This window comes from Paenibacillus sambharensis (assembly GCF_003233845.1).
GTDB classification, from domain to species: domain Bacteria; phylum Bacillota; class Bacilli; order Paenibacillales; family Paenibacillaceae; genus Paenibacillus_I; species Paenibacillus_I sambharensis.
In genome coordinates this window covers 1-57,671 of sequence record NZ_QKRB01000062.1, presented here as the reverse complement: position 1 = coordinate 57,671, position 57,671 = coordinate 1, and the positions used below count along the sequence as shown (strand labels likewise).

43 protein-coding genes and 1 pseudogene (1 of these 44 running past the window's edge) are annotated in these 57,671 nt (G+C 54.5%); 39 read left to right on the top strand and 5 right to left on the bottom strand.

Annotated features, from left to right (window positions below; all coding sequences use genetic code 11):
• On the bottom strand, positions 1-344 hold the 5' portion of the coding sequence (locus tag DNH61_RS25640) for a DUF6143 family protein (protein ID WP_111149809.1). It extends 199 nt beyond the left edge of the window; only the first 344 of its 543 coding nucleotides appear in the window; the start codon lies at positions 342-344; its stop codon lies beyond the left edge, outside the window.
• A gap of 172 nt (positions 345-516) precedes the next feature.
• Between DNH61_RS25640 and DNH61_RS25635 the strand changes: the two genes are divergently transcribed.
• The 7 genes from DNH61_RS25635 (at position 517) to DNH61_RS25605 (ending at position 10,951) form a co-directional block, all read left to right on the top strand.
• Positions 517-1,494 (top strand): LacI family DNA-binding transcriptional regulator, encoded by a 978-nt coding sequence (locus tag DNH61_RS25635; protein ID WP_111149808.1) that lies wholly within the window; start codon positions 517-519, stop codon positions 1,492-1,494.
• A 344-nt stretch (positions 1,495-1,838) separates the two neighbouring features.
• The gene (locus DNH61_RS25630) at positions 1,839-3,161 is read left to right on the top strand and encodes an ABC transporter substrate-binding protein (RefSeq protein ID WP_111149807.1); all 1,323 of its coding nucleotides are present in this window, start codon (positions 1,839-1,841) and stop codon (positions 3,159-3,161) included.
• Between the two features lie 146 nt (positions 3,162-3,307).
• Positions 3,308-4,189, top strand: a complete 882-nt coding sequence (locus tag DNH61_RS25625) for a carbohydrate ABC transporter permease (RefSeq protein ID WP_111149806.1) — start codon at positions 3,308-3,310, stop codon at positions 4,187-4,189.
• Positions 4,189-5,019, top strand: coding sequence for a carbohydrate ABC transporter permease (locus tag DNH61_RS25620; RefSeq protein ID WP_111149805.1), 831 nt, complete (start codon positions 4,189-4,191; stop codon positions 5,017-5,019). Before DNH61_RS25625 ends, DNH61_RS25620 begins: the two co-directional genes overlap by 1 nt.
• Positions 5,020-5,077: 58 nt before the next feature.
• Positions 5,078-6,562, top strand: a complete 1,485-nt coding sequence (locus tag DNH61_RS25615; RefSeq protein ID WP_111149804.1) for a glycoside hydrolase family 32 protein — start codon at positions 5,078-5,080, stop codon at positions 6,560-6,562.
• 3 nt (positions 6,563-6,565) lie between these two features.
• Positions 6,566-7,534: a PfkB family carbohydrate kinase gene (locus DNH61_RS25610; RefSeq protein ID WP_111149803.1), complete on the top strand. Its 969-nt coding sequence runs from the start codon at positions 6,566-6,568 to the stop codon at positions 7,532-7,534.
• Positions 7,535-7,939: 405 nt separating this feature from the next.
• Complete coding sequence (locus DNH61_RS25605) at positions 7,940-10,951, top strand: S-layer homology domain-containing protein (protein WP_111149802.1); 3,012 nt, start codon at positions 7,940-7,942, stop codon at positions 10,949-10,951.
• 205 nt (positions 10,952-11,156) lie between these two features.
• Here DNH61_RS25605 and DNH61_RS25600 read toward each other — a convergent pair whose 3' ends face one another.
• The gene (locus tag DNH61_RS25600; RefSeq protein ID WP_111149801.1) at positions 11,157-11,600 is read right to left on the bottom strand and encodes an Lrp/AsnC family transcriptional regulator; all 444 of its coding nucleotides are present in this window, start codon (positions 11,598-11,600) and stop codon (positions 11,157-11,159) included.
• Between the two features lie 202 nt (positions 11,601-11,802).
• Here DNH61_RS25600 and DNH61_RS25595 point away from each other — a divergent pair, with 202 nt between their 5' ends.
• The 5 genes from DNH61_RS25595 (at position 11,803) to DNH61_RS25575 (ending at position 18,167) form a co-directional block, all read left to right on the top strand.
• The gene (locus DNH61_RS25595; protein ID WP_111149800.1) at positions 11,803-12,498 is read left to right on the top strand and encodes a response regulator transcription factor; all 696 of its coding nucleotides are present in this window, start codon (positions 11,803-11,805) and stop codon (positions 12,496-12,498) included.
• On the top strand, positions 12,488-13,747 hold the full coding sequence (locus DNH61_RS25590; protein ID WP_245948334.1) for a sensor histidine kinase: 1,260 nt from the start codon (positions 12,488-12,490) through the stop codon (positions 13,745-13,747). Before DNH61_RS25595 ends, DNH61_RS25590 begins: the two co-directional genes overlap by 11 nt.
• Before the next feature lie 84 nt (positions 13,748-13,831).
• Entirely contained in the window at positions 13,832-14,515 is a 684-nt protein-coding gene (locus DNH61_RS25585; RefSeq protein WP_111149799.1) for an ABC transporter ATP-binding protein, read from the top strand.
• Positions 14,512-17,130: an ABC transporter permease gene (locus DNH61_RS25580; protein WP_111149798.1), complete on the top strand. Its 2,619-nt coding sequence runs from the start codon at positions 14,512-14,514 to the stop codon at positions 17,128-17,130. The genes DNH61_RS25585 and DNH61_RS25580 overlap by 4 nt, the downstream gene beginning before the upstream one ends.
• Before the next feature lie 212 nt (positions 17,131-17,342).
• Positions 17,343-18,167, top strand: a complete 825-nt coding sequence (locus DNH61_RS25575) for a MerR family transcriptional regulator (RefSeq protein WP_111149797.1) — start codon at positions 17,343-17,345, stop codon at positions 18,165-18,167.
• Between the two features lie 508 nt (positions 18,168-18,675).
• Here DNH61_RS25575 and DNH61_RS25570 read toward each other — a convergent pair.
• Positions 18,676-19,482 (bottom strand): DMT family transporter, encoded by an 807-nt coding sequence (locus DNH61_RS25570; RefSeq protein WP_245948333.1) that lies wholly within the window; start codon positions 19,480-19,482, stop codon positions 18,676-18,678.
• 73 nt (positions 19,483-19,555) lie between these two features.
• Between DNH61_RS25570 and DNH61_RS27305 the strand changes: the two genes are divergently transcribed.
• The 18 genes and pseudogenes from DNH61_RS27305 (at position 19,556) to DNH61_RS25485 (ending at position 33,603) form a co-directional block, all read left to right on the top strand.
• The gene (locus DNH61_RS27305) at positions 19,556-19,792 is read left to right on the top strand and encodes a hypothetical protein (protein WP_146241172.1); all 237 of its coding nucleotides are present in this window, start codon (positions 19,556-19,558) and stop codon (positions 19,790-19,792) included.
• Positions 19,782-20,183 (top strand): hypothetical protein, encoded by a 402-nt coding sequence (locus DNH61_RS27300; RefSeq protein ID WP_146241170.1) that lies wholly within the window; start codon positions 19,782-19,784, stop codon positions 20,181-20,183. The genes DNH61_RS27305 and DNH61_RS27300 overlap by 11 nt, the downstream gene beginning before the upstream one ends.
• Before the next feature lie 202 nt (positions 20,184-20,385).
• Complete coding sequence (desA, locus tag DNH61_RS25555; protein WP_111149793.1) at positions 20,386-21,435, top strand: Delta(5) desaturase DesA; 1,050 nt, start codon at positions 20,386-20,388, stop codon at positions 21,433-21,435.
• A 92-nt stretch (positions 21,436-21,527) separates the two neighbouring features.
• Entirely contained in the window at positions 21,528-22,670 is a 1,143-nt protein-coding gene (locus DNH61_RS25550; protein ID WP_111149792.1) for a sensor histidine kinase, read from the top strand.
• A complete protein-coding gene (locus DNH61_RS25545) occupies positions 22,667-23,266 on the top strand; it encodes a response regulator transcription factor (RefSeq protein ID WP_111149791.1) in 600 nt (199 codons plus the stop codon). Before DNH61_RS25550 ends, DNH61_RS25545 begins: the two co-directional genes overlap by 4 nt.
• On the top strand, positions 23,263-23,817 hold the full coding sequence (locus DNH61_RS25540) for an SLOG family protein (RefSeq protein WP_111149790.1): 555 nt from the start codon (positions 23,263-23,265) through the stop codon (positions 23,815-23,817). The genes DNH61_RS25545 and DNH61_RS25540 overlap by 4 nt, the downstream gene beginning before the upstream one ends.
• Before the next feature lie 115 nt (positions 23,818-23,932).
• Positions 23,933-24,541, top strand: coding sequence for a hypothetical protein (locus tag DNH61_RS25535; protein WP_111149789.1), 609 nt, complete (start codon positions 23,933-23,935; stop codon positions 24,539-24,541).
• A 101-nt stretch (positions 24,542-24,642) separates the two neighbouring features.
• Positions 24,643-24,855: a hypothetical protein gene (locus tag DNH61_RS25530; protein ID WP_111149788.1), complete on the top strand. Its 213-nt coding sequence runs from the start codon at positions 24,643-24,645 to the stop codon at positions 24,853-24,855.
• A 56-nt stretch (positions 24,856-24,911) separates the two neighbouring features.
• Positions 24,912-25,706 carry a PhzF family phenazine biosynthesis protein gene (locus DNH61_RS25525; protein ID WP_111149813.1) on the top strand — a complete coding sequence of 265 codons (795 nt, stop codon included), beginning with the start codon at positions 24,912-24,914 and terminating at the stop codon, positions 25,704-25,706.
• Positions 25,707-25,784: 78 nt separating this feature from the next.
• Positions 25,785-26,306: a YcxB family protein gene (locus DNH61_RS25520; RefSeq protein WP_181438885.1), complete on the top strand. Its 522-nt coding sequence runs from the start codon at positions 25,785-25,787 to the stop codon at positions 26,304-26,306.
• A gap of 84 nt (positions 26,307-26,390) precedes the next feature.
• A pseudogene (locus tag DNH61_RS25515) lies at positions 26,391-26,775 on the top strand (FtsX-like permease family protein); the annotation flags it as partial.
• Positions 26,776-26,971: 196 nt separating this feature from the next.
• Complete coding sequence (locus tag DNH61_RS25510; protein WP_181438884.1) at positions 26,972-27,931, top strand: GGDEF domain-containing protein; 960 nt, start codon at positions 26,972-26,974, stop codon at positions 27,929-27,931.
• 342 nt (positions 27,932-28,273) lie between these two features.
• On the top strand, positions 28,274-28,420 hold the full coding sequence (locus DNH61_RS26585) for a hypothetical protein (RefSeq protein ID WP_181438883.1): 147 nt from the start codon (positions 28,274-28,276) through the stop codon (positions 28,418-28,420).
• A gap of 137 nt (positions 28,421-28,557) precedes the next feature.
• On the top strand, positions 28,558-29,679 hold the full coding sequence (locus tag DNH61_RS25505) for a slipin family protein (RefSeq protein ID WP_111149785.1): 1,122 nt from the start codon (positions 28,558-28,560) through the stop codon (positions 29,677-29,679).
• A gap of 219 nt (positions 29,680-29,898) precedes the next feature.
• Positions 29,899-31,095, top strand: coding sequence for a serine hydrolase domain-containing protein (locus DNH61_RS25500; RefSeq protein WP_111149784.1), 1,197 nt, complete (start codon positions 29,899-29,901; stop codon positions 31,093-31,095).
• Positions 31,096-31,285: 190 nt separating this feature from the next.
• Positions 31,286-31,915 carry a pectate lyase gene (locus DNH61_RS25495; RefSeq protein ID WP_111149812.1) on the top strand — a complete coding sequence of 210 codons (630 nt, stop codon included), beginning with the start codon at positions 31,286-31,288 and terminating at the stop codon, positions 31,913-31,915.
• Positions 31,916-32,200: 285 nt separating this feature from the next.
• Positions 32,201-32,866, top strand: coding sequence for a pectate lyase (locus DNH61_RS25490; RefSeq protein ID WP_111149783.1), 666 nt, complete (start codon positions 32,201-32,203; stop codon positions 32,864-32,866).
• A gap of 185 nt (positions 32,867-33,051) precedes the next feature.
• Entirely contained in the window at positions 33,052-33,603 is a 552-nt protein-coding gene (locus DNH61_RS25485) for an STM3941 family protein (RefSeq protein WP_111149782.1), read from the top strand.
• Positions 33,604-33,695: 92 nt separating this feature from the next.
• On the opposite strand, the gene DNH61_RS25480 is transcribed toward DNH61_RS25485, so the two are convergent.
• Both DNH61_RS25480 and DNH61_RS25475 read right to left on the bottom strand, forming a co-directional pair.
• A complete protein-coding gene (locus tag DNH61_RS25480; protein ID WP_111149781.1) occupies positions 33,696-34,532 on the bottom strand; it encodes a WYL domain-containing protein in 837 nt (278 codons plus the stop codon).
• Positions 34,519-35,850, bottom strand: coding sequence for a helix-turn-helix transcriptional regulator (locus DNH61_RS25475; protein ID WP_111149780.1), 1,332 nt, complete (start codon positions 35,848-35,850; stop codon positions 34,519-34,521). Before DNH61_RS25475 ends, DNH61_RS25480 begins: the two co-directional genes overlap by 14 nt.
• Positions 35,851-36,150: 300 nt before the next feature.
• On the opposite strand from DNH61_RS25475, the gene DNH61_RS25465 reads away from it, so the two are divergent.
• The 9 genes from DNH61_RS25465 to DNH61_RS25425 all read left to right on the top strand — a co-directional run.
• Entirely contained in the window at positions 36,151-36,960 is an 810-nt protein-coding gene (locus DNH61_RS25465) for a nucleotidyltransferase domain-containing protein (RefSeq protein ID WP_425452322.1), read from the top strand.
• Positions 36,961-37,066: 106 nt separating this feature from the next.
• Positions 37,067-37,447 carry a GntR family transcriptional regulator gene (locus tag DNH61_RS25460; RefSeq protein ID WP_111149777.1) on the top strand — a complete coding sequence of 127 codons (381 nt, stop codon included), beginning with the start codon at positions 37,067-37,069 and terminating at the stop codon, positions 37,445-37,447.
• Positions 37,444-38,127 (top strand): ABC transporter ATP-binding protein, encoded by a 684-nt coding sequence (locus tag DNH61_RS25455; protein WP_111149776.1) that lies wholly within the window; start codon positions 37,444-37,446, stop codon positions 38,125-38,127. Before DNH61_RS25460 ends, DNH61_RS25455 begins: the two co-directional genes overlap by 4 nt.
• Positions 38,124-38,882 carry a hypothetical protein gene (locus tag DNH61_RS25450; RefSeq protein ID WP_111149775.1) on the top strand — a complete coding sequence of 253 codons (759 nt, stop codon included), beginning with the start codon at positions 38,124-38,126 and terminating at the stop codon, positions 38,880-38,882. Before DNH61_RS25455 ends, DNH61_RS25450 begins: the two co-directional genes overlap by 4 nt.
• Before the next feature lie 266 nt (positions 38,883-39,148).
• Positions 39,149-40,036, top strand: coding sequence for an ABC transporter ATP-binding protein (locus tag DNH61_RS25445; protein ID WP_111149774.1), 888 nt, complete (start codon positions 39,149-39,151; stop codon positions 40,034-40,036).
• On the top strand, positions 40,029-41,627 hold the full coding sequence (locus DNH61_RS25440) for an ABC transporter permease (protein WP_111149773.1): 1,599 nt from the start codon (positions 40,029-40,031) through the stop codon (positions 41,625-41,627). Before DNH61_RS25445 ends, DNH61_RS25440 begins: the two co-directional genes overlap by 8 nt.
• Before the next feature lie 494 nt (positions 41,628-42,121).
• Positions 42,122-46,693 carry a non-ribosomal peptide synthetase gene (locus tag DNH61_RS25435; protein ID WP_111149772.1) on the top strand — a complete coding sequence of 1,524 codons (4,572 nt, stop codon included), beginning with the start codon at positions 42,122-42,124 and terminating at the stop codon, positions 46,691-46,693.
• 27 nt (positions 46,694-46,720) lie between these two features.
• Positions 46,721-49,828 (top strand): cyclic peptide export ABC transporter, encoded by a 3,108-nt coding sequence (locus DNH61_RS25430; protein WP_220036961.1) that lies wholly within the window; start codon positions 46,721-46,723, stop codon positions 49,826-49,828.
• A 53-nt stretch (positions 49,829-49,881) separates the two neighbouring features.
• Positions 49,882-57,671, top strand: a 7,790-nt coding sequence (locus DNH61_RS25425; RefSeq protein ID WP_146241168.1) for a non-ribosomal peptide synthetase, incomplete at its 3' end; no start/stop codon positions are given.

Genomic DNA, 57,671 nt, shown 5'->3' with positions numbered 1-57,671 from the left:
GGATCAGTTGTCTGGGTAATAAACCTGGAGCTTGTGTTGCTTGCGCGGCTGATTCCGGCATTGCCGTTTACAACAGCCAGCGTGGTACCTGTTGCTGCGAATGTGGCATTAAAGAAAAAGTCGATGGTCGTATTGACAGAGGAGCCGCCTAGAAACCTGGCAATATAAACTGTCCTGCTGACGTTGGCTGGCACGATAAGCTGCAAGGCCAGAAACCCGTTAGCGGCAACCGATACCGGGCCAGTGGATACAGTGAAGAATGCACCGTCTTGCGATGCCTGCAGAGGAGGGTCCACAATGGCCAGAGGATCGGTAAATTCGTTAAACACTTTGTAATTAGGCAAGTCTCTACACCTCTTTAGGCCTGATTGTATAGTGTACTCCTGCTATAAAGGCTGTGCTTGTGCAGGTGACTATGGGATAGCTGTCCTTTTGGTAGTGCCCATCAAGGCTTGTGCCCGGCACCGTGTTCCGGTATAGTTTGAAGCAAATCCTATACAGGCGAGAGATGGTAATATGGCAACGATTCATGATGTGGCACAGCAGGCGGGCGTGTCGGTTACGACCGTGTCGCGTGTGCTGAATAACAGAGGATACATAAGCGAAGCGACGAGGAAGAAAGTGTTCGAAACGATGGATGCGCTTAATTATCAGCCCAATGAGATCGCCCGGTCTCTGCTGCGCAAGCAGTCCAATATCATTGGGCTCATTATTCCGAATGTATCGCATCCATTCTTCAGCGAGCTCGCAAGCCAGGTGGAGTACTATGCGTATGAGAATGGCTGCAAGGTTCTGCTCTGCAACTCCCAGCTGGACCCGGCCAAGGAGCGGGATTATATCGAGATGCTGAAGCGCAACCGGGTGGATGGCATTATTATGGGCAGCCATACGCTTGAGGTGGAGGAGTATGTCAGTCTCCGGTCGCCGATTGTGACGATAGACCGCCGGATCGGGGAGAAGATTCCCTTCATCTCTTCCGATAATTACCGAGGAGGCGTGCTCGCAACCGAGCTGCTGATCAGGAAGGGCTGCCGGAAGCTGGCGCATATCTGCGGGAACCTGGAGCTGGATCTATTGGCGAACAGCAGAAGCGAAGGCTTCCGGGACACAGCGGACAAGCACGGCATCGAGCATATGACCATTCAGACGGATATGAATGTGTTCGATCAGGAGCAGTATGCGCGGATCATTCAGGAGCTGCTCGACCAGCATCCGGATGTGGACGGCATCTTCGCAACAAGCGACATTATTGCCGCATTTGCGGTGAAGGGATGCGTGAAGATCGGTCGCCGCGTACCGGATGAAATGCGGATTATCGGGTACGATGATGTAAGCGCCGCCGCCTGGCTGACACCAGCCATTACGACCGTGCAGCAGCCGATTGCCGAGATTGGACGTCTGGCAGTCGAGCTGATCCGCCGGCAGCTCGATGGCGAGCCGTACGAGGTGGACAATACGCTGCCGGTTGAACTGATCGAGCGTGCGACAACCTGAACCAATAGCTGAAAACAGCAGGGCAGGTAAGCGGTGAAGTCTGCCGCCCTCCCGCCCTTCGGCTCTCGAAGATAATCGAATAGGGCTGCTGGTCATCATCCTTGGATGGCCAGCGGTCTTTTTTGCGTGGGCTAGGCTGCCACAGCCGCTCGATTGCACTGTGAACACACGTGTACTACGCCAGCCAAACACCGAATAATAGGGTACAGGACGGACGAAAAAAACAGTCCCCAAACCCCTATGTCAAACGAATGACATGTCAAAGGGTTGACATATGATAAACGTTTGACATACAATGTCCTTGTAAGCGGTTAAATTCACTCACATACTGGGGGCACAGGAATATGAAGAGACGTTCACGCACTTCCATCCTTATTGTTTCACTGCTGGTCATTATGGTTCTCAGCGCTTGCGGCAACGCGGCGAACAACGGGCAGGAGGCAGGCGGCAGCTCCTCTGGCGGCGATGGCGTCAAGGTTACACTGCTCAATTCCAAGGGCGAGATCCAGCAGCCGCTGGAGGAAGCGGCCAAGGCATTCTCGGCAAGCAACCCGGACATCACGGTCGAGGTATCGCTTGTACCGGCTGGGCAATCCCCATTCGAGCGTGCTTCAACGCTGTATGCATCAGGCAACCCGGCAACCATTACGATGCTGGATACGGGCGATGTAGAGAAGTTCAAGGACCGTGTGCTGGACTTGAGCGGCGAGAAGTGGATGGCAGATACGGTACCGAATGCAACCGAGCATACGACCTTTGACGGCAAGAACTATGCCTTCCCGCTGGCCATTGAAGGCTACGGCTTTATTTATAACAAGAAGGTGCTGGACGAGGCGGTTGGCGGCGACTTTGACCCTTCGACGATCCGGACGCGTGATGATCTGGAAAATCTGTTCAAGCAGATCGAAGCAACCGGCAAGAAGGCGCTTGTCATCTCGCCGATGGACTGGTCGCTTGGCGCCCACTACCTGCCGCTCGCTTACGCAACGCAGAGCAAGGATCTGGCTGAGGTGGACCAGTTCATAGCATCGCTTCGGGCAGGAGAGGTTGATCTGGCGAACAATGCGCCTTTCAACGGCCTGATGGACACCTTCGATCTGATGATGGCTCATAACATTGACAGCGCTTCGCCGCTTGCCGGCACATACGAGCGTGGTCCTGAGCTGCTTGGCAAGGGAGAGGTCGGCATCTGGTTCATGGGCAACTGGGCATGGCCGCAGATCAGCAGCTTTGACACTGCAGACGGCCAGTACGGCTTCCTGCCGGTGCCGATCAGCAACAATCCGGAAGACTTCGGCAACTCGGAGATTTCCTCGGCGGTTTCCAAGCGCCTGGTGATTGACAAGGAATTCAGCTCACCAGAGCAGCAGGCAGCTGCGAAGAAATTCCTTGAATGGCTGGTCTACGACGAGCAGGGCCAGGATTACCTGGTGAACAAGGCCAATATTATTCCGGCGTTCAGCAATATTACGATTCCGGCGGCCGATCCGCTTGGTAAGTCGATTCAGGAGCATATTGCAGCGGGCAAGACGCAGCAGTCCATGAGCACGCTGCCTGCGGATCACTGGGCACAGCTGGGCTCCTCCATGCAGAAGTATCTCGCCAAGGCGGGAGACCGTGCCGGGCTGATCACGGAAATCGAGAACTACTGGAAGAATGTGAAATAAACACAGCTGCTGCACAGGCACAGGCCAGGAGCAGGTAGAGGCACTGAAAGCAACGGATGGATAGGACCGCTTGTGTCTTATCCATTCTTGCTTCTTTGGGACCGGCCTGCCTTGCACAGGATTCTCACAGATAGAGAGGGATTAGGATGATTAAGGAAAAAGGATGGAACCGCCTGCTGACAAGGCTGCTCTTCACCGGGCCGACCCTGTTCGCATTCGTTACGGTTATGATCGTTCCGTTCCTGTACGGCATATACCTGACGTTCACGAACTGGGACGGCATATCGACGACGCAATCCTACGTCGGATTTCAGAATTATGGAGAAGTGTTCCGCGATGCGGTATTTTGGAAATCATTTGGACTTACCCTGCAGTACGTATTCTTCTCGGTTGTTCTTATTAATGCGGTAGCCTTCGCGCTTGCATACGTCCTGACCAAGGGGCTGAAGGGACAGAGCATCTTCCGTGCAGGCTTCTTCCTGCCGAATCTGGTAGGGGGCATTGTCCTCGGCTTCATCTGGCAGTTTATATTCAGCAATGTGCTTGTCTACTTCGGCCAGCAGGCCGGCATTCCGATCTTCAGCGCTTCCTGGCTGGCTGACCCTGACAAGGCCTTCTGGTCGCTTGTCATTGTAACCGTCTGGCAGTATGCCGGTTATATGATGGTTATCTATGTGGCCGGCCTGATGGGCGTGCCGAACGACATTCTGGAGGCAGCAAGCATTGACGGCGCGAACGGCTGGACCAAGCTGCGTCGGATGGTACTGCCCCTGATGGTGCCGTCCTTCATCGTCTGCATCTTCCTGTCGCTGCAGCGGACCTTCATGGTCTATGACGTGAATCTGGCGCTGACCAAGGGCGGACCGTTCAAATCAACGGAGATGGTATCCATGCACGTATACGGCAAGGCGTTTCTCTCCCGGGATTACGGCGTGGGGCAGGCGGAGGCGCTTGTACTGTTCGTGCTGGTGGCAGCCATCACCCTGATCCAGGTGTATTTCAGCAAGAAGCTGGAGGTGGAGGCATAATGGTCGGTTCCCGTTCTTCGTCTGCCGCATGGCTCAAGTATGTCGTGCTGGCCGTGACGCTGTTCCTGTTTATCGTGCCGTTCATCCTTCTGCTGTTGAACTCATTCAAGGCCAATCAGGACATAACCGCCAATCCACTCTCGCTTCCGGGCCGTCTGGATCTGGCGAATTATACGAATGCTTTTGATAAAATGAATTATATCGCCGCGTTCACGAACTCGCTGATCGTAACGGTGGCAAGCGTGCTCATCATTGCGCTCTGCGCAGCTATGACGGCGCATTATTTTGTCCGCAATAATACGAAATTTAATCAATACACCTTCCTGCTCATGGTGGCGTCGATGATTATTCCATTCCAGGCGATCATGATTCCATTGGTAAAAGTTTACGGCTCGCTGGGCATGCTGAATAGTAAGCTGTCGCTGATCTACATGTACCTCGGCTTCGGCAGCTCGCTGGCAGTCTTTATCTATCACGGCTTCGTGAAGAGTGTGCCGGCGGAGCTGGAGGAAGCGGCGCTGATCGACGGCTGTACGCGCAGGCAGACCTTCTTCCGGATCGTATTCCCAGTGCTTGCGCCGACGACGGCTACGATATCGATCCTGAACGTGCTGTGGGTATGGAACGACTTCCTGCTGCCATCGCTCATTCTTACCGGGCCCGCGCAGCGGACGCTGCCGCTGTCGACCTATAACTTTTACGGAACCTATTCCGTTGATTACGGGCCGCTTATGGCCGGGCTTGTCCTGACGATTTTGCCGGTCATCGTGGTCTACCTGTTCGCACAGAAGTATATTATCCGCGGTGTTATGCAGGGCTCGATCAAGTAATCAGGCAGGATGGCTTGGGATAGAGAGACAATAACTGACAGTTAGGATGGGATAGGGGATGCAGCAAGAGAGAACGTATACGCGGGAGCGTGCCGACCGTTATATCCTTGAGAGGAAGGCGGAGGTGCGGCCCGATTACCGGCTTCACTATCATCTGATGGCCGAAGTCGGCTGGATGAACGACCCGAACGGGTTCGTGCAGTTTAACGGCGAGTATCACTTGTTCTATCAGCATTATCCGTATGACTCGGTGTGGGGGCCCATGCACTGGGGGCATGCGGTCAGCCGCGATCTGTTCAAATGGACCTACCTTCCGGTCGCGCTTGCGCCGGATACGGAATTTGACCGGGACGGCTGCTTCTCGGGCAGCGCAATCGAGCAGGACGGCAAGCTGGTGCTGATGTACACCGGCCATGTGATGACCGGACCGGACAAGGACCGGGATTACAAGCAGTCTCAGGGAATTGCCATATCGGAGGATGGCGTAACCTTCACCAAGCTGGAGGACAACCCCGTCATCGGATATGACGAGATCCCCGAGGGGGTAAGCCGTAAGGACTTCCGCGATCCTAAGGTGTTCACGCATGAGGGACGCTATTATGTTGTGCTAGGCTCCAACGATGCGAAGGGCAACGGGCTTGTGCTGCTGTACCGCTCGGATGATCTGCGCAAGTGGACCTACGTGAATGTACTGGCTGCAAGCGACGGGCGCTTCGGCGACAACTGGGAATGCCCGGACCTGTTTCCGCTAGGCGGCAAGCATGTGTTCATGCTGTCCCCGCAGCGGATGCCGGCTCAAGGGGAGCAGTACCGCAACCTGCATTCCACGATGGCGGTTGTCGGAAGGTTTGACGCAGAGCAGGGTGTGTTCCACCCGGAGCGGAATGAGCAGGTCGACCACGGCTTTGACTTCTATGCGCCGCAGTCCACACTCGACGACAAGGGCAGACGCATTGTAATCGGCTGGATGGACATGTGGGAAGCGGACATGCCGACCCAGCAGCTCGGCCATAACTGGGCCGGGGCGATGAGCCTGCCGCGTGAGGCGGTACTGGACGGGGACAGGGTGCTGTACCGGCCGCTGCCTGAGCTGGAGGCATACCGGGGCGAGCTGGAACAGCTTGGTGTTACGCCGCTGACTGGCGAGACAGAGCTGGACATGAAGGGTGACTGCTACGAGCTGGAGGCTGAGTTTGCGGCAGGAGAGGCGGCGCAGTTCGGCTTGAAGCTCCGGACCGGCGCGGCGGATGAGACGGTACTGGGTTATGATGCAGCAAGCGGGATGGTCTTCCTGAACCGCGACCGGTCGGGAATGGGGCCGGGCGGCGAGCGGCGGGCGGCAGTTGGTCTTGCCGAAGGCACACTGAAGCTTCGCGTGTTCGTGGACAAGTCGTCGGTGGAAGTGTTCATCGGTGATGGAGAGCAGGTCATGACAGCGCGAATCTATCCGCAGCCGGAGTCGCTTGGCATCCGGGTATTCGCCGAAGGCACAGGCTGCGTGCTGAAGTCGCTGCGCAAATGGGATATCAGGCTGGGGGAGTAAACGATGCCGACTGTATTTACAATTGGGGAAGCTTTGATTGATTTTATGCCGGACCGCAAGGGTGTCGGCTTGAAGGATGTCGAATCCTTCAGCAAGGCTGCGGGCGGGGCGCCTGCCAACGTGGCATGCGCGGTGGCGCGTCTCGGCGGAACCGGGGCTTTCATCGGCAAGCTCGGTGCCGATGCGTTCGGCGACTTCCTGGTGGAGACGATGGAAGCGGCAGGCGCTGATGTGTCACGGGTGCTGCGGACGACAGAGGCGAATACGGCGCTTGCCTTCGTCAGTCTGCAGGAGGACGGCAACCGCGAGTTCTCGTTCTACCGGAATCCGAGTGCAGACATGCTGCTGCGGGAGGAAGAGATCGGCGACTGGTTCAGCAGCGGAGACTTACTGCATTTTGGCTCGGTGGATCTGATTGAAGCGCCGGTAAAATACGCGCATCTCGCAGCGATCCGCAAAGCGAGGGAGGCAGGCGCGCTCATCAGCTTTGATCCGAATGTGCGGCTGCCTCTCTGGCAGAACCCGGAGGATTGCAGACGCGCGATCCTGGAGTTTCTGCCGCTGAGCCGGCTGGTCAAGATCAGTGACGAGGAGCTTGCCTTCATCACAGGCATAGAGGACGAACAGGAGGGCATTGCCTCGCTGTTCACCGGTGATGTGGAGCATGTCATCTATACGCGCGGCGCGGCAGGCGCTGACTGGTATTCCCGGAGTTTCACCGCGTCTGTTCCAGGCCACAAGGTGCAGTCCGTGGATACAACGGGCGCTGGTGACTCGTTCATCGGGGCGCTGCTGCATCATCTGCATCTGCATCCGGGCGGCCTGGATGGCATCGACCGGGAGAAGGCTGCGGGCATGCTGGCCTTTGCCAACGCAGCAGCAGCGCTGACGACAACGCGGCCGGGGGCCATTCCTGCCCTGCCCGGCTGGCGGGAAGTGCGGGCTTTCATGGAGGAGTCTGATCGGACTTAAGCCAGTAAGTGTTATTTGAACCATACAAGAGACGGAACGATTTCCCCCGCTCTTGCAAATTAATAGCTGAGGTTTATTGGAAGCATGGTGGGCGACATCTGGTAACAGACCGGGTGGCGTCTGTCATGCTTTTTTTTGTGCTGTCTAGGGTGGTGGTCATCTTGGGAATTTGTCTTCTTCTAGTAACTGGGACATTCTTTGTCCACTATTCTTAAGTAATCTTAAAGTTCTATCTTTCTCCCATATAGGTATATTGTGGAATTTGTCGAATGGTGCTAGTATAAAACTAATTCATACGACCTATAATCTTAGGTTTCGACATGCAATTATAGTTCTTAGAACCTGGGTTATTGGTTGTGGATTGCCATCTAGCTTCAATAATATACAAATAGGGAGTGTACAAAAGTGAGTCAAAAGCAACTGCGCAAGACCCTATCGGCTTTACTCGCATTCAGTTTGATGGTATCGATGTTCTCGGCAAGCGTATTTGGGGCGGCAGCTCCGGCCGGCAAGCCGGCACTGAGCGACATTAACAGCTCGTATGCGAAGGAAGAGATTCAAGCTCTCGTAGATAAGGGTATCATTAATGGATTTGAAGACGGAACGTTTAAACCAGGTGAGACGGTGACCCGTGCTCAGCTGGCTAAGATTTTGGTCCTGTCGCTGAACCTAAATGAGGATCAGGCGGCAGCCGCTTCCTTCAAAGACGTGGCAAGCAAGGATTGGTATGCAGGCTATGTGGGAGCTTTGGTGAAATCGGGTATTACTCAAGGAACCTCTGCAACCGCATTTTCTCCGAACAAGACGGTAAGCAGAGAAGAGCTGGCTGTCTTTTTCATCCGTGCATTTGGGCTTGAGGAAACAGCGGGTAAAGCCGAACTGACGAAAGATTTTGCTGACATGGCAAGCGTATCCGCTTGGGCTAAGAGCTCTGTGTCCTTTGCCTACAAGCTTGGATTCATCAAGGGGATTCAAGGCAAAGACGGCTCGCTCGGATTTAACCCTGCCGGTAAGGCCGACCGCCAGGCGTTGGCTCGTCTAGCTTATGAGTTTGTTACAAACAAGGATGTATATATTAATAAAGCTGCGGAGCTTGTTCCGGTTAAACAAGTAGAGAAGCCGGTAGAAGAAAAGCCGACTACTCAGCAGCCTGCGCCGACAGGAACGACAGGCAGCTCGCCAAGCGGCGGCTCCAGCGGCGGTAATGGTACCGGTGGAAGCAACAGCGGCGGTGGAAGTAAAGATAATGATCCGGTTGTTGTTGTGCCTGAAGGCAGAGTGATCTCACAACCGGGCGTGTATGCCTTTGGCAACCTGGATGGCAGCCTGACAATTAGTTCCCGGGATGTAACACTAAAGAACACGACGATTGCTGGCAATCTGACGATTACCGCTGACGTTGGTGACGGAGATGTTGCCCTTGATCAGGTAACGGTTAATGGTATGACTATTGTAAGAGGCGGCGGAGTAAACAGTATTCATGTTGTAAATTCCGTGCTGGCAACTGTGGTGGTCAATAAGAGTGACGGCAGCATCCGTCTGGTGCTGGAAGACGGCACGAATGTACAGCAGTTGGAAATTCAATCGGGTGCAATTCTTGAAACAACAGCTGGAGTTGGAGAGATCAGAGATGTAACGGTGACAGCTGGTGTGCCGCATAACGCGGCTATTACGTTCAACGGACGTTTCCATAATCTGAATGTGTACGCACAGCAGGTGACGATTAATGTCGCAGAAGGTTCCTCTATTAATGATCTGAACGTTCTCGAGGAAGCGATCGGCACAACCTTCAACCTTGGTGCAGGTTCGACGGTTGCCCGCCTGATTGCTAGCGCAGTGGTATCGTTTGCCGGCCAAGGCACGATCGGCTCTGCAGCGGTTAACGTAGAGGGTGTGGATTTCGGCGGACTGAATACTACTCCTTCTGTGGCAGCTGACCCTTCTGTCACAAGAGTGGTGTATGGGCCGCAGGAGTTGACGCTGACTGCGATTGGTGCAACGAAGCAGATTGTATTAACAGGTATTAAGTATGACAATAGCAACCGTGATGTGACCTCCTTTGCTGCATGGAGCAGTGATGATGCAGCCATTGCTGAAGTAAGGGGGGGAGTTGTAAAAGCTGTTGCGAACGGCGCTACTATCATTCGTGCACAATACGGTTCATACAACGTCGAAATACCTGTGACGGTAACCGTTGATGCGGCGGGTTACCCGAATATAACGGGCGTCCATGTAACGAACGGCACAGTAAACTTGCAATTTAGTCAAGAGTTGGCTGGACTGGCGCTGTCTGATCTCTCTGTAACAGCTGTGGTGTACGGTGAGAAGACTGAGCTTGAGAACCTCCAGTACAGTAATGGAACAATCACATTCACGCCAGTAAACAGCTATGGAAATACATTGTATGTCACAGTTGCTGCTGCTGAAGATTCCACCGTTCTTGCAGGCAGTCAGAGTGGCACATTCAGATTGACCGGCTTTGGCGGCTATATCAAGAATGTAGCCGGACAGGATGTCGCCGGCTTGACGATCAAGTTTCGTAAGGGTTTGAATGCGCAATCGGGTCCAATTGTTGGTGAAGCGGTAACGGACCAATACGGCAATTACTTTATCTACTTGCAGCCTGGTATCTATACGGGCGAGCTTGGCGGTGAAGGCACCCCTTATATTACAACTTACCTCATCGGTGTTGCTGCTGGAAATGTGAAGAACATGGATCAGAATCAGACTGCGATTGAAGTGCCGAAGAGCGGGGAAGTCCGGATTGTACTGACGTGGGGTAAAGACCCGGAAGACCTAGATTCCCATCTGATTGGTCCAGGTGTGCAGAGTGGGCAGTTCCACACTTGGTATGGCGGCCGACAATACAGATATGATGGAAATCTGATTGCAGATCTAGATTTGGATGATGTTACGTCCTACGGACCGGAAACAACAACCATCCGGAGTCTTACCCCAGGGACATACAAATTCTATATTCATCATTACTCGGGAAGAAGCACAATAGCGGCATCGGGTGCTAAGATTGAGGTCTATCAAGGTTCAGTATCCCAACCAACGGTATATGAAGTGCCTGCCGGTGCTTCGGAGAGGTACTGGGTCGTGTTTGAAATGACCGTACATGCGGATGGAACAATCACCTTCACGACAATTAATCAGCTGACGGATGTTGATCCGGCAGTGAGCCTTACCGAAGGCCCGGATGGAACTGATTTTATTGAAGAACCGTTGTATGGAGATGACGATCAGAACGACTATGCTCCAATTGAAGGAGTTCCTGGAACAATGGAACCAGAAACACCGGGAGCGGAGTTAGCAGAGCCGGCGGGCACGACTGTTGGGGATACTGCATTTGAGCAGACTGGCAGCGAAGCTGTAGATAACGGACAGACTGTAGAAGCAGCTTTGCAGGCGTAAGCTCCTATCAGCATACTTTCATCTCAATACTTACTAAGCGAAAAAAGCTGTCTCCCAGGTTATCCTGGTCGGGACAGCTTTTTTGTCAACAGAAGGAATAATCTATTTATATCTTCAGCACAAAGCAAACAGGACTATCCATATTCCGGTATAGGAAGGGAAGTCCTGTTAAAACATAATTGCATTTACAAAGGCCCTGCACTATCTAGCTTGAAGCCTCAAGCGTCGGCAGGACTGGCTTGTATTTGACCGGGGAGGACAGGCTGATGAAGGTGGACGGGCGGCCGAATGCCATCGAAGCGTCGATGAATGTTTCCAGCTCCTGAACGGACTCGGACACGACCTTCACCATATAGCTGTATTGACCGGCTAAGCGGTGGCATTCATATACCATCGGATGAGCCTGGCAGAACTCTCTGAACGGCTTGCAGGCGGTGGTGTCAAACAGGATGAAGGCTGTTACATGCTTGTCCAGCTGTTCGGGATTCACGATGGCCCGGTAGGATTCAATCAGGTTGCGCTCCTCCATCTTCTTGACTCGCTCCTTGACAGCAGGGGTGGATAATCCAACCGACTGGCCCAGCTCGGTCATTGATATCCGGGCATTCTCCTGGAGCAGCTCCAATATTTTGCAGTCGACTCTATCCAATACAGCACCACCTCATTACTTGAAGTATGTAAAAAAATGAAACTCATTTATGAATATCTATCCATTTAAACACCTCACATTCAATATGTAAATGATATTTTTAACGTTATAAATTAAAAATCCGTTAAAGCCCCGCGGGTACCTGAACTGGTATAATAAGAAGCTGTATGATAAACGATCGTTCGTGTGGGAGGGCTTTAAGTTGGGCCGGATTCTAATTGTAGAAGATGACAAGACCATTGCGATGGGGATTGAATATTCGCTGCAGCAGGAAGGCTTCGAAACCCGCGTATGCCATAGTGTCAAGAATGCCAAGGATTTGATGGGCCGGGAGACGTTCAACCTCTATCTGCTGGACGTCTCACTGCCGGATGGCACAGGATTTGAGATCTGTCAGCGTGTCCGTGCGGACAGCGAGACGCCGGTTATCTTCCTTACTGCACATGATGATGAAGTGAATGTCGTGATGGGCCTCGATATGGGAGCGGATGACTATGTGACTAAGCCGTTCCGTGTGCGGGAGCTGGTGTCGCGGATCAAGAGCGTACTGCGCCGCTACCGCAGCCAGACGGGAAGGAAGGCCGAGGTTCAGCTCGGCAATGTGACGATTTATACGTCTGAAGCACGTGTCTTCAAGAATGGAGCCGAAGTTACGCTGACGGCCCTGGAGTATAAGCTGCTGCTGACCTTCGCCTCCCACGAGGAGCAGGTGCTCAGCCGCAGCCAGATTCTGGAGGCTATCTGGGATGTGGCCGGCGATTTCGTCAATGATAACACGCTGACGGTCTACATCAAGCGGCTGCGGGAAAAGATTGAAGATGATCCGCAGAATCCGCAGATTATCCAGACGGTGAGAGGTCTTGGATACCGGGCGGGAGGAACGGCTCATGCTGAGTAGAAATCCGGAGATCAAGCGGCTGCTCATGGTGCTGCTCGTGCTGGCGGGAGTACTGCTGCTGATTGCAGCCGGCCTGTCCCTCTACAGCACGCATATGCTCCGGGAAGAGCTGGGGCGCAGCTACGCTGCCATTATGGGAACGATTACGGCGAGTTATCCGGATGCGGACCGGCTGATCGTACAGCAGCTGCAGCATCCGGAAGAAGGCCATGTAGAGTCAGGCAAGGTCATTCTTGCCAAGTACGGCCTGGATGCATCCGACCTGCTGGCCAACGGCTCTGACTTGATCCAGAAGAGCTTCCGGTTGAATCTGGCTTTGTATGCGGCTCTGGCGATTCTCGCCTGCTGCGGCTTCACGGCCGTGATCCTGTTCACGCAGCAGCGGCATTATAACAAGCTGCAGCAGATTACGGCTTATGCAGAGAAGGTCGCGGAGGGCGACGACTCTCTGGATATACGGGATAACGATGAGGGCGACCTCAGCATCCTGAAGAATGAGATTTACAAAATTACGACGATGCTGCGCGAGCAGTCGGAGCTGTCCGAGCAGGACAAGCTTAGCCTGGCGGCTTCGATCGCAGATATCTCGCATCAGCTGCGGACACCCATGACATCCCTGTTCGTGCTGAATGATCTGCTGCAGGAGGGACCAGGGGAGGAGAAGGCGGCCGAGTTCTTGTCCCGCATGCGGGGGCAGCTGAAGCGGATGGACTGGCTCGTTACTTCGCTGCTTAAGCTATCAAAGCTGGATGCAGGTACGGCTGCCATGAAGCAGGAGCCTTACGAGCTGCGGGTGCTGGTCAATAAGGCGCTGGATTCGCTCAGCATTCCGCTCGAAATCAAGATGATTGAGGCTGTGATTGAGCAGCGCAGTGAAGGAAGGGCGGGCAACACACCAATTATGCTGACCGGCGATTTCAACTGGACCCTAGAAGCGCTGATCAACATTCTTAAGAATGCGGTGGAGCATACACCCGAGCACGGGCAAATCCGGGTCGCCATGCTGGACAACCCGATCTATACCAGACTGGAAGTCACCGATACAGGCGAAGGTATCGACCGGGAAGACCTGCCCTACATTTTTAACCGCTTCTATAAAGGGAAGAATGCCGGCGACGACAGTGTGGGGATCGGTCTGGCGATGGCGCATGCCATCGTCCGGACTCAGGGCGGCGATATTGCCGTTAAGAGTGAGCTGGGAGAAGGTACGACCTTTACGATCACCTTCTTCAAGAGTGAAGGAAAGTGACAATATTGTCACCATCGCTGTCACCGGATAGTCATTTTGGACCTTTATACTGAGCCTATCAACCTTAAAGGAGTCGTTTCTCTTATGGAAATTTTGAAGGTAGAGAATCTGTCCAAGATATATGGTAAAGGCGATATACAGGTCAAGGCTCTCGACAACGTATCCTTCAGCGTGAGCAAGGGCGAGTTTGTGGCGATTATCGGAGCTTCCGGCTCAGGCAAATCGACGCTGCTTCACATTCTGGGCGGGGTGGACCGTCCGACCAGCGGCAAGGTATTCATCGACGGGACGGATGTCTACAGCCTGAATGAAACCCAATTGGCGATCTTCCGGCGTCGGCAGATCGGCCTGATTTACCAGTTCTACAACCTGATCCCGATTCTGAATGTGGAGGAAAATATTACGCTGCCGCTGCTGCTCGACGGCCGCAAGGTGGATAAGAAGCAGCTGCAGCAGATAGTAGAGACGCTGGGCTTGAATCAGCGGACGCAGCATCTGCCGAATGAGCTCTCAGGCGGACAGCAGCAGCGGGTATCGATTGGGCGGGCGCTGATCAGCCATCCCGCGCTGGTGCTGGCCGATGAGCCGACAGGCAACCTAGACAGCAAGAACTCGAAGGAAATACTGGACCTCTTGAAGTTCTCGAACAAGCGCTTCAACCAGACGCTCATTATGATCACGCATGACCCGCAGATCGCGCTGCAGGCAGACCGGGTTATCACGCTTGGCGACGGACAGGTCGTGAAGGATGAGGTGATCCGGTCGTGAATGTCATCTGGCAGCTAACCCTTCGCAATCTGAAGCTGAATCGCAGCCGAACGGTCGTCACGCTGATCGGAATTATTTTGTCAGCGGCGATGATCTGCGGGGTCGCAACCTTGATAGCCAGCTTTCAGGATGTCATGGTGGAAGGGGCGAAGCAGACCGACGGCAGCCATCATGCCACGTTCATCAATGTTCCGCTGGAGAACAGCAAATATATAGAGGAACACGCATACACCGAAACGGCCATGTTCAGCAAGAGGCTGGGTTATGCCGGATTAGATCAGCCGGCCAACGCCAGCAAGCCCTATATGCTAGTGAGAAGCTATGACAAGACGGCGTTTGAGCATTTCCCCGTGAAGCTGAAGGAAGGCCGGCTCCCTGAGAAGGATGGGGAGCTTGTTATATCTGAGGAGCTTCTGTACGGCAGGGGAGAGAAGCTCAAGATCGGCGATACGCTGACATTGGATATTGGCAGACGAGTCGTGGATGGCACTCCGGTGGGGGAAGAGCCTCTGTCAGATAACGAAGAGCTGGAAATCCTGATGACAAAAACTTACACGATAACTGGTATCATCCATCGTCCTAACTTTGAATCAAATGTTGAGCCGGGTGTCACGGTGATCAGTTATCTGGACCGCAGCACATTGGAGCCCGCTGACAGTGTCAACGTGTCGATCGTCTCGGATAATCCCCGGAAGATTTATGATAAAGCCCCTGGCATGGGGGAAGAAGCAGGGGCCGAGCGGGTCAGCTACAACAAGGAGCTTCTCAAATTTCTGGGCGTTTCCGACCGTGATAACGTGAACCAGATGTTCCAGATCATCGGGCTTATTATTATCCTGCTCGTTGTGGTCGGTTCGGTGGCGGTCATCTACAACGCATTCGCGATCTCGGTCAGCGAACGGAAGAAGCAGTTCGGCATGCTGTCCAGCGTCGGGGCAACGGCGCGTCAGATCCGCCGGGTCGTTTTCCTGGAAGGAACGGTTCTGGGCCTCATTGCGATCCCGGTCGGCATCCTGTCGGGTATCGGGGGGATCGGGGTAACGCTCCATTTTGTGAACAGGCTGCTGACGGATTCCCTGTATGGCGGTAATGTCGATGTGTCCCTGCGGCTGATCGTCTCGCCTTATACGGTGCTTGTAACGGTGCTCTTCGTTGCCCTTACGATCTTCCTGTCGGCTTACGTGCCGGCGCGGCGCGCCTCCAAGATCTCACCGGTAGAGGCCATCCGGCTGACCACCGATATCAAGATCAAGGGGAAGAAGCTGCGCACCTCCCGCTTGACCAGAGCCTTGTTCGGCATTGAGGGAGAACTCGCGCTCAAGAACCTGAAGCGCAACAGCAAGCGTTACCGGGCAACGGTCTTCTCACTGTTCATTAGTATCGTACTGTTCGTCTCGTTCTCGACCTTCATGACCTACGGGTTTGCGAGCAGCAATATGTACTATGGGAAGATGACCTATGATATGTCAATAGATTTACTAGAGGTACTGCCTCAGGATGAATTAGCTTTCTACGAAGAGGTTACTGAATTGAACGGTGTAAGCGAGCATTCGCTATTGCGCAGGCATTACGGCGTGGATCAAGATATGGACATAAACCGTTTTGGCTCTTATATAGCAGGTAAACTTAAGGATGGAGATGAGGATTACCTGAGTATGTTCTCGAGCGGCCCAGACAGATACCGCCTGAGCTATCATATATATGCTTTGAATAATGAGCAGTTTGATGCCTATGCATCCTCTATTGGAGCAGAGACAGAGGGGTTTCATAATCCTGATGAACCGAAAGGTATCCTGATTAATGCCAATACGATTGACGGGCCTAAGCTGGTTGAATATGCGCCAACCAATATCAAAGCTGGTGAGAAAATCTCGCTCCATTCCTCGATAAATATAGATGATAAACCACCTAAGAAAATGGATATAGTGATTGGCGCAGTTACGGAGAACTATCCGTTTGGCGTGGCGACCACGTACCCGGATTCGGTGAATCTTATTCTATCTGAAGAGGTTTACGAGGAGCTAATGGAAACCCGGTCTTACCCCATTAGTGACGCCGCAAATTATGAGTTGTATTTGAAGCTGTCGGACGACACTGATTACATCCAATTCGAAGAACAGGTGCGGGGTTTAAGCGCGGACTATACGGCTCAAGAGAAAGTTTTTATTAACAACAGGGTTGGTGTACAGGAGCAGGTGGAACGGACGAAGACGGTCGTCAGCATCTTCCTCTATGGCTTCGTCAGCCTAATCACGCTGATCGGCGTCACGAATATTTTCAACACGATCAGTACGAATATTGCGCTGCGGCGCCGGGAATTTGCCATGCTCAAATCGGTGGGACTGACGCCTCAAGGCTTCAACAAAATCATGAACTATGAATCCATATTCTACGGGCTGAAGGCACTCGCTTACGGTCTGCCGGTCAGCATGCTGATCAGCCTGTGGATGTACTACAGCTTCAGCGGCGTCTTCACCTTCGAATTCTCGCTGCCGTGGAGGGAGATTGGGTACTGTGTGGCAGGCGTATTTATCATCGTCTTCTTGACGATGATGTATGCGAGCCGCAAGCTGAAGAAGGAGAACATTATCGACGCGCTCAAGGTAGAGAGCTAGAAGGTTCAGCGCTAATAACGGACGTAACGAGGGGCAGAGACTGCGGTCTTTGCCCCTTCTTCTTATGCCTGCTGTCGAAAAATCATTTCCCAGGTAATAAAATGCCGGCCAGCCCTGCACAAAATACTTGAAATAGACCGTTGACTCTCCTGCAAGGGGAGCAATTATGATGAATACAGAAATCAAATGTGCGCACAGGAGATTTTAAAACCATGTATAAAATTGGCGTATTCTCACAGATGAACAAGGTCACGGTCAAGACGCTCAGGCACTACGATGAGATTGGACTGCTGAAGCCGGCCTATGTGGAACAATCGACAGGCTACCGCTACTACTGCGCGGACCAGCTGCAGCGGCTCCATACCATACTCGGGCTTAAGCAGATCGGGTTCTCCCTGCCGGAGATCAGCTATTGGCTGAGCAGCGAAGGAATGGGCGAGGAGCAGATGCGGCGTGCATTGGCGGACAAGAAGGCTCAGGTTACAGCATTCATCGCCGAGGAGCAGGGGAAGCTGCGGCTCATTGAACACCAGCTGCAGCGATTAAACAAGGAGGTGTCTTCTATGGCACATGTTATTGTCAAAGCTTTGCCGGAAGTAATCGTCGCTTCCATGCGGACTACGATCAAGGACAGCTCGGCTTATTTTGCTATCTTTCCTGAGATGGGAGCGAGCATGGAGAAGCAGAACGTGAAATGTGCGGTTCCTGCATACTGCTTCACGCTGTACCACGATGGCGAGTACAAGGAGCAGGATATCGACGTCGAAATTTGCGAAGCCGTCACAGAATTCGGGACAGACACAGATACCTTAACCTTCAAGCGGATTGATGCTGTGGATACGGCGGCTTGTCTGCTGCACAAGGGTCCCTATACGACGATTGGCCGGTCGTACGCCGATATTATGAAATGGATTGCGGATAATGGCTACGAGATATGCGGACTGCCGAGAGAATCGTATATCGACGGGATCTGGAATAAATCCGATCCGGAAGAGTGGCTGACGGAAATCCAGCTTCCGGTCGCAGCCAGGCGCTAGTCCTAAAGCTAATGTTCAACTGGTCAGCGGGCTGCGTCTGGTAAGGTAAGCAGTAGTAGAGGCGCCGAACTAAGGCGCCAGACTGTAAGGGACTATCCGTTTACCAGGCAGGAGTGTACGCACGATAAAAGAAACAGGCGTAAATACCTCGTTGCTGCACGGCTAACGAACCTGATACACGCTAAACTCGTAAATTCGAAGCTTTCTCAAATGTAAAGAACCTGAGACACCTTATTAGGCGATTTTCGTCAAATTACCTGAATTATTAGGGCATTAACGACGCTCAGATTCGTTACAGTACAGCATCGGCGTATTCGAGGCAAATAGCGACTGTCAGATTCGTTAGAGAAAATTCAAGGCTGATCTTCCATTTGTCTGGAACTATTGTTTTATAGATTGAAGGAGGGGCGTCCTTAAGTCGTTATGACTTATGGGACAGCCCCTTAATTTTACGCCCAGCGGCAAAAAGTCATCGTGAAATTCATCCCTCGTAGATCTGTCTCACCCTCTACCGGCTGCTGTGGGTTTCCCTCACCGCTTTCTCTCTGCTAAGACTTGCCCCGATCACCCCCGTGATGACCAGCGCTGCACCGGTGTAGTGATAGGCACGAAGCTCTTCACCGAGGATTACCGCCCCCGCGATAATCGTGATGATCGTGGACAGGTTATTGAACACGCTCATTCGGGAGGCAGTCATAATGGACAAGGCATAGTGGGACAGCAGGGAGGACACCAGGGAAGACATCACCCCAAGATACAGCAGGGCCCCCAGATAGGCGGGATGAGTGAATGGTTCCACATACTGATGAATTGTGCCACCCGCTGCATGGCGGGCGACGGCCATCAGGTTGAAGGCGATGCATCCGGTCAGACTCATGTAAAAGGTCAGCTGCAGCAGCGGAAGCCGCTGTGTGAGCCTTCTGGCAAGCACGCTGTAGGCGGCTGAAGACAGAGCGGACAGCAGGATCAGCAGAATACCGGATAAGCTTGCCGCTTCGAACTGCACGCCCTTCAGGACGAAGATCGATACGATCCCTGTCACCGTCAGCAGGGTGAACAGCTTCTGGAGCCAGGTGGACTTCTCCTTCAGGAAGCTGGCGGCAAGCAGCATGGTGAAGATCGGAACGGTGGCATGAATAATTCCGGCTTCCGATGATGTGGTGTAAACAAGGCCAAAGGTTTGGAAGGAAAAGAATAAAAATGGGTAAAATAAGGCCATTGGCATAATGGCGAGCAGATCTTTCCGCCCAAGAGCAGGCCGCTGCCCGGCCGCAATCAGGGCGATGAAGGCGGCAGCCAAGGCAGAGCGTAACATTGTCATGACCTCAGGGGTTTAGCAGGCGCTTGCCGTACTGGCATTGATGCCATTCCCCGGGAGCGGGGAGACGGTGCTGATTGAGCAGCCCGGCTACCATCTGTTCATCGAGCATCTGCTGACGCATGGAGTGCCGGCTCGCGGCATCACACGGACCGCAGAAGGCGTGGATATGGACGAGCTGGAGCGGCTGTTTCGCAGCGGTACGATCAAGTTCTTCTATACCATGCCCCGCCTTCACAATCCGTTAGGAATCTCTTATACCAAGGAGCAGAAGAAGCGGGATCGTCGACTTAGCCGTGAAGTATAACGTGTATGTGGTTGAGGATGATTATATGGCGGATCTGGATGAGGACCGGAAGTCGGACCCGCTGTTTGCGTACGGCCATAGTGGAAAGATTATTTATCTTAAGAGCTTCTCGAAGATAATTTTTCCGGGACTGCGTGTGGGTGCTGCTGTGGTTCCGGATTCTCTGGTGGAGACGTTCTGCCGCTATAAGCGGACCTTGGATATTGATACATCTATGCTGTCACAGGGGGCGCTGGATACTGGACAAAAGGATTTCACTGTCGCGCGTGCTGAGCCGGCTGCGGAAGCATTCGGTGCTGGTGGAAGGGATAGACAAGCACTATCTGCCGGGGTTTCCCCAGTCCGCCATGCTGAAGCTGAATGTGACAAACGCACATTTATCAGATATTGAGGCCGGTATCGGGCTTCTTGGCGATGCCCTTCTTGAGAGGTAACAGCACCCGATAAGTCCAAGCGGTATGACATTTGTCATACTTTGAGCCAGACGTTTATGACTTACTGTCTAGTGGGTACATTTTCTATAATGAAGATAGGAAAATGTAATGGACGTAAGAGGGCGATACGCTCGCGTCATCATGAGGAGGTAAACAACGATGAGCCAATCCGGCATCAAACAGTTGAAGAACAATGTCGCGCCCTATGAGCAAACCGATATCAAAACAAGCATCTGGCAGATGATTAATACGATTGGGCCGCTGCTGCTGCTTTGGTACGGCGCATACCTTAGTTTATCCGTATCCTACTGGATTACCCTGCCCTTAACCATACTTGCGGCGGGCTTTGTTGTCCGCACATTCATCATTTTTCACGACTGCTGCCATCAGTCCTTCTTCAAGAGCCGCAAGGCTAATGATATCGTCGGCACCATTACGGGTGTACTGACACATGTCCCTTACGCGCAGTGGAAGCACAGCCACTCCGTTCACCACGCAACGAGCAGCAATCTCGATAAGCGGGGTATCGGAGATATCTGGATGCTGACGGTTGATGAGTATCTCCAGCTGTCGCCGATGCACAGACTGGGCTACCGTTTGTACCGGAACCCGCTTGTTATGTTCGGACTTGGCCCGATCTTTGTATTCCTGCTGCAGTACCGCTTTAACCGCCGGGGAGCAAGACGCAAGGAGAAAATCAATACGTATATAACGAATATTTCCATCGCTGTGCTCTACGCACTGTTGATCTGGGCGATCGGATGGCAGTCATTCCTGCTGGTCCAGGGGCCGGTCTTCTTCTTATCCGGTATGCTGGGAATCTGGCTGTTCTATGTTCAGCACACGTTCGAGGAATCGTACTATGAGAATGAGGATGAGTGGAGCTACGTGAAAGCGGCTGTTGAAGGCAGCTCTTACTATAAGCTTCCGAAGCTGCTGCAGTGGTTAAGCGGCAACATTGGCTTCCACCATGTGCATCATTTGAGTCCACGGGTGCCGAACTACAATTTGGAAAAAGCGCATGAAGCTACGCCTCCGCTGCAGAAGGCGACGACGGTTACACTGGCTACAAGCCTGAAGTCGCTCAAATTCAAGCTGTGGGATGAAGATAAGAAGAATTTTGTCACCTTCAAGGATATCAAGCCGCTGCTCCGCCAGGGCGGACAGGCGGCCAAATCGATTAGCGTGAAGAAGCCAAGGCTCCATTAGGTTTAAGAGGACGGCCCGTGTTTGCTCACGGGCCGTCCTTCCGCTACAATTAGGCGTAGATTAATGACGTTAAGAGTAAAGGATGAACAGCCATGCAGAAGTGGCATCATATTTTTCATAAAAGCACGGGCCTAAGCCCTTATGTCTGGGTTGTATTCTTCATTCTGCCCTTCTACTTCATCTTCCGCTCTTCTTCCACACCAGAGATCGTAATCGGCATCGTGATGATTACGGTCTTCTTTATTTGCTATGTGCTGTCGTTTATAACACGCGGGTGGGTGATGTATTTCTGGACGAGTGTGCAGATCGCCATTTCGCTTACGATGACGCTTCTGTTCGGGTATGTCTACTTCGCACTGTTCCTGGCCTTCTTCATTGGTAATATTCAGCATCGGGTCGGTTTCTTCGTTTTGTATACCGTTCATTTGGTGACCACGGTCGTGACAGTCAATATCGGTTTTGTGACACGGGACCCGGTGTATATCCAGCAGCTGCCCTTCGTGCTGATCAGTCTGGTCGGAGTTATCCTGCTGCCGGTAACAACCTATAACCGCAACAAACAGGATAAGCTGCAGGGTGAGCTGGAGAACGCGAACAAGCGGATCACCGAGCTCGTGAAACTGGAGGAGCGTCAGCGCATCGCGCGCGACCTGCATGATACGCTGGGCCAGAAGCTGTCGCTGATCGGTCTGAAGAGTGATCTGGCCGGCAAGCTGATGACGAAGGACCCGGAGCAGGCGCAGCAGGAGATGTCGGATATTCGGCAGACAGCGCGCGGCGCACTCAAGGAAGTGCGGGAGATGGTTACCAAGATGCGCGGCACCAGGCTTGAGGATGAGCTGTTTCGCATCGAACAGATTCTGGACGCCGCTGAGATTGAATTTGTGCTCAAGGGTGACCCGAAGCAGCTTAACACCTCCTTGATGGCCGAGAATGTAGTCAGCATGGCGATGAAGGAAGCCGTTACGAATGTCGTCAAGCATAGCGGGGCAACGGTTTGCACCGTAGTTATTGAACCTGCGGCAACGGAGCTGGTTGTGCTGGTCAAGGATGACGGCGTCGGGATTGAGGACCGGCCGAAGGACCGGGTCGGCAATGGGCTGCAGGGCATGCGGGAGCGGCTGGAGTTCGTGAACGGCAGTCTGGATATTACATCGGAGGACGGGACCACACTGATCTTGCGCGTACCAAGTATGGTTCAACAGCCGGGCAAGGAGAAGGAGGCGGAAGCATGATACGGATCGTAATAGCGGAAGATCAGCGGCTGCTGCTTGGCGCCCTCGCCTCGCTGCTTGATCTTGAGGAAGATATGCAGGTAGTAGGGCGGGCAGGCAACGGGGAGGAAGCGCTTAAGCTGGTCCGCGAGCATCAGCCGGATGTCTGTGTCATGGACATCGAGATGCCCTTGAAGAGCGGGCTGGAGGCAGCCGAGGAACTGAAGGGCACCGGCTGTAAAATGATTATCCTGACGACGTTTGCGAGATCCGGATATTTTGGCCGTGCGCTGAAGGCCGGCGTGAACGGCTACCTCCTGAAGGACAGCCCGAGCGAGGAGCTTGCGGATTCAATCCGGGCTGTTATGGCTGGCAAGCGGATCTATGCGCCGGAGCTTGTCGATGAGGCGTATGGCGAGGCCAATCCGTTGACCGACCGTGAGCAGGAGGTGCTTGAACTGATGGCAGACGGCAGGAGCACGAAGGAAATTGCCGGGGAGCTTCAGATCACCACCGGAACGGTGCGCAATTATATATCGGTTATTCTCGACAAGCTTGGCGTCAGCAGCCGGATCGAAGCCATTCTTCGTTCGCGTGAGAAAGGCTGGATCAAATGAAGAATCTGCTGGTTACCGGGTACCGGGCGCATGAGCTGCAGATTTTCAACCAGAAGCATCCGGGCATCCCCTTCATCCAAAAGGCGATCCGGGACCGGCTGGTGCCGCTGATCGAGGATGGACTGGAGTGGATGATTACACCCGGCAGCTACGGGGTGGACCTGTGGGCCTGTGAGCTGGGAATTGAGCTGAAGCAGGAGTATCCGCAGTTCAAAATATCAATCCTGGCCGCTTATGCGAAGCCGGAAGAGAAGTGGAAGGAAGAACGCCAGGACTATTACCGGACGATCCTGAAGGGGATCGACTACTATGGCGAGGTCAGCAGCCAGCCCTACAGCGGCGGCTGGCAGCTGAAGGCCCGGGATGATATGCTGCTTCGCAAGACGGACGGCATGCTGCTGTTCTATGATGAGGATGCGGGCGAGGGCAGCCCGCGGTTCTACCGGGAGCGGGCGCTGAAGCGCCAGCAGCAGGACGGCTATCCGATCATCACCATCACAGCTGAGGATGTCCAGATGGTAGCGGATGAGGCTACTATGCGGTTTGAATGAACGAAGAATCGGATACACGATTGTCCCTGCAGCTTGCAGCGGTCAATCGTTTTTTTGTGTGTAACCCGAATGACCATTTCCTCGTCCTTGCTATAAGAAGGGCGGGAGGAGACTGATGTTGAATCTGCGGAGCAAGAAGTCTGTCATCATCATTCTGCTGGGCACTCTGGCGGTGTGCAGCCTGGTGTACCTGTGGAATGTGCTGTTTATTGTGGCGAATACGGAGTACTACAAGGCGGAAGACAAGCCGCTGAACAACCGGGGAGAGCGGCTTACGGCGGTCATGAAGCTGGATTTGCAGACATTGGAGGAGATCGCCTGGATTCACGGGGCTTTCAACGACCGGTTAGGTTATGGGAGATGGGCTCATTTCTCAGGTGAAGGCAAGGCACCGTATTGGGAGGAGATTAAGTCGACAGGCCTTCTCAATCCCGATAAATATGACAAGCTCGCTCAGCAGCTGACCGGTCTGGATGGCGCAGAGACTGATATGTCCAGGCTGAAGGAGCTGGCGATTATAGCGGACGGCAAGCAGGATGCCGATGCGCTCAGATATATGCACCGGATCATACATGACCTGGATTACTGGGTCTGTGCTGACGAGGGCCGGGGTGAGTTCTGGGGAGCAACCGAATCGTTCAACGGCGGAGACCAGTACAAGGACGGTATACAGCGCATAGTGCGTTACATAGAGGAAAATGCAGGCCCGTCGGCTTTGGAATAGGGTTAAACGCAACAAACCTTCAAAAATGCAGGAAACCGCAAGATAGCCGTTTTGGCGGCGGAACGCCGATAATATAGGCTTTGAAAGGAGGAACCACTTAGATGAAGATCATATTCGAGGCAGATTCGGGCATGGAACGGAAGGTCGCCAGGGTGACAACGAATCCAGCCGAAGAGCAGTGGGCCCATATCCGCAAAGCCATCAGCGGCACGGAGAAGAAGATCAAGGCCATCAATGCATCTAATGACCGGCAAGTCCAGATTCATCATTCCTTGGTGGCCGGGCATGCTGCTGCTGTCGGTGGTCCTGCATGACAAGGTGATAGGAAAGCAGGTATCATAGTTAGATCCTATCCATTGGAGTGATGAATGTGACGTTGCCCATTTATGTTGTCGATGCTTTTACGGCTCAGCCCTTTAAGGGAAATCCCGCCGGGGTATGCTTGACCGCAGAGCCGCTGACGGATGAATTCATGCAGGACATTGCAGCGGAAATGAATCTCTCGGAGACAGCCTTTCTGTATCCGGAGCAGGACGGGTTTTCCCTTCGCTGGTTCACACCCACGGCCGAGGTTAAGCTGTGCGGCCATGCGACGCTGGCGAGCGCACACATGCTGTGGGAGAGGCAGGTGCTTGGTGCCGGGCAGCGGGCGAACTTTTATACGAAGAGCGGTCTGCTTACAGCCGTTCAGAAGAAGGATTGGATTGAGCTTAATTTCCCGGCTGAGCCTGTTAGCAAAACCGAATATCCTGCAGAGCTTCTGGAAGCGCTGAAGCTGAAGGACCCGGTGTTCGTCGGGCGCAACCGGTTTGATTATCTCATTGAAGTACATTCGGAAGAGGAGGTCCGCGGCCTGAATCCGGATTTCTCCCTGCTTCACACCATTCCGACAAGAGGAGTTCTCGTAACAAGCCGTGCTGACCATTATGACTTCATCTCAAGATGCTTCTTCCCGGCCGTTGGCGTTAATGAAGACCCGGTAACCGGCTCAGCGTACTGCGCTCTTGCTCCGTATTGGAGTGAGCGGCTAGGCAGGACCGGGATGCATGCTTACCAAGCCTCTGCACGGGGCGGGGAGCTGAAGCTTGAGCTGCAGCAGGACCGCGTGCTGATGGCAGGTCAGGCGGTCACCGTTATGAAGAATGAGCTGTTGGTGGAGAATTAACCTAATTCCAGCAGGTACTGGTCCCGGGTGTGTCGAATCCTTGCAGACATACTTGAACAAAGGAGCATGAACCTGTACATGAACAACGTAGAATTAAGCTTTACAACGAGTTACGAGGATTATTACCGGTTGAATTTGTGGCACGGCAGGTTTGGCCGGATGGTTGCGATGGTGTTCTATTTCTTACTGTTCCTGGGTGCTGTAGTCTATCAGACTGGTTCAGTGGAAGCGTTGTTGGAGCCTTTTGTAATCGGAGCGGGCCTGCTGCTAATTCTCGTGCTTTATGGCTTTTTCCTGCTCAGCCTGAAATGGCGGAGCCGGAGGGTTTATAATTCGGATAAGCTCTTGCAGCAGGAGCAGCATTTCGTCTTCACGAATGAACATATTGCGTTTACGAATGCCACGGGTACAGGAAGCATGGCTTGGGATGATGTATATAAGGCAGTGGAGACGAAGAGCCATTTCTTGATCTATATGGGGAAAATGCGCTCGCTGATCATTCCGAAGGCTTCCATGAGCTCGGAGGCTGATATTTCCGCTTTGCGGCAGCTGATCGCCTCAAAGCTTGGCTCTGGCAAGCATAAGCTTCGCGGAGCGTAAGGCATTCCGCTCAGGACCCTGACAGCAGCATACATGAGGACAAGGCAGCCCGCAGCGGCTGCCTTTTTTTGCCGCTCGGCTATCATTATGTTTATTATCTGTGCTGTCATACTCTCCTTCGGAGCGATCTATACGATATCTTCTATAAACATCTATGAGAGGAATCGTGAGCTGCAACAATTCAGGTATTAGGCTATCAGAAAAACAAAATTTATAAGCTAGTCGTTGTTGAGAATATGATCTTAACCACGCTTGCGGTAATGGCAGCCTTACCCATAAGCGGCTATTTCTTTATGATGATCGTAAAGGCACTGTCCGGCTCTCATCAGCAAATTCCTGATGAAACCAATGTATTAGTCATTGCGGTATCCGTTATGCTCACCTATTTACTTACCATTCTCTCCAGCTTACTGCTCAAAAGGAAAGTTTCCCGGATAATATGACCGAGGCGTTGAAATCTATTGAATGAAAGATAGTATTTACCAGATGAATTTGAATTTACATCATTCTCACGGTAGACTAAAATGAATTGTCATGGCATCCGCATACCAATTGAGGAGATTACAATGTTAAAGGATCTGTTCGTGCATCTATGTATCATGATTTCCTTCATGTTTATCGGTGGAGCATTATTCAAAAATAATCAAGTTTCTGGAAATCTCCAGATGAAGATAGCTTTAGGTTTAACAGCGGGCTTACTGGGTTCCATTCTTATGTTCTTTGGGATCGAGCTTAATGATGGTATCCGGCTGGATCTGCGTTATATGGTCTTGATTCTGTCTGTACTGCACGGGGGGATGCTCTCGCTATTTATTACGGGGACCGTGTTAATTCTAACCCGGTTAGCGTTTTTTCCATTTGCCTCTTCTTCTATTGTTGGCGTATTGATCATTGCAAGCTCCGTAATCGCCTATGTCATCATAACGCGTTCCAAGAGATCTCACCTTCAGAAATGGGTATGGATGAACGTCTTTGGCTTCCTGGTTAATGTAATCCCTCTGCGGCTTTACATCAAGGGCTATGATCTGCTGGTTATCATTGTTGAATACGGATTGGTAACCGTGCCGGCTGGCTTCCTGGTCTATATTGCAGCCCATTACATTGCGGAGTCGAACCGGAACCATCAATTGATGAAGGAACAGCTTAAGCGTGATTTTCTTACAGGATTGAGCAACAGCAGGCATTTTCACACCATGTTTCAAGGCTATCTGGAAAAAGCAATCCGCAACAATCATCCGGTCAGCTTCCTGATGATTGATATCGACCATTTTAAGACCATTAACGATACGTATGGCCACCCAGCGGGGGATGCCGTACTGCAGCGGCTGGGAAAATTCCTTATTGAATCTTCCCGGACCGAGGATCTGGTATCCAGGATGGGCGGGGAAGAATTCTCGGCCCTGCTGTGGAATACTTCGTATGAGCAAGCCACTGCTATAGCTGAGCGGTGGAGAAGCCAAATTACCCATATCAGTATTCCTATGCCTTCTGGCGAAGACATTACGATAACCGTGTCGATTGGCGTGTCCTCCTCTCCGCCTCATAAGGAAGCAGTCATACTGCTGGAAGAAGCAGACAAGGCGTTATACCGGGCGAAGCAGCAGGGCAGGAACAGGGTTTGTTAGGGTATATATCAGCGGCCGACCAGGACTATTCTACAGCCTGGTCAGGCCGCTGTTTTGTTGTCTCTTATTTGCATGTCGTAATACTTTCGCCATGTTCGCGCGGGTGAATCTGCATTAAGATCAATCTTGCATGAGAAATGCCGGGCCGTCATCCGGGTAGCGCAGACTTCCTGAGGTCTCGCAGTGCGGCGCACGATGTGCGTCCGTATGCTGGAGCGGCCGCAGATATTTGGGGTTCGATTCCCCAAATCGTATGGGACGATTCTTTGGTAGAGCTGTCCGGTGCAAACCGGACTAAACAACAACTAACGGCTTGATACCGGATGCCTCAGTGGCTTGTACATGCACACTGGAGCGGCGCCGAGCAATCCGTGGATACCGCTTCGGGTATATGCTGGGTATGCGGCTGTTCAAGATCCGGGTACCGGCCAGCCTGTATGCAGGGGTGTGGACGTGATCCGGGGAGAAGCAGCAGGCAGGGCCCGCTGATCCCGAAGCTCAAACAGGATTCCGCAGCCGCTGAATCTCTTCAACAGGGTTGAAGCCAAGATTCTTCATCCAGGAGAATTCCGGTTCAGGCAACGCAGATTGTGCAGCTATAACGGCTGCTTAAGGAGGATACATAGATGTTTAACAAAGTGATGATTCGTGATGGTGAGCGAGGGCTGCTGTTCAGAAGAGGAAGCTATAATAAGCTGCTTGGACAAGGTGTTCACAGGCTTATGCCTTTTGCCGAGGAGAAGGTAGCCGTGCTGGATATTGCGAAGCCGTTCGTGGTAGAAGACATGGACCTGCGCCTGTTCCTGCAGGACGCAGAACTGCTCGAAGCGCTGGAAGTGGTGCAGGTCGCCGACCATGAGCTGGTGCTTCATTACGAGAACGGCACGTTCGCAGGTGTGCTGCGTGCTGGAACTCATGCCTTCTGGAGGCTGCTGAACAAGCACCGGTTCGACCGGGTGGATATCCGCGAGCCGAAGGTTCCGGAGCATGTAGACCGGGCCGTACTTCCCAAGCTGGTCAGCTGGCTGCAGGTGTTTCATGTTGCAAGTCATGAGACGGGCATTCTTTACTATAACCACGTTATGCAGGCGGAGCTTGCTCCGGGATCCTACTACTTCTGGAAAGGGCCAACTTCGGTGGCGGTCAAGACGATTGACCTGCGCAGGCAGCAGCTTGACATGATCGGCCAGGAAATCATGACCGAGGACAAGGTGGCGCTGCGCCTGAACTTTGTCAGCCAATACCGGATTACAGACCCGCTGCGCTCCCTGGAGACCAAGTCGCTGGATGATCAGCTCTACATCCAGCTGCAGCTGGTTCTGCGTGAATATGTGGGAACGCTGAAGCTGGATGACCTGCTGCGAATGAAGCAGGAGGTGGCGGGATTCGTGCTTGCGCGCATGCAGGAGCAGGGGAAGCAGTACGGGGTGGAGTTTCTGTCCGCGGGTGTGAAGGACATTGTGCTGCCGGGCGAGGTGAGGGACATATTGAATACGGTTCTGCTGGCCGAGAAGAAGGCGCAGGCGACCATTATCACCCGGCGGGAGGAGACGGCATCCACACGGAGCCTCCTGAATACGGCCAAGCTGATGGATGATAATCAGACACTCTACCGCCTGAAGGAGCTGGAGTTTCTGGAGAAGATCTGCGAGAAGATCGGGCATATCTCGCTCTCCGGCGGGGGCAATCTGCTCGAGCAGCTGAACTCGCTGCTTGCCGCGGGAACAGCGGACCGGCAGAAGGGATAGCATGAGAGAATACAAAACGAACCGTTTCTCCGTTAGCGCAGCGGCGCATGCGGGGGAACGGTTTTTTTTGCATCTCAAATAGGCTCAGTTCCGCATCCTTACCGCTTTGCTGGACTTTAGTCGGGAGCCGGGCTGGCCTCTGGTAAGAAGACACATTCTGCTCAAGTGATACAATATGCAGCAGAACGCTGGCCGCAGAGGCGATAGGGAGTGACAATTGTGAAGGGGAAACGCAAGGGGCGTGTGTGGAGATGGCTGGGTATTGTGACGGGTTCGCTAATCGCAGTATTGGCGGGAGCCCTGATCTATTTTGTGGACTGGTCGAGTCCGAACAATCTGGAGGATTACATGGCGGCGAAGCTGGACAGGGCGCGCATTCCGGGAATGGCTGCCGTTATCATCAAGGATAACCACATTGAGAGAAAACTGCACTATGGATATGCGGATAAGGAGGCGGGCGTCAAGGTAGATGAGGATACGATTTTCCAGATTGCATCGGTGTCCAAGACTGTTACGGCGGCAGCTGTTATGAAGCTGGAGGAGCAGGGAGTCATGAAGCTGGATGATGCCATTAATGACTACCTGCCTGAGCCCATTCTGCATCCGGTATATCCGGAGACGCCGATTACCTTCCGCATGCTGCTGAGTCACACCTCAGGGATTAAGGATAACCAGGAGGTTTACAAGAGCCTGTACACTATTCATGAGGGCGGTGGCGATTCTCCGGTTACGCTCGAGCAGCTGGTGCGTGAATATTTCCGGCAGGACGGCAGGTGGTATGATGCGGAGCAGAATTTTACGCCGGATGAGCCGGGGACTGCATTTGCTTACAGTAATGTCGGCTACGGTCTGCTTGGCTATCTGATTGAACAGCTTGCGGGCATGAGCTTTGACCAGTATACGCAGAAGCAGATTTTTGAGCCGCTTGGGATGGAGGACACTTACTGGTTCCACTCCCGGATGGATACTGGCAGGCTGGCTGTGCCCTATGAAGACGGCAAGCCGCTCCCCGCGTATTCCTTCGCAACGTACCCGGACGGCGCCCTGAAGACTACGCCTGAGGATTATGCCAAGTTCATGATCAGCATGATGCCGAAGGAAGGGGATAGCGGGACAATTCTGCTGCAGAGGGATACGCTGGGGAGAATGCTGGAGCCTGCCGCACATAATGGCAAACAGGCGATGGGGTGGAGCTACTCCGTCCTGGACGGGTTGATGCTCAAGAGCTTAAACAATGGCCGCATTGTAGGGCATGGCGGATCCGATCCGGGTGTGTTCACCTTGGTCCTCTTTGACCCTGACAAACATAATGGAGTGATTATTTTTATGAACCAGAATGTTAATCTCCAGCCTCGTGTATTGAACGTTTATATGGCGGTAAAACGGCTTGTCAGCGAGGCTTTCCCAGCCGCCTGATGAAGATATGATGAAGTGATTATTCCGTTTATGTGACAAATTTGTTACATTGGAAGCGGATACAAGAAGGGGTGCACCCGGTATCCGGGAAGTTGAAGGAGCGGCCGCATGCTTCAGCTATCCAGCCATCATAACGGAAAAGGATGTGTATTGAGTGAAACGCTTCGTATCTCTGGCATTATTCGCCGCGATGTTCGTATCGGTTGCTCCAGTCCAACAGGCTCATGCTGCAACTGTCGTTAACAGCACCATTGTAGTGCCCGCAGGTACGGTCTATGATGGGAGAGGCCAAACCTTTGTTGCCAATCCAAGCACACTTGGTGACGGCAGTCAGGCAGAAGGCCAGAAGCCGATTTTCCGTCTGGAAGCGGGCGCTACCCTGCAGAATCTGACGATCGGTGCGCCTGGTGCCGATGGCGTTCACTGCTATGGCAGCTGTAATGTAACGAATGTGACTTGGGCGGATGTGGGTGAGGATGCGCTGACACTTAAGAAGTCTGGCACAGTGAACATTACAGGCGGTGCCGCCTACAAGGCATACGATAAGGTGTTCCAGATGAATGCCGCGGGCACGATTAACATCCGCAACTTTAGAGCCGATGATATCGGCAAGCTTGTACGCCAGAATGGCGGCACATCCTATAAGGTCGTCATGACGGTGGACAGCTCGAATATTTCGAACGTGAAGGATTCAATCCTGCGTACGGACAGCAGCCAGTCCACTGGCCGGATTACGAATACACGCTATTCCAGGGTGCCGACACTGTTCAAGGGCTTTGCTTCGGGCAATACCAGCCAATCCGGCAACACGCAGTATTAAGCCTTTAGCAGCCAGACATTTTGATACAAGATTACTAATACAGCAGCCTCGAACCACGCTTTGTGGTTTGGGGCTTTTTGTGCAGACAGACAGAGTGCCGATAAGAGGATAACATGTATGTTATTCGATTAATTAATGGGTTATTCCATTTATGGAATGAATATGCTAGGATGGTCAGTAGATATTGGAGCTGGATGCATACGGCCCCATATTCAGAAGAGGCAGGGATTAGCGGCCGAAGATGCCCCGCACTCAACTATTAATCCTGGCAAAGGTGTGTGTATAATGCGACGTTTTGTATCCCTTGTATTGTTTGCTGCTCTGGTTGTAACGTTGGCTCCGGTGACGCCTGCTCATGCTGCCACGGTTGTCAATTCCACGATTGTGGTTCCCAAAGGTCAAGTTTATGACGGCAAGGGTCAAACCTTTACCGCTAACCCCAAGACACTTGGAGACGGCAGCCAAGCCGAAGGGCAGAAGCCTGTTTTCCGTCTTGAGGCTGGAGCAACACTGAAGAATGTGATCATTGGCACTCCTGCAGCGGATGGCGTTCACTGTTATGGCAGCTGCAATATTGAGAATGTAACCTGGTCGGATGTAGGCGAGGACGCTCTTACGCTGAAGAAGTCCGGTACGGTAAATATTACAGGCGGCGCGGCCTACAAGGCTTACGATAAGGTGTTCCAAATCAACGCAGCCGGCACCATCAATATTAAGAATTTCCGCGCGGATGATATCGGCAAGCTGGTGCGCCAGCTCGGCGGCTCCACATACAAGGTTGTTATGACCGTCGATAACTGCAACATCTCGAATGTAAAAGATGCGATCCTTCGCACAGATGGCAAAGACTCGACCGGTAAAATCACGAACACCCGCTATTCGAAGGTGAAGACATTGTTCAAGGGCTTCGCATCCGGCAAGACCAGCCAGTCTGGCAACACGCAATATTAATCAGCAGATGAAAGACTAATGGTTCGATCATGTAGAGGTCCCTGCTCCAGGCAGCCGGCAAGCGGTTGCGGAGCAGGGATTTTTTTTAGCAGAATTTTAATTTACAGCAGCAGCGGGGTCATCTAATGTATTTCATGTAGTTTTTACATAATGAGAATCTATATGCATAAGGAGTGACTGCACGGATGATGAACCAACAGGAGAAAGAGATTGTTGAATACCCTTCGACGCGAAAGCTGCTGATGCTGTTGCTTGGCTCACTGGTATTTGTAGCAATGGGTTTGCTGCTGATGATGGTTGGACTGTCGGAGGAAGACGGATCACTGGGCATGACGCTGGTGGGCATCGTGACACTGGCCTTCTTCGGTGCCTGCCTGCTTTATTTTGTATACCGCCTCTTCAACAGGAAGCCTTCGCTTATCATTAATGATGAGTGGATTGAGGACAATTCGTCCTACACAGCCGGCGGCAGGATCAAGTGGGAGGACATTCGGGAGATCGCGCTCTACGAGATGATGGGCCAGAGATTCCTTGGTATCAAGCTGCATGACGAGGACGCTTATCTGCAGAGACAGAGCGGCTTCAAGAAGTGGCTGATGAAGGTCAACAGCGGTATGGTGCAGGCACCAGTCAATATTCCGCAAAATGGTATCAAGATGAAGCTCGAAGCGCTTCATGACATTATGGCCGTGAAGCTGGAGCAGGCAGCGGCCCGTTCGCGGGACCGTCTGGAATAACGGTATCCCGCCCGGGATGCCGTCCATCTAGTGGATAAGAGGGGGCAGTCCAGTCGTTATGACTTATGGACAGCCCCTTTTTTGTCATATCATTACACACTCTGCTCTGTGTCCGCGTCTGCATCCGGCCCGGTGATGCCATAGCGGGCGAGTGCCTTGGCGGCTGTCTCGCGCATGCGGGTCTGCAGGTGAGTATTCTGCACGACCCGTACCCGCTTCCCGAGGAAGCGGATTTTGAGCAGCACGTATTCGCTCTCATCGGCAAGGTAGCTTATGCGAATCTGGTAGGTATCGCTGGATTCTTCATACGCAACAGACTTGTCAAAGCAGGAGAAGGCATAGAGAATCCGTGACAGCTCGTTGTTGAACTCGGGCACTACCTCAATGACGGCCTGCCGCCTGCGTGAGTCCAGCAGCTTGCGAACCGTCGCAGCGTAGGTTTCTGCCTGTTCTGCCTCAAGGGGAATACCGGAAACGGAAATGATGTTATCCAGCTTCGTCGCCATGAAGGAGCGGGGACGAAATCGGTACCACAGCAGGTACCACTCCCGCTTCACCATGGAATACTCCAGCTTGTACGGATAACCGCGCTGCTCCTCATGAAGGGAGCCGTCCTTAATCCGATAGCTGATGCGGATGCCCTGACCACTGCGAATAAGGCTCCGCAGCTGGCGAATGAACGGATGATAGACCTGCTTCTCCATGCTGCCCGCCTTCTCTTGAAGCATGCCGGACAGCTGAGGGGCATCAGAACCGCTGAGCAGCAGCCGGAGCTTCTTCAGGGTGTCTGGCGTGAAGGCATCGGCTGCCGTAGGATGCTGCAGCATCGTCTTCAGCCAGCTCCGCTCGTGGGTGGTAACCGGAACAATACCGTTCTCCTGAAGGCGTGACAGAATGCCATAGTTAAAAATTTTCTCAAACAGGCTCATAACCGCGCTGAATCTCCTTCCATTCCGCAATAAACTCACGCCTGAGCTGGGCTGGTTCAAGCACCTCACAGCTGGAGCCGAAGCTGCGCAGCCAGGGCTTGATTTCGTATGGGCCGTTCACCGTGATCTCGTACAGGAACGAGTCCTCCCCCTCCTCCGTAATGACACCCCACTGTCCCTGCTGCTGCACTCTCTCCTTGACGAAGTTGGGCTGGTTCGGCGGTACCTCCGGATTATAGAACCTGGCCTTCACGAGCACCTGCCTGCCGGTATCTACCAGCCAGCTGTTGGCCGTCGCAGCCTCCAGCTCGGCGAGATGCTTGCTGAACCGCTCTTCCTCCACTGGCTCTCCAAGTACAAGATCGGTCAGACCCTCCATACGGAAAATCATAATGCCCTGCCTCGTGTTATGGCCCAGCAGGTACCATCTGCCATATTGATGGTCATAGACGACACGCAGAGGGAGGATGCGTTCGGACAAGCCCTTGGCTTTGCGCTCGAACAGCGGGTTCGTGTTGCGGGACGCATAACTGCGTCGGGACTTGGGCGAGAAGTAGATGAAGCTTACCGTTCTCCGCTCGGCAATGGCCCCGAACAGCGGATACAGATGCGCTTCATCGAGAATTCGCGAGTGATAGTGATATTTGTAGAGAAAGGGCTCAGTTGCATCGCGTCCGGTCTGATGCTGCTTCAGAACACTCTTCAAGCTGTCGCGGAGCAGGTAGCCCTGCACCGAGGGAAGCTGTGTATTGGCCATGCAATCCACATAATCGTAGAGCTCCTGCAGCTCTTCGGCGGACAGCTCCCTGATCAGGTCGTCATGCAGCTGGTAGCGGGCCGGACGGCCGCTGTTCACCTTGCGGATGACGCCGACCTCCTCCAGATATTTCAGATCGGAACGGATGGTCTTCTCATCAGGCATTGCCGCATCGGCTGGGAGTCCGCTGCAGCAGCTGTCCAGCAGCTCTGCCGCAGTCATGGATCTGCCGTTCAGCTCGCCGAGCAGCAGTGACAGACGGTCAATCTCGGTCTCCTTCAACGACTTGGCGCGGAACAGGAACATCAGCATGGGATCACTGGTTTCATAGTGGTTATAGCGGAGCATGCCGCCAAGCTCCCTGTCGGGGTCTTCGCCCGGTGTCCCGGCTGCCGAATCATGTACGGAGGACGCGATTTCCTTCAGCTTCCGCAGTGTCTTGTCGAAGGTATGTACAGATATGCCGAGGCGCTCAGCGAACTGCTGCCGGCTGTAGGCCCCGGTTGTCAGCGCAAGCATGCGCAGGAATTGAATCTCTTTGTCGAAGCTTTCTTTCGCCATTTCTAGGTTCGCACGCCCTTTTCCGGAAATAAAAGGTTACTGTCTCTAGTGTAGCATGAAAAGCATGGCTGTGGATGAACGGGTTATGTCTGGGCGGCTTGGGGGACAATGCTGGATAATAAGAGCGGCAGCGCCGGCGGACCGGAATAATCTTGGGTGCTGCTTTCGTAATACTTTCACCATGTTCGGCAGGGCTGCAATGAGCGAAGATAGAAGCACCGCTGAACAAACACAGCGCATAATAATCTACATATATAGGTATCGGCTGCAGGACGAGCCTGCTGAAGGAGGATGAACAATATGCCGCACATAGAAAAGCCGGAAAACTTTCATACGATTATCCAACAAGAGCTCAGGCGAATCGAGGAAGAGGAGCGGGTGCGCATTCTGTATGCCTGCGAATCAGGCAGCCGGGCATGGGGTTTCCCGTCGCAGGACAGCGATTATGATGTGCGCTTCTTATACATCCGTCCGGTTGAATGGTATCTGTCCATCTTCGACAAGCGGGATGTCATTGAGAAGCCGGTCAGCGGCATGCTGGATATCAACGGCTGGGACCTGCGCAAGGCACTGAATCTGTTCCGCAAATCCAATCCGCCGCTGCTCGAATGGCTGCAGTCGCCAATTATTTACGAAGAGAACTACCGGACCGCTGGCCTTATACGGGCAATCTCCCCGCTCACGTTCTCGCCGAAATCCTGCATGTACCATTACTTGCACATGGCGAGAGGGAATTTCCGGGACTACCTTCAGGGCGAGCGCGTGAGAGCGAAGAAGTACTTTTATGTGATCAGGCCGCTGCTGGCCTGCTGCTGGATTGAGCAGTTCAACGATATGCCGCCAATGTCCTTCGATGTTCTGGTGGAGCAGCTGGTTCCGGAACGGAGTGGGCTGAGGGATGAAATCGATGCGCTGCTTGTGCGCAAGAAGGCAGGAGAAGAGCTCGATGACGGGCCACGGCTGCCGTATATCCATCAATTTATAGAGGAGAAAATCCAGCATTTTGAGCAGGCGGCAGCGCAGCTTCCCGCAGGGCAGCCTGTGCAGGATGAACAGTTGGACGAGCTGTTCCGGGAAACGCTCAGGGAAGCGTGGGCAGTAGATGTCTAGAAAATTCCACCAAGGCAAGGGAAATCCCCCTTGCTTTTCCTTTTGTCACAGTGTACTATGTGTCTAGAACACTAAGTCAACCATACGATGGAGAAGGGAGATATCCATGACGCATTCGTTTCAGCACTCACAGCCCATATACACCCAGATCATGGATATATTCTTCCAGCGTATATGCAGAGGGGAGCTCGGGCCAGGCGACAAGCTGCCCTCGGTTCGAGACGCGGCGGTTGAAGTCGGCGTTAACCCGAATACAATTCAACGCTCTTATATGGAGATGGAAAGGCAGGGAGTAGTGGAGACTAGAAGAGGGCAGGGGACCTTCGTGACCATGGATATCGAGCTGCTGGAGCGTCTGCGGCAGGAGCTCGCCCGGAACCAGATCGCCCTCTTCCTCGAAAGCATGCAGCAGCTCGGCTACTCCCCGCACGATATTATGAGCATGATAGGCAGCAGCATGCAGGCGAAGGAGGATACCAAATCTTGAGCTTAATTACATTTGAGCAGGTCCGTTATAAGAAGGTGCTCCACGATTTGAGTTTCTCTGTGCCGCATGCCGGCATTATCGGACTAATTGGAGCAAACGGCAGCGGCAAGTCCACTCTGCTGCATCTGGCAGCCGGTCTGATTCGTCCGGCGCAGGGACGTATCTGCATGAACGGTGAGCCGGTAGGACGGCAGACCAGAGAGAAGGTTGCCTTCTCGCCGGAACGTGAATGGCTGTATCCGTTCTTCAGTGTCCGACAATCTCTGCAGCTGGCTGCGCAGCTGCATCCTGACTTTCAGCCTGAGAAGGCGGAAGCGCTGACGAGCCGTTTCAAGCTGGAGGCGGATAAGGAAGTCAGGCACCTGTCCAAGGGCAACAGGGCGAGACTGCAGGCCATTCTGACACTGAGCAGGTCAGCGCCGCTGCTGATTATGGATGAGCCGCTGTCCGGGCTGGACCCGGTTACAAGGGAACATCTGCTGGACATGATGGCGGAGCATACGGAGCTTGAGAAGCAGTCCATTATTGTATCGACTCACGAAGTGGCGGAGATTGAGCTGTACCTGGACCATCTGCTCTTCATGCAGGACGGAAGAATGCTCGTAACGGCGAATGTGGAGGACCTCCGCGAGACTAAAGGCATGAGTGTACTGGATGTTATGAGGGAGGCACTGCTGTGAAAGCTTACCGGTCTTTATTACACAAGGATATACGCCAATCCCGATTCGCCTTCCTCCTGTCCTTCTCGATGCTGATGTTCCTGCAGCTGGGCTGCTTCGTGCTTGCGCATGGCGTAGAACCGGGTCTTGCAACCGTTCTGTCGATCTTTGGTACCTACCTGAGTGCTTTCTTGATGCCTGTGCTGTTCCTGCAGTCGCTCCAGGCTGAATGGAAGAGTCACACGGTCTATTACTGGATGAATTCACCTGGCTCCGGATATCCGGTCCTGCTCGCGAAGCTGACTGCCGCAGCCGCGATGACGGTGCTGATCATGGGGGCATGCTCGGCCGCGACGCTTGGCATCTACACCTATGAAGCACATGTTATCGACGGGCTCTCCGGCATTTCGCAGTCCATGAAGCCGCTGCTTGCGCAGGCTTACCGGATGGATGCTGTCCTGCTGCTGTACGCCGTTATGTTCAGCCTGGGCCTGGGATTTGTCTTCCTCGCGGGAAAATCGGTGCGTTATGGCTCCCTGCCGGCATTCGCAGCCCTGTGCGCTGTTCTTGCGGTCAGCATCGGCTCCATGCTAGGTGGCTGGCTCGAATGGCTGCCATTCCGGCTGCCGCTCGGAATCAGCCTGGCGAATGAAAGTCTGGCAGTGGAGTATGCCACTTACTCACTCGGTGGAATTATCCTTCTGCTGATTCTCTCGGCAGCTCTGCTGCTTGTTAACAATTGGCTGCTTAAGGAAAAAGCGCAAGTCACGAACTGAATGGCCGGGCCGCCGGTTGACCATCATCCGGCGGTCCGGGCAAGCAGTCATCATCATAAACGATGAACCACACAACATCCACATCAGTCCCGCACTCCATGCTGCCGGCTTCCCCTAGAAGCGCAGCATACCCGTACGAAACGACCACACCTTTGATTGATCATACACATTTCTACAGGCAATACGAACCATTTGCACGCATAGATGCTTCTGGAGCTTCACGGTTCTGCGGAACCGTTTATTTTGGAGAGGAGAATGATCGAGAGATGGAGCTGGCAATCAATCAGGTGAGCAAGCAGTACAAGGGCAACTTCTGGGCATTGAAGGACTTCAATCTGCAGCTGAGGCCAGGTGTACTTGGACTGCTGGGGGAGAACGGGGCGGGCAAATCGACACTGATGCGGATTATATCCACAATTACGGACCCCACGAGCGGGACGGTACAGTGGAACGGGGAGGATATCTCCAAGAAGCCTAACGAGCTCCGCAGGGTTCTCGGTTATTTGCCGCAGGATTTCGGTGTCTACCCCAACCTGAACGCGGTAGAGTTCCTGGAATATATCGCGGCAATTAAAGGAATCAGCAAGCGGACGGCCAAGAAGCGGATTGATGAGCTTCTGCAGCTCGTCAACCTGACCCATGCCCGCAAACGGGCAATCGGGGGCTTCTCCGGCGGGATGAGGCAGCGCGTCGGCATCGCCCAGGCACTGCTCAATGACCCGCAGATCCTGATCGTTGATGAACCGACGGTTGGCCTGGACCCGATCGAACGTGTCCGCTTCCGGAACCTGCTGTCCGATCTCTCAGGTGAGCGGATCATCATTTTCTCCACGCATATCGTCTCTGATGTGGAAGCGACAGCCGGCAGCATTGCGATCATATCGAAGGGCAAGCTGATGCATCACTCGGACCCGGACGCCCTGCTTCAGACGGTGGAGGGCAAGGTGTGGGAGGTTATTGTCTCGGACCAGGATGTTCAGGCGATGCGCAAGCAGTGGATCATCAGCGGCACCATTCGCAGCAGTAAAGGGCTGCAGGTCAGAATCGTGTCGGATATGAAGCCCGCTCCAGATGCGAGGCTGACTACACCGGCAATGGAGGACGCATACCTGTACTGTATTTCCGACAGCCGGGGAGGAAGCCGGAATGACTAGCTTTCGCTCCCTCTACCACATCGTCCGGGCGGATTTTTATGAACGGGCACGCAGCTACGGGTTTCTGGTAACCATTGTTCTGACCATTCTGGCGGCTTACTTCTTCGTGCCGTTCACAGATGCCAAGTACGGCGTGGTCATGATCAACGAGCATCGCGGAGTTTACAATTCAGCCTGGATCGGCGCCACGGTCGTCATGTCAACGGTGACGATTCTCAGCCTGATTGGCTTCGCGCTGGTGAAGAACGCCATTGACCGCGACCGGATGACGCGGGTGGGCCAGATCATCGCCACAACGCCGATCAGCAAGTTCGGCTATCTGTTCGGCAAGTTTGTGAGCAATTTTATCGTGCTGGCTATTATCGTGCTTATCGCATTCCTGGTATCGATCGCCATGCAGCTGATCCGCAACGAGGATACGACGATTCAGCTGTTGGATCTGCTGCTGCCGTTCGTCCTGGTTGCTCTTCCGGTCATGGCGCTGGTGGCAGCACTGGCCGTGCTGTTCGAATCCACCCGTTTCCTCAGCGGCGGCGCCGGCATTATCGTCTACTTCTTCCTCTGGTCTCAGGTTTTCCTGAACTATGGAGTAACCGTACAGCTGGGCAATCTGGCCCTCAGCAGTCCCATGGGGCTGGAGGTATTCTATGACAGCATGATCGATACCTTCCGTGAGCAGAAGAATGTAACAGGCCCGGTGGAACGGGCTGACGGCATCATTGAGCTGGACCGTCCGCTGGAAACCTTCGTCTGGGGCGGCGTGGACTGGACATCGGAGATTGTAGCCGGCCGTCTGGCCTGGGTGGTAATCGCGCTGGCAGTCGTGCTGCTGGCGGCACTGGTATTCAGAGGCTTCGACAAGGTGATGACCAGGGAATCGTTCGACCTCTTCAGCATCTTCAGAAGGAAGAAGAAGGGCGGCAAGGACGAGGGCTGGGAATCCAGCGGCGGCTTGTCAGCTAAAGCCTTATCCGGGATATCGCTGCAGTTCAGCTTCCTCAATTTGCTCCGGTATGAGCTCTGGCTTATGCTGAAAGGACAGAAGTGGTGGTGGTATCTGGTCGCGATTGTGTTCATTGCAGGCGATCTGCTGCTGCCGCTGGATATGGTCAGGAGCATGCTCGGCCCGCTCACCTGGGTATGGCCGATTCTGATCTGGTCCTCCATGGGTGTCAGGGAGCTTCGCTTCAATACACGTGATATCGTATTTTCCAGCATGCACCCGCTTGAGCGCCAAATTCCGGCGACCTGGTGTGCGGGCTTCATCATTGCGCTGCTTACGGGAATCGGATTTGGTTTGAAGCTGCTGCTTGAAGGCGATCTGGGCGGATTGTTCGCCTGGTTCGTAGGGGCCATGTTCATCCCTTCACTTGCACTGGCTTTAGGTATATGGACGCGGACGAATAAAACCTTTGAAGTGGTGCTATTGGTCATCATGTTCGTAGGTGTAATGAACCAGCTGCAAGTATTCGACTTTATGGGCAGTATGGCTTCATCACCGGAAAAAGGCATGCCGTTTATCTATTTAATTATTACGGTAGTGCTGCTGGCGGCAGCAATAATTGGCAGACGCAATCAACTGCAGCGCTAACGGCATCAAGCGTTACACCATTTGAATGGGAAAAAAATTCGATCATCCAAACCATACAGATGTCGGTTTGTGAAAAAGGCGGAAGCCGGTATCGGACATGAGTCATGTCCGATATCGGCTTTTTCTGTTATTTTGTCATTTTTAGAAGTTCAGGAAGAAGTCTGGAAAATAAGGCTGAGAGACTATCCCTTTCATATGAGATATCCGATATATTTTTACAAGTATGATGATTACTGAATGTGAGAAATTAATGAAAAAACAACATGGGATTTATTTTATATTAATATTTTTCTTTATTAATTATTAATACAATTAGACAATTGTTTTAACAAAACTGTGAAAAGATTATTATACAACCTCATAACAACCCCATAAAACAACCTCAGAGTAAACGCAGCATGAATCTGTCCGATCCCATCCGAACATAGATCCGATGCTGTTTTTTTGTGCGTCGGCTCTCACATAACTGTTTCTTTTTAGAGGAGGAACCAGCGGTGAAAGCGGCAGTCGAGAATCAATTGTTTGAGCTTACGCATGCCCAGAAGCGAATCTGGTATATGGAGCAAATCTACAGTGGACATGCCTTCCACAATCTATCCTTCCTGGTTCGGTTCCAAGGATTAGTTCAGGAGCAGGCCCTTGAGCAGGCCATCAATCACTTTGTCCGCCAGCATGCCGCAATCCGGTACAGAATGGTGGAAAATCAAGGTGATGTGCGGCAGTACGAAGAACCGTACCACCCGTTCCCGGTTGACCGGTTGGATTTGTACGGCGCTTCAAACCCTGCCGCTGAGTTTGTACAGTGGGCCGGGCAGGAGGCATCACGCCCGTTCGCCTTGAACGAAGAGCCGCTGTTCCGTTTCGTTATCGCCCGTCTAAGTGACGAGGAGAGCGGGATGTATGTCAAAATCCATCATATTGTGGGAGACGGCTTCTCCTTTCAGCTCATAGTCGATCAGCTGTACGGCATTTATGAGCAGTATGCGGCGGCAGGCAGCGCGGACGAGCTGGAGCTTCCCGATTATCTTGGCTACATCGGCCAGGAGCAGGCTTATCTGGAGTCGGGCCGGTTCCTGAAGGACAGGACATTCTGGCTGGAGCAGTTCGCAGCGCTTCCGGAGTGGACGGCAGCCAGCTCGAACCGTCTTGAGGGCCGCAGGCGGACCTTCTTTCTGGGCCAGGAACAGACCGGCCGCGTGAAGGAATGGATCAAGCAGCATAACAGCTCGGTTAATACCTTGTTTACTTCCCTCTTCATGATTTATATGCATAAGTTTTATGAACAGCAGGACCTCGTGATCGGCACCCCAGTATCCAACCACACGATGAAATTCAAGCAAGTATTTGGCATGATGACCAGCACGATGCCGCTCCGGCTTCAGATTGATGATGAAGCCATGGCATCAGCCGCCTTTATCCAGAAGGTGGACCGTCAGCTTCAGAAATGCTACAAGCACCAAAAGTACCCCTATGATCTGCTAGTCAATGAATTGGAACTCAAGAAACATGACATTGAACAGCTTCTGCCCTTCTCAGTCAACTACTACCACTTTCAGCTCAATCAGGATATTGCGGGTATTCCTACACTCCCGCAGGAGATATACTCGGGCTCCCAAATTTACTCGCTGCAGCTGGTCATTTCGGAATGGCACCCGGAGCGCGGTATGCAGCTGGACTACGATTACAAGACCGCCGACTACTCGGAAGAGGAAATCGGGCTGCTGCACGAGAGCATCCTTACGCTGCTGGAGCAGATTCTGTCGGCGCCGGAAACCCCGTTGTTGGAGCTGAAGCTATTGAGCAAGCCCCGCGAAGAGGAGCTTGTCTACAGCTGGAACAGCCGGACGGCTGCCTACCCGCAGGGCCGGACGGTGATCCAGCTCTTCGAGGAGCAGGCGCTCCGTACGCCGGTACGCACGGCAGTGGCCGAAGCCGGCGGGGTGGCCTGGACCTATGATGAGCTCAATAAGCGCGCGAACAGAATGGCGGCTTATCTACGGAAGGTGGGCATCGGCCGCGGAAAAATAGCAGCAATCATGGCCGGCCATTCCGCCAACACCGTAACAGCCATTCTTGCTGTTCATAAGGCGGGCGGAGCCTATGTTCCGGTTGATCCGGCCTACCCTGCCGACCGGGTGCAGTATATGCTGGGCACCTCGGAGGCGGCTGTACTGCTTACCGATATGAACCTCAGCGGGAAAATATCCTACAGCGGCCCGGTTATCCGGCTTGATGACGACAGCCGGTTCGCAGCGGAGGATGACGCGAACCCGGTACACGTAAACGAGCCGCAGGATTTGGCTTATGTCATCTTCACCTCTGGCTCTACCGGAAGACCGAAGGGCGTTATGATCGAGCATCAGGGGCTGACCAATTATATCTGGTGGGCCAGGAAGGTATATACCGACCCGAATGGCATTGAGATATTCCCGCTCTATTCATCCCTTGCCTTCGACCTGACGGTCACATCTATCTTCACACCGCTCGTGGCGGGACATCAGATTATCGTTTATCCGGAGGATGAGCATGATTTTGCTCTCTACCGCATTCTGCGTGATAACCGGGCCACCATCATCAAGCTTACGCCATCGCATCTCGGCCTGTTCAGGGACATGCAGCTTGAGGGCTGCTCAGTCAAGAAGTTAATTGTCGGAGGGGAAGATCTCAAGATCGCATTATGTCGGCAGATTCACCATCAGCTTAAGGGGGATATTCGCATTTTCAATGAATATGGGCCTACAGAAACGGTGGTAGGCTGCATGATTTATGAGTTCGACGCGGAACGGGATCAAGGCGCATCAGTGCCAATCGGGGTCCCGGCTGACAATGTGCAGATCTATGTGCTGGACAGCCGGCTGCAGCCGGTCAGTGTGGGAGCGTCGGGTGAAATGTACATCTCCGGTGACGGAGTGGCACGGGGCTATATGAACCGGCCGGAGCTTATGGAGGAGAGGTTCCTGCCCAATCCTTTTGTTCCGGGACAGCGCATGTACCGGACCGGTGACCTAGCCAGATTTGGAGCAGATGGCAATCTCCATTATCTGGGACGAACGGACCATCAGGTCAAGATCAGGGGCTACCGGATTGAGCTGGCCGAGATTGAAAAGCAGCTGCTGCTTCACCCGGATGTGAAGGAAGCGGTTGTGATTGATCTCGAGGATGAGAGCGGCAGCAAGGCGCTGTGCGGCTATATTGTTCCCAGAGTTGAGAACGGACTGGCAGCTGCAAGCCCGGAAGCAGCCTCTGTCATGGACAGCGGCCTACGCGGCTGCTTGTCGGCTGAACTGCCGCAGTACATGATTCCGCAGCACTTCGTCTACCTGACGGAAATTCCGCTTACCGTCAATGGCAAGGTGGACCGCGCCCGTCTGCCGCAGCCTGCCCCTGCCGCCAGCGGCGCAGAAATGGTGGATGCCTGCTCACCGCAGGAGGAAGCCCTTCTGACGGTTGTACGCGATGTGCTGGGAAGCCATGAGCTTGGGCTTGGCCATAACTTCTATCATGCGGGCGGCGACTCGATCAAGGCCATACAAATTTCCTCCAAGCTTGCGGAGCGGGGTTACAGGCTGAAGGTGAAGGACATGCTGACCTCCCCGCTGCTGACCGACATGGCACGCCGGATAGAGACGATTCAATCCCTGCAGCCAGCGGGGCAGCAGCAGCCGTGCAGCGGCGCTGTGGAACCGGTACCAATCACGTCCTGGTTCTTCGCGCAGGCCTTCGGCGAACCGCATTATTACCATCAATCCTTCCTGCTGCGCTTGAAGCATCAGGTGACAGGCGGCGAGCTGCGTACGTGGCTAAATGCGCTTATCGACCGCCATGACAGCCTGCGTATGAATGTCAACCTGCAGCGGAATGAGCTGTTTTACAATGACCGGCACAGGAGTCCGCACCCTGAGAAGCTGCTCACCGAAGTGGATTTAAGCGGCTTGCCTTACGAAGAACAGTCAGCGGCTATCGAGGACATCAGCCGTCAGGTGAAAGCCTCGCTTGATCTCCAGCATGACCTGCTGTTCCGCGGCTGTTTGTTCGGACTTGGAGAAGGGGAGCAGAGACTGCTGCTTACCGCCCATCATCTGGTCATTGACGGCGTATCCTGGCGGATCCTGCTCGAGGATCTGCAGCGCATCATGGGCGGAGCTGCTTCCGGGCAGGCGGCCGGGCTTAAACCGAAGACAACCTCTTACCAGGAGTGGGCACAGGCCCTTAACCGGCTGTCCGCGGCAGAGCCTCATAAGGAGGAAGAGATATGGACGCAGGAGCAGTGGTCCGGGCAGCTGCATCCGCCCGTTCGCATTCCCGTCGACAGGGCAGACGGCGGAACCCTGCTGGGGGAATGTGATACGGTGCGTATCTCACTCGGCGAAGAGGAGACTGTGAAGCTGACGACGGATGCGAACAAGCCGTACCAGACCCGTACATTAGAGCTGCTAATATGTGCTCTTACCCGTTCGCTCACCCGCTGGACTGGCGGGGAGGAAGCCGTTGTCATGCTGGAGGGCCATGGCCGGGAGGATGTGCTGGACGGCATCGACTTGTCGGAAACGGTCGGCTGGTTTACGACCATGTACCCGGTTCGTCTCCGCCGGGAAGGCGGGGACCTCAGCTCGCAGATCAAGTCCTGCAAGGAGCAGCTTCGCCGCATTCCGCACAACGGCTTCTACTACGGCATCCGTCATTACATGCCGCCGCACCCTGCATTGGTAATGGAGGAGCGGCAGCTTGTCCGGTTTAACTATCTCGGCGAGCTGGACCGGGCATTCGACACCCCGTATTTTGAACTGTCGGGTGAGAGTCACGGTCCCGACACGGGAGAAGGCAATCCGCTAACCTGCCTGGTAGACATCAATGCTTACATAACCGGCGGAAGACTGCAGCTGGACATCGGCTACAGCACCGGGCAGTTCAGACCGGAGACCATCCGTTATTTTGCAGAGCATCTGGAGCAGGGCATAAGGGATATCATCCAGCACTGCGTACTTACGGAGCAGGTGGATTTTACGCCATCCGATTTCGGGACGGTCAACATCTCGCAGGAAGACCTGGACTTGTTGTTTGAGTAAGGAATCGTTCACAAGAGGAGTGTTAGTGTGAAATACCTGAGGTTAACCGGGAGTATGCTGCTTGCCGTCATCCTGCTGGCTCCGGTCCTGATGATGGCGGGAGCCGGCAGCTCTGTATCTGCCGAATCGGCGGCAGCCGCTGTGCTGCCAGCGGAGGTGACGGCAGATATTGAGCATGAGATCAAGCGGTTTATGGACCAGGGCCAGATTCCCGGCATGTCGGTTGTTATTGTCCGCGGAGAGGATGTCGTGTACAGCAAGGGGTTTGGCTATGCAGACAAGGAGGCTGAGCGTCCTGTCACGGACAGCACATTCTTCGAGCTTGGGTCCACGAGCAAGGCTTATACGGCTCTTGGCGTGCTGAAGCTGTCTGATGCCGGATTAATCAAGCTGGACGAACCCGTCCAGACCTATCTGCCATGGCTTGAGCTGACCTACAAGGGTGAGAAGCAGGCGGTAACCCTGCGGCAGTTTCTGCATCATACCAGCGGTATTCCTTTCCGGACCATTGACGATATACCGGCTTTAAGCGGTGATGATGCGCTGGAGAAGACGGTCCGGACGCTAACGGACACTGAGCTGGAGCATGAGCCGGGCAGCCGGCACCTGTACGCGACCATTAACTATGACGTGCTTGCCCTGGTGATCGAGAAGGTCACAGGCCAGAGCTTCGAGCAGTATATGTACAGCGAAATTCTGCAGCCGCTGGGCTTGAATAATACGTACCTGTCCCGGCAGGACGTGCCGGAGGGCGGCATGGCCACGGGCTATAAGCTGCAGTTCTTTGGTGAATCAGCGTATGATGCACCGGTCTACCGCGGTAATACAGCCGCCGGCTACTTCATCTCGAATGCTGGTGATATGGCTGAGTGGCTGAAGATTCAGCTGGGAACGGCCGGGCTCACGAAGCAGCAGCAGAAGCTCGTTAACCGCTCTCATGTGCCGAACCGCAGCATTCAGCCGAATGCCGATGGCTCATCGTATGCTATGGGCTGGTCCGTCTACCAGGATGGCGGCGGAGAACTCTCCCATGACGGCAGCAACCCGAATTTCTCCTCGTATGTCGGCATCCGTCCGGAGGAGAAGGTTGGCGTAGCCGTGATGGCCAACATCAATTCAACCTATGCCATTGCCGCGGGCCAGAGCGTTCTGAACGTGATGATCGGCAAGGCGCCGGTTGAGCGGGCCAGCGATATGTTCAAGGATCTGGACCGGACCTCGGCCGCCGTTATATTGATTGCGCTGCCCCTGGCACTGCTTACAGCCGGATTCTTCATCCGGTCGATCGCAGAGGTGTTGTCCGGGAAGCGCAGGTGGAAGAATAGAGGCTGGACCGGAGTGGCTGCGATAGCTGCCTCTCTGCTGCTGCTTGGCCTGTTCGGCTACTGCCTGTATCTGGTGCCGGATGTATTGTTCTCGGAGCTGTCCTGGAACTTCGTCCGGGTATGGGCGCCGGACAGCCTGTACTATGCCATTCTGGCCATAGGTGCTTCGGCCGTGCTGTTCTTCGTGTATTCGCTGTTTACGTACTTCATGGCGAAGCCGAACGACAAGGCGATTTTTAATCTGGCGATTCTGAGCATATTCAGCGGACTTGGCAATGCCTTCATTATCTTCACCATCAACGTTGCCCTCGGCAGCAATGAGCGGGAATTCCAGAGCAACCTGTTTATTTTCTTCACACTCGGCATTTTGGTCTACATAATCGGACAGCGTATTATCCGGACGAACCTCGTCTCGATTACCAATGACATTGTCTACAACAAGCGGATGGAGCTGATCGGACGAATTCTGAAATCCCCGTTTTACAAGTTTGAGGAGATTGAGGGGGGCAAGATTCATGCCGGTCTGAACAACGATACGGAGACGATCAGTGATTTTGCCAACACCTTTATTACCGGCGTGACGAGCCTGATCACCTTGATCTGCTGCTTCGTCTACCTGGGCATCATCAACTGGATGGGGCTACTTGCAGCGCTGGGCATTATTGCCCTCTGCGTCGGTCTGTACATTGTGGTCGGCATGTCGGCCAACAAGCTGTGGGGGGAAACAAGGGACATTCAGAATGTCTTCTTCCGCTACATTAACGATCTGGTGCAGGGCTTCAAGGAGCTGAGCATGGACCGCAAGAGGCGGCGGGAATTCCATGCGGATATTCAGGACAGCTGTGAAACGTACAGGGATAAACGCAAGCAGGCCGAGTTCAAAATCGCAGGCGCGTTCGTCATCGGCGAGTTGCTGTTCACCCTGGTTGTCGGCAGCATCGCCTTCCTATTCCCGCTGATGTTCCGGTCCATCGAGATGGATGCCGTGCGCAGCTATGTGTTCATTTTCCTCTATATGATGGGGCCGATTCACTCGATACTGAATGCGGTGCCGAATGTGATCCAGATGCGGATCAGCTGGAACCGGATTAATGATCTGATCAAGGAAGTATCGGCGGTTGAGACGATCGAGGCTGAAGCAGGAAGGGACGCGCATACGGGTCCTGTTCATATTGAGCTCCGCAACCTGTGCTACAGCTACGGCGGGGAGAATGGGGAGAGCTTCTCGGTTGGCCCGATTAACTATGAATTCCGGTCGAATGAGGTTGTGTTCATTACAGGCGGCAACGGCAGCGGCAAGTCAACGGTTGCTAAGCTGATTACCGGCTTGTACGTGCCAACCTCCGGGGAAATCCTGCTGAACGGCAGCAGGGTAACGGCCTCAGAGCTCGGCAGCTGCTATTCGACCATATTCAGTGACTTCTACCTGTTTGAGAAGCTCTATGGCGTGGATGTCCAGGCCAAGCAGCATGATATTGAGCGGTACCTCAAGCTGCTGAAGATTGACGGGAAGGTCGCGGTTCAGGACGGCAAATTCAGCACGATCAAGCTGTCTACCGGACAGCGGAAGCGGCTGGCGCTGCTGCTCAGCTATCTGGAGGACAAGCCGGTGTGCCTGTTTGACGAATGGGCGGCGGACCAGGACCCGGAATTCCGGCAGTTCTTCTATGAATCCTTGCTGCCCGAGCTGAAGCAGCGCGGGAAGTGCATTATTGCTATCACCCACGATGACCGGTATTTTGAACTCGCCGACAAGATGATGAAGATGGAGTTCGGCATGGTCATGCAGCTGGAGGCAGCCGCCGTATAGAGGGGTCTGGCTGAATATATCATTAAGGTTTATCTATTGGGGGGTCCCGGAACATGGCAGTCATGAAGCTGGAGAAGACGAATGTAGAGGATATGTTGCCGCTGACGCCGATTCAGCAGGGAATGCTGTTTCATTATCTCAGCGAGCCATGGAGCGGGCATTACATCGAGCAGCTCAGCCTGCGCCTTGAGGGGGACATTGATGTCCCGCGGCTGAAGGAAGCCTGGCAGACTGTCTGCGCGAACAATGAGATGCTGCGTACGGTATTCCGCTGGGAGGGACTCGATAACCCAGTTCAGATCATATTGAAGAGCAAGGAGCTGCAGGTGACCGTGCATGACTGCACGATGCACAGCGGCGAACAGCAGGAGCAGGCTGTGCGGGAGGTTAAGGAGGCCGATCTGGCGCAGAAATTCGACCTGCGGCATGAGGTCATCCGGATCAACGTCTGTCTGACAGGACGAGAGAGCTGTGAGCTGGTTATCTCGAACCATCACATCATCTACGACGGGTGGAGTACAGGCATTCTGCTCCGTGAGTTCCTCGACTGCTACGACCGGCTGACGGCGGGACTGGCGCCTGAGCGTCCGGCGAACAAGAGCAGCTTCAGGCAGTACGTTCAGTGGCTCGGCAGGCAGGACAAGGAGGCGGGACTGCGATACTGGCGCACGGTGACAGCGGACCATGACAGTCTTTCTCTGCTTCCGCAGGACCCGGGCATGAAGAGTGCGGCGGGAGAGAATGAAGACAGCTATGCTGCGGCTTATGTCTTTGACTGCGCGGGCGATCTGGCTGAGCCGGTGAAGCAGTGGGCTGCCCGCCATGAGGTAACAGCGGCGGCGGTGTTCTATACCGTGTGGGGCCTGCTGCTCAGCAGGTACAACCGCCAGCATGAGGTGCTGTTCGGCACCACCGTATCGGGCCGGTCAGGCGAGATTCCCGGCATGGAACAATCGGTTGGACTATACATTAACACACTGCCGCTGCGTGTAAGCTGCGAAGCCGGCGATACGCTGCTGGATGTGGTGAAGCGGGTGCATAACCGGCTGATCGAGCGGCAGGAGTATGAATATGTGGCGCTCCAGGATATGATGGCAGACCGCGCGGAGCAGGGCGGCGAGCTGTTTCAGTCCCTGGTCGTGATGGAAAATTATCCGCTGGACCGCGTGCTGAACGCAGCGGAACGAGCCGTGCGAATCGCTTCCTACCAGATGCATGAGCGGACGCATTATGACTTCACGGTGCAGATTACCGCCTTTGGCGGCGAGGCGCCGGAAGTGCAGTTTACCTATAACGAAGCGCTGTTCAGCAGCCGGACGGCGGTGCGGATTGCCGGTCACTTTCGTCATGTGCTCAGACAGCTGACAGCAGATCCTCAGCTTGAGGCCTCTCTCCTTGAGCTGGTACCGGAAGAAGAGAAGCTGAAGCTCCTGCAGGAGTTCAGCTATGGAGGCCGGATGGACTGGACAGAGGATGAGTCCAAGTCAGCTGCGCCTTGTCTCCACGCCGGTCTGGAGCTGCAGGCTGCCCGCCTGGGGGAGAGAACTGCGCTGGTATATGGCGACGGCAGCCTCACTTACGGCGAGGTGAACCGGCGGGCGAATCAGCTCGCGAGGAAGCTGCAGGGGATGGGCATAACACGCGGCACTGTCGCTGCTGTTCGAATGCACCGCAGTCCTGAGATGATCATCGGCCTGCTGGCAATTCTCAAGGCGGGCGCGGCTTACCTGCCTGTGCTGCCGGAATTCCCGGCTGAACGCGCCGCTTATATGCTCGAAGACAGCGGAGCATCGCTCGTGCTGACACATATGGCAGCAGCGGCAGCAGACAATTCAGCTTGCGCGCCGGAAGGCATCAGGACGCTTAACCTGGATGACCCGGCGCTTTACGAAGGGGATTCCTCCGACCTTGACACGCCGGTCAGCGGGGAAGACCTGGCTTATATCATCTACACATCCGGCTCTACAGGCCTCCCCAAGGGTGTGGCCGTGGAGCACCGCAGCGCATTCAACACACTGCAGGCGATGCAGCGGATTTGTCCGCTCGGGGAAGAGGACACTTACCTGCTGAAGACGACCTTTACCTTTGATGTCTCGGTCTGTGAGCTGTTCGGCTGGTTCCAGGGAGGCGGCAGGCTGGCCATTCTTGAACCGGAAGGCGAGAAGGAGCCGGCGAGGTGGATGGCGGCAATCCGCAACTTCAGCGTGACGCATGTCAATTTTGTCCCTTCTCTGCTGGCCTTCATGATGCAGGAGCTGCCGGACCAGCAGCTTGAAGATCTGCGCTCGCTGCGCTATGTGCTGGCTGCCGGGGAGGCGCTCAAGCCGTCCCTGGCCGAAGCAGTGCATACCCGTCTTCCGCATGTCAGGCTGTTCAATCTGTACGGCCCGACCGAAGCGGCTATTTATGCGACCTGGCACGAGGTGAAGCAGGACGGACTGCGGTCCTCCAGTGTGCCGATCGGCAGGCCTCTCGATAATATGCATATTTACATTCTTGATCACGAGGGCGGGCTGTGTCCGGAGGGGGTTCTCGGTGAACTGTGCATCGCGGGTGTCGGCGTGGCGAGAGGGTACCTGAACCGTGACGATCTGACGGCGGAGAGGTTTATGATTGATCCGGTCGGACAAGCCGGACGCATGTACCGCACAGGCGATCTGGCCAGATGGCTGCCGGACGGCACGATTGAGTACGGCGGCAGAACAGATTACCAGGTCAAGGTAAGAGGGTACCGGATCGAGCCGGGCGAGATTGAAGCCTGCCTCGCTGCCCATCCTGCCGTTAAGGAAGCGGTCGTTATTCACCGGACTAACAGCCAGGGTGAAGCTTATCTCTGTGCGTTCTTTACAGCTGAGCAGCAGCTAGATACCGCCGAGCTGCGTGCCTATACATCCCGGGAGCTGCCCGCCTATATGATACCGGCGTACCTGGAACAGCTGCCGGAGCTGCCGCTGACGCTAAGCGGCAAGATCGACCGGAAGGCGATGCCTGAGACGGATCATCAGCCTGGGACCTCAGCCGGTTATGAAGCGCCGGTCAACGATGTGCAACGTATTTTGGTGCAGGTATGGGAAGAGGTGCTCGGCACCAAGGGTATCGGCATCAGCCATTCCTTTATCGAGCTGGGCGGCGATTCGATCAAGGCGATGAAGGTTGCGTCCCGCCTGATGAAATACGGCTATCAGGCAGAGATCAAGCATATCCTGCTGCACCCGACAATCCGGGACTTAAGCGCCCATGTAACTGGGATACGGCAGCAGGCCATCCAGAAGGCGGAGGAGGGCATCGTCAGGCTGACCCCGATCCAGGAGCTCTTCTTCCGCGGGGTGCAGACAGACCGTCATCACTTTAACCAATCCTTCATGCTGTGCGCGGAGGAGAGGCTCGATATATCCTGTCTCCGTCGTGCGCTGGATGAGCTTGTCCGGCATCATGACGCGCTGCGGATGGTATTCCGCATTCATGATGGCAAGGTGGAACAGGTGAACAGGCCAGTTGATAGCGGCGGATGCGACTTTGCCGTGATCAGCCTAATCGGAGACCGGGAAGCGGAGGCCCGTATGACGGGACTTGCGGATGAATGCCAGGCAGGCATGGATCTGGAGAAAGGCCCGCTGATGAAGGCCAGACTGTTCCAGACAGATGCGGGCGACCATCTATTGCTCGTCATCCATCATCTCGTCGTTGACGGGGTGTCATGGCGGATCATTATGGAGGACCTGGCGGCTGTCTATACGCAGCTTGTTAAAGGCGAGGCAGCGAATCTGGGTCGGCGTACGGCATCCTTCCGGCAGTGGTCGGACAGCCTGCATGCGTATGCTTCCTCGGAGCGGCTGGCAGGCGAGGCGGACTATTGGCGGACTGTTGAGGGGACGCCTGTCCAGCCGCTTCCTTTTGTCGACCGTAAGGCTGGCGGAACTTCTAATCGCATGGGCGATACCCGAATGCTGACCACAACGCTAACCGAGAAGCTGACAAGCAGCCTGCTGCAAGATGTGCATGCCGCTTATCATACGCAGGTTGAGGACTATCTGCTTGCAGCGCTGGGCTCCGCATTCAAGCGGGTTACCGGACTTGAGCGTCTGCTTCTTCATCTGGAGGGCCACGGGCGGCAGGAGATTATTCAGGAGCAGCCCGTACTTCGGACAGTAGGCTGGTTTACGTCCATGTACCCGGTCATTCTGGAGCTGGCCGGTCTGGACTATGACCGTTATGATGTGACGCTGCCGGACCATATCCGGCAGGTCAAGGAAACCCTGCGGCAGATTCCGCATAAGGGAATCGGCTATGGGGTGCTGAAATACTTATCCCCTCCCGAGCTTCGAGAGAAGGTTTCTTTCCGGCTGCAGCCGGAGGTCAGCTTCAATTATCTGGGGCAGTTTGACGACGACCTGCGGCAGGGCCCGTTCACCTTGTCGCCGGTTTCGCCGGGACGGGAGACAAGCCCTAAGCTTGAGCGCCAGTCGGTTCTGGAGATTTACGGTATGGTGAAGGGCGGCTGTCTGGAGCTGAACTGGGTGTATAACAAGCATCAGGTTCCGGCAGAGGTGATGCAGGAGCTGTCCAGCCGTTATCTGCAGGAGCTGCAGATGATGATCGAGCATGGTCAAGCTGTGAAGCAGGCCCTCCGCACGCCATCGGATTTTCCATACGCCGCACTCAGCATGGCGGAATTGGATGCGCTGACAGACCGTTTCCGCAGCAGGCAGCAGGAGATGGCCAATCTCTACAAGCTGTCCCCGCTGCAGGAGGGGCTGCTCTTCCATGACAGGCTGGACCCGGATTCCAGCGCCTATGTACAGCAGATCGCACTCCGGGTGGCGGGTGCTGCGGACGTCCAGCGTCTGGACCGGGCCCTTCAGGAGCTGTTTGCACGGTACGAGGCGCTTCGCACGCAGATTATCTATGAGCAGATAAGCAGGCCGCATCAGGCTGTGCTGGAACAATTAATTTCGCCGGTCCGGGTAGCGGATTTGCGCAGTCTGACGGAGGAGCTGGAGCAGGAGCAGGCCATCGCGGATTATATGAAGGCTGACCGGATGCAGGGCTTCCAGCTGGACGGAGAGCCGCTGCTCCGGGTAACCGTCTTCCTGCTTCGTGATGACAGCTGGCATCTGCTGTGGACGTACCATCACATTATAATGGACGGCTGGTGTGCCGCCTCGCTGTTTAAGCAGCTGTTTACGCTGTACCGGGACGGGGAAAAGGCTGTTCTTGAACAGGCAGCTCCGTATGGACGCTATATGGAGTGGCTGAATGGTAGGAAGCAGGAGGAAGCGCACCGTTTCTGGAGCGGATATCTTGCAGGCTATGAGGAGCGGGCAGGCTTCCCGCGCAGAACGGCAGGTCCAGCTTCGTATGAGCCGGGCGAGCTGCAGCTGCTGCTGTCCACGGAGCTGACCCGGCGGCTGGAGGAGACGGCAAGGCGCCATCATACGACCTTGTATACCGTATTCCAGGCCGCATGGGCGATCATGCTGCAGCGCTACAGCGGCAGCCGTGATGTGATGTTCGGCTCTGTCGTGTCGGGTCGTTCACCCGAGGTTGAAGGCATCGAGCATATGGCGGGACTGTTCATTAACACCGTTCCGGTGCGGGTCTGCACGGGGGAAGGCGACCGGTTCTGCGATCTGCTGGACCGTATGCGGCGGATGAACGCGGAGGCAAGCGCTTATGAATACTGCCCGCTGGCGGAGATTCAGTCTCTCGCGGATGTGAAGCAGGAGCTGATCAATCACCTGCTAATTTTTGAGAACTACCCGCTTGATATGGAAGCCATTCAGGGAACGGGCGCTGCAGAGCAGCTCGTAATCCAGGATATTCAGGTGGTGGAGCAGACCAGCTATGATCTCGATGTGACGGTCATTCCGGATGAGCATCTGCTGGTAAAATTCAGCTTCAACAGGCAGGTCTACGACCAGCAGCTGGTGGAGCAGCTGGCAGCTCATCTGCAATATATAGCCGAACAGGTTACCGAGAGCCCGGAGATCGCCGTGCATGCGATCGAGCTGATGACGGAGGAGGAGAAGAAGCGGCTGGCCGCAGCGTTCAACGCGACCGATGCCGTCCTTCCGCAGAAGACCGTTCATGAGCTGTTTGAGGCACAGGCGGCACGGCTGCCTGAGGCGGCTGCTGTACTGTTCGGCAAGGAGCGGATCTGCTATGCCGAGCTGAATTCTCGCGCCAACCGCCTGGCCCGGTACCTGCTAGCGCAGGGAGCAGGCAGGGAAGAGCTGGTGGCGATTGTCATGGACCGTTCACCGGATATGCTTACGGCGATTCTGGCCATATGGAAAGCCGGCGGCGCTTATGTGCCGGTTGATCCGGGGTACCCGGCTGCCCGGCAGCAGACGATTATCCGCGAATCGGGCGTCCGCTTCCTGATCGGAGTCTCAGAGTCGGTTGGGGGGCTGGGAGCAGAGATCCTGTCGATGCGCCTGATCCTGCTCGACTTGGAAGAAGCGGAGATTGCCAGGGAACCGGAAGCTAATATCGGACTTCAGATCAAGCCAAACCAGCTGGCGTACGTCATCTACACCTCCGGCTCAACCGGAACGCCGAAGGGCACGATGATCGAGCATGCGGGCATGCTCAATCATATTCTGGCGGAGATTGAGGAGCTGGAGATCACGGAAGGCACGGTGCTGGCGCAGAACGCCAGCCACTGCTTCGACATCTCGGTCTGGCAGTTCATCGCCGCGCTGACCGTTGGCGGGGTGACGGCGATCTATCCGAACGAGCTCGTCCTGGAGCCGGCGCAGTTTATAGAGCGGATTATCAAGGACAAGACCGCCATTCTAGAAGTCGTGCCTTCCTATCTCAGCGTCATGATGGACTTCATGGAAGACACCGGCGTCCGGCTGCCGGACCTGAAGTACCTGATGATCACCGGGGAGACAGTGAAGCCGGCGATGGTGCGGCGGTGGTTCGGGCTGTGCCCGGACATCCGGATGGTGAATGCCTACGGCCCGGCCGAAGCGGCAGATGACATCAGCCAGTATGTGATGGACAAGCCGCCGGAGAGCGAGCCGGTGCCGATTGGCAGACCGATCCGCAATATGCGGATCTACATCGTGGACGACCAGCTGCGGCTGTGTCCGGTCGGAACAATCGGCGAAATCTGCGTCTCGGGCATTGGGGTGGGACGCGGCTACCTGCGCGACCCCGAGCGGACAGCGGCGGTATTCCTGGAAGACCCGTTCAGGGAAGAGGAGGGCGTGCGGATGTACCGGACGGGAGACCTCGGACGGTGGCTGCCGGACGGCAATATCGAATTCTACGGCCGGAAGGATTATCAGGTGAAGATCCGGGGCTTCCGGATCGAGCTGGGCGAGATCGAAGCCCGACTGGTCGAGCATGTAGGGGTGAAGGAAGCGGTCGTGCTGGATGTGGAGGATGGGCAGGGCGTGAAGCAGCTGGCGGCGTATGTGACAGCCGCGGGCGAGGCGGCGCCGGAGACGGCGGAGCTGAAGGCATACCTGGCGCGGCATCTGCCGGAGTATATGGTGCCGGCATCGGTGCAGGTGCTGGCGGAGCTGCCGCTGTCGCCAAACGGCAAGATCGACCGCAAGGCGCTGCCGAAGCCGGAGCTGGCCTTGGGCGGCGGCATGGCGGGAGGCCCGCCGCGCACGGAGACGGAGCGGAAGCTGGCGGCGATTTGGCAGGAAGTGCTCGGCGTAGTGGAAGCAGGCCGGGAGCAGTCGTTCTTCGAAGCGGGCGGCCACTCGCTGAAGGCGATGACGCTGGTGTCGCGCATCCACAAGGAGCTGGGCGCAGAGCTGCCGCTGCGGGAGGTGTTCGCCCGTCCGCTGCTGCACATGCAGGCGGCATACATCGACCAGGC

Excerpts from the sequence above, each read along its gene's own strand:
- DNH61_RS25630 (WP_111149807.1), top strand. The coding sequence starts at position 1,839 with ATGAAGAGACGTTCACGCACTTCCATCCTTATTGTTTCACTGCTGGTC.
- DNH61_RS25610 (WP_111149803.1), top strand. The coding sequence starts at position 6,566 with ATGCCGACTGTATTTACAATTGGGGAAGCTTTGATTGATTTTATGCCG.
- DNH61_RS25535 (WP_111149789.1), top strand. The coding sequence starts at position 23,933 with ATGTTGAATCTGCGGAGCAAGAAGTCTGTCATCATCATTCTGCTGGGC.
- DNH61_RS25485 (WP_111149782.1), top strand. The coding sequence starts at position 33,052 with ATGATGAACCAACAGGAGAAAGAGATTGTTGAATACCCTTCGACGCGA.
- DNH61_RS26585 (WP_181438883.1), top strand. The coding sequence starts at position 28,274 with ATGCACACTGGAGCGGCGCCGAGCAATCCGTGGATACCGCTTCGGGTA.
- DNH61_RS25480 (WP_111149781.1), bottom strand. The coding sequence starts at position 34,532 with ATGAGCCTGTTTGAGAAAATTTTTAACTATGGCATTCTGTCACGCCTT.
- DNH61_RS25550 (WP_111149792.1), top strand. The coding sequence starts at position 21,528 with ATGCAGAAGTGGCATCATATTTTTCATAAAAGCACGGGCCTAAGCCCT.
- DNH61_RS25625 (WP_111149806.1), top strand. The coding sequence starts at position 3,308 with ATGATTAAGGAAAAAGGATGGAACCGCCTGCTGACAAGGCTGCTCTTC.
- DNH61_RS25545 (WP_111149791.1), top strand. The coding sequence starts at position 22,667 with ATGATACGGATCGTAATAGCGGAAGATCAGCGGCTGCTGCTTGGCGCC.
- DNH61_RS25585 (WP_111149799.1), top strand. The coding sequence starts at position 13,832 with ATGGAAATTTTGAAGGTAGAGAATCTGTCCAAGATATATGGTAAAGGC.
- DNH61_RS25575 (WP_111149797.1), top strand. The coding sequence starts at position 17,343 with ATGTATAAAATTGGCGTATTCTCACAGATGAACAAGGTCACGGTCAAG.
- DNH61_RS25495 (WP_111149812.1), top strand. The coding sequence starts at position 31,286 with ATGTTCGTATCGGTTGCTCCAGTCCAACAGGCTCATGCTGCAACTGTC.
- DNH61_RS25440 (WP_111149773.1), top strand. The coding sequence starts at position 40,029 with ATGACTAGCTTTCGCTCCCTCTACCACATCGTCCGGGCGGATTTTTAT.
- DNH61_RS25540 (WP_111149790.1), top strand. The coding sequence starts at position 23,263 with ATGAAGAATCTGCTGGTTACCGGGTACCGGGCGCATGAGCTGCAGATT.
- DNH61_RS25530 (WP_111149788.1), top strand. The coding sequence starts at position 24,643 with ATGAAGATCATATTCGAGGCAGATTCGGGCATGGAACGGAAGGTCGCC.
- DNH61_RS25445 (WP_111149774.1), top strand. The coding sequence starts at position 39,149 with ATGGAGCTGGCAATCAATCAGGTGAGCAAGCAGTACAAGGGCAACTTC.
- DNH61_RS25465 (WP_425452322.1), top strand. The coding sequence starts at position 36,151 with ATGCCGCACATAGAAAAGCCGGAAAACTTTCATACGATTATCCAACAA.
- DNH61_RS25460 (WP_111149777.1), top strand. The coding sequence starts at position 37,067 with ATGACGCATTCGTTTCAGCACTCACAGCCCATATACACCCAGATCATG.
- DNH61_RS25620 (WP_111149805.1), top strand. The coding sequence starts at position 4,189 with ATGGTCGGTTCCCGTTCTTCGTCTGCCGCATGGCTCAAGTATGTCGTG.
- DNH61_RS25615 (WP_111149804.1), top strand. The coding sequence starts at position 5,078 with ATGCAGCAAGAGAGAACGTATACGCGGGAGCGTGCCGACCGTTATATC.
- DNH61_RS25570 (WP_245948333.1), bottom strand. The coding sequence starts at position 19,482 with ATGTTACGCTCTGCCTTGGCTGCCGCCTTCATCGCCCTGATTGCGGCC.
- desA (WP_111149793.1), top strand. The coding sequence starts at position 20,386 with ATGAGCCAATCCGGCATCAAACAGTTGAAGAACAATGTCGCGCCCTAT.
- DNH61_RS25475 (WP_111149780.1), bottom strand. The coding sequence starts at position 35,850 with ATGGCGAAAGAAAGCTTCGACAAAGAGATTCAATTCCTGCGCATGCTT.
- DNH61_RS25510 (WP_181438884.1), top strand. The coding sequence starts at position 26,972 with ATGAAGATAGCTTTAGGTTTAACAGCGGGCTTACTGGGTTCCATTCTT.
- DNH61_RS25505 (WP_111149785.1), top strand. The coding sequence starts at position 28,558 with ATGTTTAACAAAGTGATGATTCGTGATGGTGAGCGAGGGCTGCTGTTC.
- DNH61_RS25490 (WP_111149783.1), top strand. The coding sequence starts at position 32,201 with ATGCGACGTTTTGTATCCCTTGTATTGTTTGCTGCTCTGGTTGTAACG.
- DNH61_RS25635 (WP_111149808.1), top strand. The coding sequence starts at position 517 with ATGGCAACGATTCATGATGTGGCACAGCAGGCGGGCGTGTCGGTTACG.
- DNH61_RS25520 (WP_181438885.1), top strand. The coding sequence starts at position 25,785 with ATGAACAACGTAGAATTAAGCTTTACAACGAGTTACGAGGATTATTAC.
- DNH61_RS25590 (WP_245948334.1), top strand. The coding sequence starts at position 12,488 with ATGCTGAGTAGAAATCCGGAGATCAAGCGGCTGCTCATGGTGCTGCTC.